Annotated in this window: 38 protein-coding genes, 1 rRNA gene and 3 pseudogenes (1 of these 42 cut by a window edge); 8 read left to right on the top strand and 34 right to left on the bottom strand. The window is 73.6% G+C overall.

The window, feature by feature from the left end:
• The 12 genes and pseudogenes from OG715_RS28340 to eccD all read right to left on the bottom strand — a co-directional run.
• Positions 1-41, bottom strand: a 16S ribosomal RNA gene (locus OG715_RS28340) (it extends 1,482 nt beyond the left edge of the window).
• A gap of 470 nt (positions 42-511) precedes the next feature.
• On the bottom strand, positions 512-2,197 hold the full coding sequence (locus OG715_RS28335; protein WP_266274431.1) for a ribonuclease J: 1,686 nt from the start codon (positions 2,195-2,197) through the stop codon (positions 512-514).
• Between the two features lie 171 nt (positions 2,198-2,368).
• Entirely contained in the window at positions 2,369-3,268 is a 900-nt protein-coding gene (gene dapA / locus OG715_RS28330) for a 4-hydroxy-tetrahydrodipicolinate synthase (RefSeq protein ID WP_266274432.1), read from the bottom strand.
• A gap of 260 nt (positions 3,269-3,528) precedes the next feature.
• Positions 3,529-3,978: pseudogene (gene thyX / locus OG715_RS28325) on the bottom strand (FAD-dependent thymidylate synthase); the annotation flags it as partial.
• Between the two features lie 3 nt (positions 3,979-3,981).
• Positions 3,982-4,758 (bottom strand): annotated as a pseudogene (locus OG715_RS28320) (HNH endonuclease); the annotation flags it as partial.
• A gap of 129 nt (positions 4,759-4,887) precedes the next feature.
• A pseudogene (locus OG715_RS28315) lies at positions 4,888-5,169 on the bottom strand (FAD-dependent thymidylate synthase); the annotation flags it as partial.
• Entirely contained in the window at positions 5,166-5,672 is a 507-nt protein-coding gene (locus OG715_RS28310; RefSeq protein WP_266274433.1) for a hypothetical protein, read from the bottom strand. The pseudogene OG715_RS28315 and the gene OG715_RS28310, both read right to left, overlap by 4 nt.
• Before the next feature lie 7 nt (positions 5,673-5,679).
• Positions 5,680-6,426, bottom strand: a complete 747-nt coding sequence (gene dapB, locus OG715_RS28305) for a 4-hydroxy-tetrahydrodipicolinate reductase (protein WP_266274434.1) — start codon at positions 6,424-6,426, stop codon at positions 5,680-5,682.
• Between the two features lie 14 nt (positions 6,427-6,440).
• On the bottom strand, positions 6,441-7,829 hold the full coding sequence (locus OG715_RS28300) for a M16 family metallopeptidase (protein ID WP_266274436.1): 1,389 nt from the start codon (positions 7,827-7,829) through the stop codon (positions 6,441-6,443).
• A gap of 69 nt (positions 7,830-7,898) precedes the next feature.
• Complete coding sequence (locus OG715_RS28295) at positions 7,899-10,106, bottom strand: polyribonucleotide nucleotidyltransferase (protein WP_030397712.1); 2,208 nt, start codon at positions 10,104-10,106, stop codon at positions 7,899-7,901.
• Between the two features lie 463 nt (positions 10,107-10,569).
• Positions 10,570-10,860: a 30S ribosomal protein S15 gene (gene rpsO / locus OG715_RS28290; protein WP_266274437.1), complete on the bottom strand. Its 291-nt coding sequence runs from the start codon at positions 10,858-10,860 to the stop codon at positions 10,570-10,572.
• Positions 10,861-11,046: 186 nt separating this feature from the next.
• The gene (gene eccD, locus OG715_RS28285) at positions 11,047-12,510 is read right to left on the bottom strand and encodes a type VII secretion integral membrane protein EccD (RefSeq protein ID WP_266274438.1); all 1,464 of its coding nucleotides are present in this window, start codon (positions 12,508-12,510) and stop codon (positions 11,047-11,049) included.
• Between the two features lie 438 nt (positions 12,511-12,948).
• Between eccD and eccCa the strand changes: the two genes are divergently transcribed.
• A complete protein-coding gene (eccCa, locus tag OG715_RS28280; protein WP_266274439.1) occupies positions 12,949-16,899 on the top strand; it encodes a type VII secretion protein EccCa in 3,951 nt (1,316 codons plus the stop codon).
• Between the two features lie 469 nt (positions 16,900-17,368).
• A complete protein-coding gene (locus OG715_RS28275) occupies positions 17,369-18,781 on the top strand; it encodes an APC family permease (protein ID WP_266274440.1) in 1,413 nt (470 codons plus the stop codon).
• 125 nt (positions 18,782-18,906) lie between these two features.
• Here OG715_RS28275 and mycP read toward each other — a convergent pair whose 3' ends face one another.
• The 4 genes from mycP to OG715_RS28255 all read right to left on the bottom strand — a co-directional run bounded on the left by mycP (position 18,907) and on the right by OG715_RS28255 (position 22,792).
• Positions 18,907-20,142 carry a type VII secretion-associated serine protease mycosin gene (gene mycP, locus OG715_RS28270; RefSeq protein WP_266274441.1) on the bottom strand — a complete coding sequence of 412 codons (1,236 nt, stop codon included), beginning with the start codon at positions 20,140-20,142 and terminating at the stop codon, positions 18,907-18,909.
• An 88-nt stretch (positions 20,143-20,230) separates the two neighbouring features.
• Entirely contained in the window at positions 20,231-20,524 is a 294-nt protein-coding gene (locus OG715_RS28265) for a WXG100 family type VII secretion target (RefSeq protein WP_266274442.1), read from the bottom strand.
• 77 nt (positions 20,525-20,601) lie between these two features.
• Entirely contained in the window at positions 20,602-20,904 is a 303-nt protein-coding gene (locus tag OG715_RS28260) for a WXG100 family type VII secretion target (protein ID WP_045941337.1), read from the bottom strand.
• Between the two features lie 199 nt (positions 20,905-21,103).
• The gene (locus tag OG715_RS28255) at positions 21,104-22,792 is read right to left on the bottom strand and encodes a type VII secretion protein EccB (protein ID WP_266274443.1); all 1,689 of its coding nucleotides are present in this window, start codon (positions 22,790-22,792) and stop codon (positions 21,104-21,106) included.
• 169 nt (positions 22,793-22,961) lie between these two features.
• Between OG715_RS28255 and eccE the strand changes: the two genes are divergently transcribed.
• The 3 genes from eccE (at position 22,962) to OG715_RS28240 (ending at position 27,599) form a co-directional block, all read left to right on the top strand.
• Positions 22,962-24,359 (top strand): type VII secretion protein EccE, encoded by a 1,398-nt coding sequence (gene eccE, locus OG715_RS28250; RefSeq protein WP_266274444.1) that lies wholly within the window; start codon positions 22,962-22,964, stop codon positions 24,357-24,359.
• Positions 24,359-25,132, top strand: coding sequence for a hypothetical protein (locus OG715_RS28245; RefSeq protein ID WP_266274445.1), 774 nt, complete (start codon positions 24,359-24,361; stop codon positions 25,130-25,132). Before eccE ends, OG715_RS28245 begins: the two co-directional genes overlap by 1 nt.
• Before the next feature lie 151 nt (positions 25,133-25,283).
• Positions 25,284-27,599, top strand: coding sequence for a MinD/ParA family ATP-binding protein (locus tag OG715_RS28240; RefSeq protein ID WP_266274446.1), 2,316 nt, complete (start codon positions 25,284-25,286; stop codon positions 27,597-27,599).
• Positions 27,600-27,685: 86 nt separating this feature from the next.
• Here the strand turns inward: OG715_RS28240 and OG715_RS28235 are convergent, their stop codons facing one another.
• The 10 genes from OG715_RS28235 to rimP all read right to left on the bottom strand — a co-directional run bounded on the left by OG715_RS28235 (position 27,686) and on the right by rimP (position 41,413).
• Complete coding sequence (locus OG715_RS28235; protein WP_266274447.1) at positions 27,686-28,630, bottom strand: bifunctional riboflavin kinase/FAD synthetase; 945 nt, start codon at positions 28,628-28,630, stop codon at positions 27,686-27,688.
• Positions 28,631-28,695: 65 nt separating this feature from the next.
• Entirely contained in the window at positions 28,696-32,574 is a 3,879-nt protein-coding gene (locus OG715_RS28230) for a serine protease (protein WP_266274448.1), read from the bottom strand.
• A 267-nt stretch (positions 32,575-32,841) separates the two neighbouring features.
• Positions 32,842-33,771 carry a tRNA pseudouridine(55) synthase TruB gene (truB, locus tag OG715_RS28225; RefSeq protein ID WP_266274449.1) on the bottom strand — a complete coding sequence of 310 codons (930 nt, stop codon included), beginning with the start codon at positions 33,769-33,771 and terminating at the stop codon, positions 32,842-32,844.
• 128 nt (positions 33,772-33,899) lie between these two features.
• The gene (locus tag OG715_RS28220; RefSeq protein WP_266274450.1) at positions 33,900-35,012 is read right to left on the bottom strand and encodes a DHH family phosphoesterase; all 1,113 of its coding nucleotides are present in this window, start codon (positions 35,010-35,012) and stop codon (positions 33,900-33,902) included.
• Between the two features lie 2 nt (positions 35,013-35,014).
• Positions 35,015-35,458: a 30S ribosome-binding factor RbfA gene (rbfA, locus tag OG715_RS28215; protein ID WP_266274451.1), complete on the bottom strand. Its 444-nt coding sequence runs from the start codon at positions 35,456-35,458 to the stop codon at positions 35,015-35,017.
• Between the two features lie 153 nt (positions 35,459-35,611).
• Positions 35,612-35,908, bottom strand: coding sequence for a DUF503 domain-containing protein (locus tag OG715_RS28210; protein WP_266274452.1), 297 nt, complete (start codon positions 35,906-35,908; stop codon positions 35,612-35,614).
• 136 nt (positions 35,909-36,044) lie between these two features.
• On the bottom strand, positions 36,045-39,239 hold the full coding sequence (gene infB / locus OG715_RS28205) for a translation initiation factor IF-2 (RefSeq protein ID WP_266274453.1): 3,195 nt from the start codon (positions 39,237-39,239) through the stop codon (positions 36,045-36,047).
• A 212-nt stretch (positions 39,240-39,451) separates the two neighbouring features.
• Positions 39,452-39,697, bottom strand: coding sequence for a YlxR family protein (locus tag OG715_RS28200; protein ID WP_043471274.1), 246 nt, complete (start codon positions 39,695-39,697; stop codon positions 39,452-39,454).
• A 126-nt stretch (positions 39,698-39,823) separates the two neighbouring features.
• Complete coding sequence (gene nusA, locus OG715_RS28195; RefSeq protein WP_266274454.1) at positions 39,824-40,825, bottom strand: transcription termination factor NusA; 1,002 nt, start codon at positions 40,823-40,825, stop codon at positions 39,824-39,826.
• Positions 40,826-40,882: 57 nt separating this feature from the next.
• Positions 40,883-41,413: a ribosome maturation factor RimP gene (rimP, locus tag OG715_RS28190; protein WP_266274455.1), complete on the bottom strand. Its 531-nt coding sequence runs from the start codon at positions 41,411-41,413 to the stop codon at positions 40,883-40,885.
• Between the two features lie 297 nt (positions 41,414-41,710).
• On the opposite strand from rimP, the gene OG715_RS28185 reads away from it, so the two are divergent.
• Both OG715_RS28185 and OG715_RS28180 read left to right on the top strand, forming a co-directional pair.
• Positions 41,711-42,766, top strand: a complete 1,056-nt coding sequence (locus OG715_RS28185) for a ferritin-like domain-containing protein (RefSeq protein ID WP_323182243.1) — start codon at positions 41,711-41,713, stop codon at positions 42,764-42,766.
• A gap of 98 nt (positions 42,767-42,864) precedes the next feature.
• On the top strand, positions 42,865-43,782 hold the full coding sequence (locus OG715_RS28180) for an aminoglycoside phosphotransferase family protein (RefSeq protein WP_266274456.1): 918 nt from the start codon (positions 42,865-42,867) through the stop codon (positions 43,780-43,782).
• Here the strand turns inward: OG715_RS28180 and OG715_RS28175 are convergent.
• The 5 genes from OG715_RS28175 to dxr form a co-directional block, all read right to left on the bottom strand.
• Positions 43,755-44,348 carry a GNAT family N-acetyltransferase gene (locus tag OG715_RS28175; protein ID WP_380387993.1) on the bottom strand — a complete coding sequence of 198 codons (594 nt, stop codon included), beginning with the start codon at positions 44,346-44,348 and terminating at the stop codon, positions 43,755-43,757. The two genes, OG715_RS28180 and OG715_RS28175, sit on opposite strands and share 28 nt — an antisense overlap.
• Before the next feature lie 104 nt (positions 44,349-44,452).
• Complete coding sequence (locus tag OG715_RS28170) at positions 44,453-45,328, bottom strand: GNAT family N-acetyltransferase (protein ID WP_266274738.1); 876 nt, start codon at positions 45,326-45,328, stop codon at positions 44,453-44,455.
• A 155-nt stretch (positions 45,329-45,483) separates the two neighbouring features.
• The gene (ispG, locus tag OG715_RS28165) at positions 45,484-46,644 is read right to left on the bottom strand and encodes a flavodoxin-dependent (E)-4-hydroxy-3-methylbut-2-enyl-diphosphate synthase (RefSeq protein WP_030397739.1); all 1,161 of its coding nucleotides are present in this window, start codon (positions 46,642-46,644) and stop codon (positions 45,484-45,486) included.
• A gap of 140 nt (positions 46,645-46,784) precedes the next feature.
• Positions 46,785-48,089 carry a M50 family metallopeptidase gene (locus OG715_RS28160; protein ID WP_266274457.1) on the bottom strand — a complete coding sequence of 435 codons (1,305 nt, stop codon included), beginning with the start codon at positions 48,087-48,089 and terminating at the stop codon, positions 46,785-46,787.
• 109 nt (positions 48,090-48,198) lie between these two features.
• The gene (gene dxr, locus OG715_RS28155) at positions 48,199-49,428 is read right to left on the bottom strand and encodes a 1-deoxy-D-xylulose-5-phosphate reductoisomerase (RefSeq protein WP_266274458.1); all 1,230 of its coding nucleotides are present in this window, start codon (positions 49,426-49,428) and stop codon (positions 48,199-48,201) included.
• Between the two features lie 107 nt (positions 49,429-49,535).
• Here dxr and OG715_RS28150 point away from each other — a divergent pair, with 107 nt between their 5' ends.
• Complete coding sequence (locus tag OG715_RS28150; RefSeq protein WP_266274459.1) at positions 49,536-50,201, top strand: NAD(P)H-binding protein; 666 nt, start codon at positions 49,536-49,538, stop codon at positions 50,199-50,201.
• A gap of 73 nt (positions 50,202-50,274) precedes the next feature.
• Here the strand turns inward: OG715_RS28150 and OG715_RS28145 are convergent, their stop codons facing one another.
• The 3 genes from OG715_RS28145 to OG715_RS28135 form a co-directional block, all read right to left on the bottom strand.
• The gene (locus tag OG715_RS28145) at positions 50,275-51,717 is read right to left on the bottom strand and encodes an aldehyde dehydrogenase family protein (RefSeq protein WP_266274460.1); all 1,443 of its coding nucleotides are present in this window, start codon (positions 51,715-51,717) and stop codon (positions 50,275-50,277) included.
• Positions 51,718-51,882: 165 nt separating this feature from the next.
• Positions 51,883-53,448 (bottom strand): PucR family transcriptional regulator, encoded by a 1,566-nt coding sequence (locus OG715_RS28140; RefSeq protein ID WP_266274461.1) that lies wholly within the window; start codon positions 53,446-53,448, stop codon positions 51,883-51,885.
• A 194-nt stretch (positions 53,449-53,642) separates the two neighbouring features.
• On the bottom strand, positions 53,643-55,706 hold the full coding sequence (locus OG715_RS28135; RefSeq protein ID WP_266274462.1) for an ATP-binding protein: 2,064 nt from the start codon (positions 55,704-55,706) through the stop codon (positions 53,643-53,645).
• Between the last annotated feature and the right edge of the window lie 20 nt (positions 55,707-55,726).

The raw sequence follows: 55,726 nt of genomic DNA, 5'->3' as shown, positions 1-55,726 counted from the left end.
CGCCAGCGTTCGTCCTGAGCCAGGATCAAACTCTCCGTGAATGATTACTCGGCCCAATGATTAGAAGGGGCCGGTTCACACTCGCGTCGAGCGGCACGGCAACCACCGGAATAGGGTGGCCCCGCGCACTGCGTCCTCGCTAGTGTTTTACTTCAAAAGGAATCTCCAACCCCGGAACAAGTCCGAGGCCGGGGATGTCAACATATCTGGCGTTGACTTTTGGCACGCTGTTGAGTTCTCAAGGAACGGACACTTCCTTCAGGCGGCTTTCACACCGGCCCTCCGGGCGCTTCGTTCTTTCGTGTTTCAAGCTTATCAGATGTTTTCCGCTCCGTTTTCCGGAGTTTCATTCATCGCATTTGCTTGGGCCTTTCGGCGCTCCCGAACTCTACCAGAGTTTCTCGGGCCGTTTTCCCGCTCCGTTCTCGAATTTGATTTCGAGGACTTCGACTGGGGGCCGTCCCGTGGGGCAACCCGGAGAACATTACGCACCGGGTTGCCCCACGTCAAATCACACCTCGACGACGACCGGCAGGATCATCGGCCGGCGGCGGTAGTTGTCCGCGACCCACTTGCCGAGGGTCCGGCGCACCAGCTGCTGGACCTGACGGATCTCCAGAACGCCGTCGCCCGCGGAGCGGTCGAGCGCCTCCTGGAGCTTGGCCGCCACCGGGACGAACGCGGCGTCGTCGATGCCGGAACCGCGGGCCTGGATGCTCGGACCACCGACGATCTTGCCGTTGGTGGAGTCCACCACGACGAAGCAGGAGATGAAGCCCTCCTCGCCGAGGATCCTGCGGTCCTTGAGCGAGGCCTCGGTGATGTCGCCGACCGAGGAGCCGTCCACGTAGACGTAGCCGGCCTGCACCTTGCCGACGATGCGGGCGACGCCCTTCTCCAGGTCGACGCAGACGCCGTCCTCGGCGATGACGACCCGGTTGCGCGGGACACCGGTGGCGATGCCGAGATCGGCCGCCGCCCGCAGGTGGCGCCACTCGCCGTGGACCGGCATGAGGTTGCGCGGCTTGCAGATGTTGAAGAAGTACAGCAGCTCGCCGGCCGAGGCGTGGCCCGAGACGTGCACCTTGGCGTTGCCCTTGTGGACGACCTTGGCGCCCCAGCGGGTCAGGCCGTTGATCACCCGGTAGACGGCGTTCTCGTTGCCGGGGATCAGCGAGGAGGCGAGGACGACGGTGTCGCCCTCGACGATGCGGATCTGGTGGTCGCGGTTGGCCATCCGGGACAGCGCGGCCATCGGCTCGCCCTGCGAACCGGTACAGATCAGCACGACGTCCTTGTCCGGCAGGTCGTCGAGCTGCTTGACGTCGACGACCATGTTGCCGGGCACCTTCAGGTAGCCGAGGTCGCGGGCGATGCCCATGTTGCGGACCATCGAGCGGCCGACGAAGGCGACCTTGCGCTTGTACTCGTGCGCGGCGTCCAGCACCTGCTGGATGCGGTGCACGTGGCTGGCGAAGGAGGCCACGATGATGCGCTTCTCCGCGTTGGCGAAGACATTGCGCAGAGCCGCGGAGATGTCCCGCTCGGGCGGGATGAAGCCGGGGACCTCGGCGTTGGTGGAGTCCACCAGCAGCAGGTCCATGCCCTCCTCCGCCAGCTTGGCGAAGGCCGGCAGGTCGGTCAGCCGGCCGTCGAGCGGCAGCTGGTCCATCTTGAAGTCACCGGTGGCGACGACCATGCCGGCGGGCGTGCGCACGGCGACGGCCAGCGCGTCCGGGATGGAGTGGTTGACCGCGATGAACTGGCAGTCGAAGGGGCCGATCCGCTCGCGGTCGCCCTCGGCGACCTCCAGCACGTACGGGCGGATGCGGTGCTCGGCGAGCTTGGCCTCGATGAGCGCCAGGGTGAGCTTCGACCCGATCAGCGGGATGTCCGGGTTCTCCCGGAGCAGGAACGGGACGGCGCCGATGTGGTCCTCGTGGCCGTGCGTGAGGACGATGCCGTCGATCTTGTCCAGACGGTCCCGGATGTAGGTGAAGTCCGGGAGGATCAGGTCGACGCCGGGCTGCTCGTCCTCGGGGAAGAGGACACCGCAGTCGACGATGAGAATGCGGTCGCCGTATTCGAAGACCGTCATGTTGCGGCCGATCTCACCGAGACCGCCGAGCGGGGTGATGCGCAGGGCGCCGGCCTTGAGGGCCGGCGGCGTGCCGAGTTCGGGATGCGGGTGGCTCAAAAGACTCTCCTCACGACGCACGCCATATGTCCGGGGTCCTCCCCCGTGAGACATATGGCGTGCGTTCTCCGTGTCGGTTTTCCTACCAGGTCTGTGCTCTCGCGCCTTCGGTCCGGTCCAGCGGCGGGCCCGCGAGGGTCCGGCGAGCCGGGGCGCGCACGTCTTTGTCTGTTACAGGTCTACCCCGCCGTCGGCGAGATCCTTCTTCAGTTGCGCGATCTCCTCCGGAGTCGCGCCGATCAGGGGCAGTCGCAGCGGCCCGGCCGGCAGGCCCTGGAGGTCCAGCGCGGCCTTGGCGAGAATGACGCCCTGGGTGCGGAAGATACCGGTGAACACCGGCAGCAGGCTCTGGTGGACGGCCGTGGCCTTGGCCACATCGCCGGCCAGGTATGCCTCGACCATGGCCCGCAGCTCGCCGGCGACCACGTGCCCGACCACGCTCACCACACCCGCGGCCCCGACCGACAGCAGCGGCAGGTTGAGGATGTCGTCGCCGGAGTACCAGGCCAGTCCGGAGCGGGCGATCGCCCAGGACGCGGCACCGAGGTCGCCCTTGGCGTCCTTGTTGGCCACGATCCGCGGGTGCTCGGCCAGCCGGACCAGCGTCTCGTGGCCCAGCGCGACGCCGCTGCGGCCCGGGATGTCGTACAGCATGACAGGTAGCTCGGTGGCGTCGGCGATCCGCACCGTGTGCCGGTACAGGCCCTCCTGCGGGGGCTTGCTGTAGTACGGCGTCACCGACAGCAGGCCGTGCGCACCGGCGGCCTCGGCCTGCCGGGCCAGCTCGACACTGTGGTGCGTGTCGTTGGTGCCGACGCCGGCCACTACGTGGGCCCGGTCGCCGACCGCCTCCACCACGGCGCGGACGAGCTGGGCCTTCTCGGCGTCACTGGTGGTCGGGGACTCGCCGGTGGTGCCGTTGACGACGAGGCCGTCGTTGCCGGAGTCGACGAGGTGCGCGGCGAGGCGCTGGGCGCCGTCGAGGTCGAGGCCGCCGTCGGCGGTGAACGGTGTCACCATCGCGGTCAGGACCCGGCCGAAGGGCGTCTGGGGGGTGGAGGTCGGAGCCATGTGTCCAAAACTACTCGTAGGCGGTGGGGCGACACCCAGGCCGGTCCACTGTTCGGACGGCCGTGCCTGCGGACCGGTCCGGGATCGTCCCGGTACGGGCCCCGCGGAGCCGGTTCCAGCAGCGGAAACATGGGATTCCGGTGCTGCGTGCTCGGGGGTTCAAGCAGCACCGGAATCCGTGTTCACGAGCGTAGGGAGAGGTCAGAAATGCCGCAATCCAGACATGCCCGGCACTGCCCCCGGATGCCCGTCGTCGCAGGTCAGGGCGCGACCCGGCCGTGCTTCTCGAAGGCCGCACGGGTGAGTGGCATGAGCTCCGCCCACTGCTCCTCCATCCGCTCGGCGACCATCTCGATCTCGCGCTGCGGGAACGACGGCACCGCCGCGTGCTCCCGCTTGGTCCGCAGCGACAGGAAGTGCATCAGCGAGCGGGCGTTGCAGGTCGCGTACATCGAGGAGAACAGCCCGACCGGCAGCACCGCACGGGCGACCTCCCGGGCCACGCCCGCCGCCAGCATCTCCTGGTAGCGCTCGTAGGCCTCGCGGTACGCGGCCTCCATCGCGGAGCTCACGGTCCGGTGCTGCTCCGGCGTGCCGTCGACGAACTCGTACCGGCCGGGGCGGCCCTGCTGGACCAGCTTGCGGTCCTCATCGGGCACGTAGAAGACCGGCTGCAGCTCGCGGTAGCGGCCGGACTCCTCGTTGTACGAGTTGTGGACGACGATGCCGCCGGCCAGGAAGTTGTGCCACGGCCCCTCCACCGACAGGTCGTACGTCATCTCCTCGCCGTCCTCGACGATCCCGGTGACCAGGTCGGCCTTGGCCAGGGCGACCTTGCCACCGCGCCTGGCCAGGGCCTGTTCGCCCGCGCTCTTGGCGGTGTGGCAGTCTCCGCAGGCAGGCGCCAGGTTCTTCTCGTCGAGTGCCTTGCCCAGGTCGAGGGCGACCGGTACGACGTGGTCCAGCTCCAGTGCCTCCCGGGGGAACACGCGGGAGCACAGGTAGCAGACGTCCTGCTCGTCGATGAGCCGGTTCCGCTGCATCGAGGTCCACACGCCGATGCCCCGCCGAAGGCTCGGCGGGACCAGGGCCTCCGACGGACGTGCCGCAGTACCACCGGTCATTACCGAGTCGCCGACGGCCAGCTCACCCGCCTTGCGCCAGCCGTCCGGAGTGAGGATCGCGTGGTCCTTGCTGCACCGCAGCTGCTTGCCGCTCGCGGTGGTCAGCCGGAGGAGCTGCTTGACGCCCGACTCCATGACGTCGACGATCCGCGCTCGCCCGGCCAGGAGCGTGCGCTCGTCGAAGCAGCGGACGTGGTTGCGCCGGACCGACTCCAGCTTCCGGGTCCGCTTGCTCGGGTTCAGGGCGCGGAACTCCGCGACGGCAGCCTCCGCCGCCTCGCGACTGTCGTGCAGACCCAAGTGATGGGTCTCGCCCTTCTGCTTGACCTGCGCCCGCCACTTCTCGGACTTCTTGTGCCAGGTCACGCCGCCCTTCCCGGCTTCGATCCGGTCCTCCACGCCGACGTGCCACTGCTGGTGCAACTCGGCGATGGTCCGGCGCCTGAGCGACCCGTCCTTGCCCTGCAGTGTGATCTCGGTGTCCCCGGCAAGGCACCAGCCGCTGCGGTGGCGTTGGAATTCGCGGAAGACGAAGATCGGCGCGCTGATGAAGAAGGTCATCGAGTTGTGCTCGAACGGCGTGCCGTGCCGGTCGCGCATCAGGAAGTTGATCAGGCCCTCGGACTTGTCCGGGTCCTGCTGGAGTGCCTCCAGGGACTGCTCCCCCGCCGTCGAGACCCGGGCCGCCCAGATGACGTCCGAGTCGGCGGCGGCACCGCGGACCAGGTCGGCGGTGATGTCGCTGCGGAACCGGGGGGCGGTCGTCTCCTCGCTCACGCGCTGCTCCTCGCGGGCTTGCCGACGGTGCTGTCGGCGCCGCCCGTGGTGGCGTCGGCACCGGTGGTGGTGCGGTGCAGCTTGATCGCGTGCTGCATGGTCCTGCGGGCGCGCGGCACGTCGCCGGCGTCGGCGTAGGCCACCGCGAGCCGGAAGAAGACCCGCCAGTCGCCGGGGGCGGCCTCGGCCTCGGCCTTGCGGCGGGCGAACACCGCGTCGGCCGAGGCGCGGTCGATCCGCCCGCCGTCGGTGCGCTCCAGCTCGTCGACCGGCAGACCGCCCTCGGCCTCCAGCTCGCGGGCGAGCCGCTCGCTGTCCCGTCCGAAGCGGACCGTCTGGCGCAGGAACCAGATGCCGACGACCGGGATGACGAAGGCGCACAGGCCCAGGCCGATGCCCAGCGGCTTGCCGGTGGCGACCAGTTGGACGCCCTCGCCGACGCAGATCAGCGCGACCAGGGCCAGGACTCCGGAGAGGACGAAGAAGCCGGTACGGGAGGTCATGCCGGGCTCACAGGTCCAGGAAGTGTTCGAGGCCCAGGGTGAGCCCGGGCGTCTCCACGACCTTGCGCACCCCGAGCAGGATGCCCGGCATGAAGCTGCTGTGGTGCAGCGAGTCGTGCCGGATCGTGAGGGTCTCGCCGTCGTCGCCGAACATCACCTGCTGGTGGGCGAGCAGACCGCGCAGCCGCACCGAGTGCACCGGCACCCCGTCGACGTCGGCGCCGCGGGCGCCGGGCAGGCCGTGGGTGGTCGGGTCCTGCTGCGGCGCGCGGCCGGCCTCCGCCCGGGCGGCGGCGATCAGCTGGGCGGTGCGGGTGGCGGTGCCGCTGGGGGCGTCCGCCTTGTGGTCGTGGTGCAGCTCGACGACCTCGACCGACTCGAAGTACCTCGCCGCGGCCTGCGCGAACTTCATGCCGAGCACGGCGCCGATGGAGAAGTTCGGCGCGACCAGCAGCCCCAGCTCCGGCGCGGCGGCGAGCTGCCCCCGGACGGTGGCGAGGCGCTCCTCCGTCCAGCCGGTGGTGCCGGTGACGACATGGATGCCGTGCGACAGGCAGTGGTCGAGGTTGCCCATCACCGAGTCGGGGTGGGTCAGTTCGACGGCGACCTGCACGCCCGCGCCGGTCAGCTCGGAGAGGTCCGACCCCCGCCCGAGGGCGGCGACCAGCTCCAGGTCCGGGGCGGCCTCGACGGCCTTGACGGCCTCCGATCCGATCCGCCCCTTGGCGCCGATCACGGCGACACGCAGCGTCATGGTGAGAAGTCCCTTCAGACCAGCAGGTCGGCGAGCCGGGCGGCCCGCTTGTCGTTGATCGGGCCGATCAGCGCGAGCGACGGCCGGTGGGCACCCAGCACATCACGGGCCACGGCGTGCACGTCGTCCAGGGTCACCGCCGCTATCCGCGCCAGCATGTCGTCCACCGACAGGTGGTGGCCGTAGCTGAGTTCGGCCTTGCCGATCCGGTTCATCAGCGAGCCGGTGTCCTCCATGCCGAGCACGGTGGAGCCGGAGATCTGGCCGATCGCCCGCCGCAGCTCCTCCTCGGTGATGCCCTCGGCGACCACCTTGGCGAGCTCCTCGCGGCAGATCCGCAGCACTTCCTCGACCCGCTTGGGCTGGCAGCCGGCGTAGATGCCGAACAGGCCGCTGTCCGCGTACGAGGAGGAGTACGAGTACACCGAGTACGCCAGGCCGCGCTTCTCCCGCACCTCCTGGAACAGCCGCGAGCTCATGCCGCCGCCGAGGGCCGCGTTGAGCACGCCCATCGCCCAGCGGCGCTCGTCGTGCCGGGGCACCCCGGGCACGCCCAGCACCAGGTGGGCCTGCTCGGTGGAACGGTTGAGCACCTCGACCCGGCCGGCGGTGCGCAGCGTCTTGACACCGCGGCGGGCCTCGGCGGGGACGGCCTCGGACTTGGCGAGCAGGGGTGCGAAGGCCCGCTCGACCTGCCGGACGACCTTGCGGTGGTCCAGGTTGCCGGCCGCGGCGACGACGAGGTGCTCGGGTCGGTAGCGGCGGTGGAAGAAGTTCGCGATCTGGTCGCGGGTGAGCGACCTGACGGTCTCCTGGGTGCCGAGGATCGGGCGGCCGAGCGGGCCGTTGCCGAAGATCACCCTGGCGAAGAGGTCGTGGACGACGTCGCCCGGGTCGTCCTCGGCCATCGCCATCTCTTCCAGGATGACGCCGCGTTCGGCCTCGACGTCGTCCGGGCGGATCAGCGAGCCGGTGAGCATGTCGCAGACCACGTCGATGGCCAGCGGCAGGTCGGTGTCGAGCACCCGCGCGTAGTAGCAGGTGTTCTCCTTCGCGGTGAAGGCGTTCATCTCGCCGCCGACCGCGTCCAGGGCGGCCGAGATGTCCAGCGCGCTGCGCCGCTCGGTGCCCTTGAAGAGCAGGTGCTCCAGGTAGTGCGTGGCGCCGTTGAGCTGGGGGGTCTCGTCCCGGGAGCCGACCCCGACCCAGATGCCGAAGGTCGCGGAGCGCACCGTCGGCAGGGTCTCGGTGACGACGCGCAGGCCGCCGGGAAGGACGGTGCGGCGCACGATTCCGGCGCCGTCCGCGCCCTTCAGCAGGGTTCGGGTCGTGCCGGGGCGCTGCGTCGCCGCCGAGGCCAGAGCCACGGGGGTACCTCCGTAGAAAGCAATCCGTCGAAGCATGGGGGGACAACAGGGTGCGGCCCGCACGCCGCTGGGGGCGTGCGGGCCGCGGGATCAGCTAGCGGCGCTTCACTCGGAAGCGGCCTCGCCGTTCTCCTCGCCCTCGACGACCGGGATCAGCGAGAGCTTGCCGCGCGGGTCGATCTCGGCGATCTCGACCTGCACCTTGGCGCCGACGCCGAGGATGTCCTCGACGTTCTCCACGCGCTTGCCGCCGGCGAGCTTGCGGATCTGCGAGATGTGCAGCAGACCGTCCTTGCCCGGCATGAGCGAGACGAAGGCACCGAAGGTCGTGGTCTTGACCACGGTGCCCAGGTAGCGCTCGCCGACCTCCGGCATGGTCGGGTTGGCGATCTGGTTGATCGTGGTGCGGGCGGCCTCGGCGGCCGGGCCGTCGGCGGCACCGATGTAGATGGTGCCGTCGTCCTCGATCGTGATCTCGGCGCCGGTGTCCTCCTGGATCTGGTTGATCATCTTGCCCTTGGGGCCGATGACCTCACCGATCTTGTCCACCGGGATCTTGATGGTGATGATGCGCGGCGCGTTCGGCGACATCTCGTCCGGGGAGTCGATGGCCTCGTTCATCACGTCGAGGATGTGCAGGCGGGCGTCGCGGGCCTGCTTCAGCGCGGCGGCGAGCACCGAGGCCGGGATGCCGTTGAGCTTGGTGTCCAGCTGCAGCGCGGTGATGAAGTTGCGGGTACCGGCGACCTTGAAGTCCATGTCGCCGTACGCGTCCTCGGCACCGAGGATGTCGGTGAGGGTCACGTAGTGGGTCTCACCGTCGATCTCCTGCGAGATCAGGCCCATGGCGATACCGGCGACGGCGGCCTTCAGCGGCACACCGGCGTTCAGCAGCGACATGGTGGAGGCGCAGACCGAGCCCATCGAGGTGGAGCCGTTGGAGCTCAGCGCCTCGGAGACCTGGCGGATGGCGTACGGGAAGTCCTCGCGGGACGGCAGCACCGGCAGGATGGCCCGCTCGGCGAGCGCGCCGTGGCCGATCTCGCGGCGCTTCGGCGAACCGACGCGGCCGGTCTCGCCGACCGAGTACGGCGGGAAGTTGTAGTTGTGCATGTAGCGGCGACGGGTCTCCGGGGAGAGCGTGTCGAGCTGCTGCTCCATGCGAAGCATGTTCAGCGTGGTGACACCCAGGATCTGGGTCTCGCCGCGCTCGAACAGCGCCGAGCCGTGCACCCGCGGGATGGCCTCGACCTCGGCGGCCAGGGTGCGGATGTCGGTGACACCGCGGCCGTCGATGCGGACCTTGTCCTTGATGACGCGCTCGCGGACGGTCTTCTTGGTCAGCGCGTTGTAGGCGGCGCTGATCTCCTTCTCGCGGCCCTCGAACTCGGGCAGCAGCTTCTCGGCGGCCAGCGCCTTGACGCGGTCCAGCTCGTTGTTGCGCTCCTGCTTGCCCGCGATGGTGAGGGCCTGCGCCAGCTCGTCCTTGACGGCGGCGGTCAGCGCGGCGAGCACGTCGTCCTGGTAGTCCAGGAAGACCGGGAACTCACCGGTCGGCTTCGCGGCCTGGGCGGCCAGCTGGGCCTGGGCGGCGCAGAGGACCTTGATGAACGGCTTGGCGGCGTCCAGACCGGCGGCGACGATCTCCTCGGTCGGCGCCTCGGCGCCGCCCTCGACGAGCTTGATCGTCTTGTCGGTGGCCTCGGCCTCGACCATCATGATCGCGACGTCGCCGTCCGGCAGGGTGCGACCGGCCACGACCATGTCGAAGACGGCCGACTCCAGCTCGCTGTGGGTCGGGAAGGCCACCCACTGGCCGTTGATCAGCGCGACGCGGACGCCACCGATCGGGCCGGAGAACGGCAGGCCCGCCAGCTGGGTGGAGGCGGAGGCGGCGTTGATGGCCACCACGTCGTACAGGTGGTCCGGGTTGAGCGCCATCACGGTGACGACGACCTGGATCTCGTTGCGCAGGCCCTTGACGAAGGACGGGCGCAGCGGGCGGTCGATCAGGCGGCAGGTGAGGATCGCGTCCTCGGAGGGCCGGCCCTCGCGACGGAAGAACGAGCCGGGGATCCGGCCCGCGGCGTACATCCGCTCCTCGACGTCCACGGTCAGCGGGAAGAAGTCGAAGTGCTCCTTCGGCTGCTTGGACGCGCTGGTGGCCGACAGCACCATGGTGTCGTCGTCGAGGTAGGCCACGGCGGAGCCGGCGGCCTGACGGGCCAGACGGCCGGTCTCGAAGCGGATGGTACGGGTGCCGAAGGAACCGTTGTCGATCACGGCCTCGGCGTAGAACACGTTCTCTTCCACCTGGAAGATCTCCTCTTTCGTACGTGTCCGGGAGAGCGTCCCCGCGTAATCGCCTGCGTGCTGACCCTGGACGGTCCGGGCCGGTCTTCGATCGAAGCCTCCGGCGGTCCCCGCTTCGGTCTGCGGGGCCTCCGGCGGCCACTACCGAGGACCGGCGCCTCTCGGCCGGCCGGGTTCGGACGGGCGGTCCGCGTCTGGACGCTCTCTCGGATGCGGGCGGCTTCCGTTTGAAGCCTTCGTCCCGCGGGGGGTTCGGGTCCTGCTGCCCGGTGGCGCGCTTTCGGCGCCATCACCGGCATGCCCACAACCCTACGGTGCAATCCTCGGCCACCTGGGGAGGTGCGCGCGAGTTGTTATCCCCGGCCGGTGGGCCCGGGCGCCGCGGTGGGCACCCGGGTCACCGGTCGCGGCATACGCGCGAAGGGCGGCTCCCCGGTGTGGGGAGCCGCCCCGAGCGGCGTTCTCAGCGGGCGCCGCCGGCGGCACCGCGGCGGATGCCCAGGCGGTCGACGAGCGTACGGAAGCGCTCGATGTCCTTCTTGGCCAGGTACTGCAGCAGACGGCGACGCTGGCCGACCAGGATCAGCAGGCCACGACGCGAGTGGTGGTCGTGCTTGTGGGTCTTGAGGTGCTCGGTCAGGTCCGAGATGCGGCGCGAGAGCATGGCGACCTGGACCTCGGGGGAGCCGGTGTCGCCCTCCTTCTGGCCGAACTCGGCGAAGATCTGCTTCTTGATGTCAGAGGCGAGAGCCACTGCAACTCCTTCGAGGTGATACCGAGCGTTCCTGGTCTACGGCACAGGACTCTGCGAGAACTCGGTGTCGTGTTACGGGCGCGGCCGACGGGCGTCGTCCCACCCGGGGACGGACACACGGCTGCGCTCGGAGGCCAAGCGTACCAGTGCCGCCGATGCCGACGATCGGCGGCCCCGGCGCGCGGATCAGCCGGTGGCGCCGCGGACCAGCCGGTAGACGTCGAGCACGGCCAGCACCAGCGGGACCAGCGACATCAGGGTGAGGCTGTCGACCAGGTCCAGGATGCGCCCCCAGAAGGGGGAGACGCCGAGCCGCGGCACCACCAGGGCGATCGCGGTGAGCACGGCGGCGCCGAAGGCGATCGAGGCGGTCAGCCAGACGGTGCGCAGATCGGCGTCGGTGGAGCCGAGGCCGACCCGCAGCACGAACTGCGGGGTGTGCAGGGAGATACCGACGATCAGCAGCGACAGGCCGAGCAGTCCGGCCGCGGTGAGCGCGAGGACCTGGGCGCTGTAGCGGAACAGCCGGGCCCGGAGCATGGCGGCCAGTCCGAGGACGAGGGCCAGCAGTTCGGGGAAGGTCCGGTCGGTGAAGCCGAGCACCGCGCAGGAGCCGACGACCACCGCGGCGCAGCCGCCGACCAGGCCGACCAGCACCTCGTGGCCGCGGCGGGCCTGGTGGGCGATCCGCTCGTACTGGACCAGCTCGGCGCGGGCGGCCTCCTCGTCGTGGTCGCGGCCCCGGGCGCGGGTCTGGCCGGGGGCGCTGTAGCCGACCGGGAGCCGGGCGAAGCGGGCGGACAGGCCGGGCAGGAAGCCGATCACGGCGACGGCGGCGACGCCGGTGACGGCGGCGATGTGGTGGGCCGGGGTGCCGGGCAGCAGGACGGCGGCGAAGGTGGCGAGCGCGCCGGCCGCGGCCAGGAAGGCGGCGGCCACGAACACGGAGTCCTTCTCCGGCAGCAGGCCGACCAGCAGGACGGCGACCACCAGGGCGGCGACGCAGCCGGTCAGGAACTGGAGCCGGCCGGGGCCGTCCAGCGGGCCGCCGGTCGGCGCGAGGATGCCGCTGCCGGCGATCAGGGCGTGCGGCAGGGCGCCGAGGCCGAGCGCGAGGCCGGCCCAGGCGTCCCGGTAGACCCGGGCGCGGACGCCGGCGAGGGCGGTGAGCACCACCGCGACGACGCCGGAGAGCACGCCGGGCAGGCCGTGCATGTCGTGGCGCAGGTCGGCGAACCAGAGTGCGAAGCCGAGCAGGGTGAGCAGCACGCCGGCGCCGACGAGGCCGAAGGCGCGCATCAGCTCGGGGCTCCAGAACCGGCGGTCGGTCTCGCCGGCGGTGGCGATCGCGTCGGCGACGTCGTCGTAGACGGCGGGCGGCAGCGACTCGGCGAACGGGCGCAGGTTGAGCAGGTCGCCGTCGCGCACCTGCTGGGCGGCGAGCGAGCGGCCGCCGTCGAGCACGGTGCCGTCGCGGCGGACCAGGTGGAAGCCGGTGGGGACGCCGTCGGGCTGGGTCTGGCCGGACAGCCGCAGGACCTCGGGGTACACGTCCGCGAGCGGGACGTCCTCGGGCAGGGCGACGTCGATCCGGCTGTCCGGGGCGACGACGGTGACCCGGCAGAAGCCGGTGGTCGCGGGCGTCGTCATGCCCGCACCTCGTTCGCTCGACGCACTGGGCGCTCCCCCTTGATGAGACGGTGTTCGGTGACGGGTGCTCGGCGCCGGTGCGCGGTGCCGCCGCCCCGGCGGTGCCGGCGCGGCACCGGCGGCCGGCCGGTCCGGCCCTCGCGCGGACGCCGCCCGGACGGAACCGGCCGGGCGCGGCCACGAGTTGGCGCGGCGTTACCCTACCCGCTCGGTTCGTGCCCGGCCCCGCGGAGGGCGGGCGGGGCCGCGGGGGCGGGCCCCAGTAGGATCGGCCCCTGCGCAGGGCGGCGGGGGCGGCGCGTTCCTCCCCGGACGCCTGCGGTCGGCGGAGCGGGGGCGGCGTCACACGGGGCGTCCTCACCCGTACGGATCCTGTTGCGTGAGGGCTGATGCCGTAGTGGTCTTGCGAAGCGTTCGTGGTCGGGGGATGGGACGCGTATGGGCGTGATCATGGTCAAGCGCCCGCCCAGGGCCTATCCGCCGGCGGTGCCGGACGAGCCGGTGGAGCTGGTGCCCCCGCCCGAGCTGCCCCGTTCGGGCGGCGAGGACTGGGTGATGAGCATCCTGCCGATGCTCGGCATGGGCGGTTCGGCGGTGTTCTTCTTCGCCCCCGGCGCCCAGGCTCCGATGAAGATCATGGGCGGTCTGATGATCGTCTCGACGGTCGGCATGGCGCTCGCCCAGATCGTCCGGGCCCGCAAGGGCGGCTCCACGGCCACCGCGGACGAGCGGCGCGACTACCTCAAGTACCTCCAGCAGATGCGCCGCCAGGTGCGCCGGACCGCCGAGCGGCAGCGCGGCGCGCAGCTGTTCCTGAACCCCGAGCCGGACCAGCTCTGGTCGATCGTCGCCGACGGCCGGCGGCTGTGGGAGCGGCGGGGCGGCGACGCCGACTTCGCGCAGATCAGGGTCGGCCGCGGGCCGGTCCAGCTGTCCACCCCGCTGGTCGCGCCGCAGACCGCGCCGATGGACGAGCTGGAGCCGCTCTCGGCGGCCGCGATGCAGACCTTCCTGAACGCCCACGGCACCCTGCAGGACCTGCCGTTGGCGATCTCGCTGCGCGCCTTCTACCACATCACGGTCTGCGGCGACCCGGACACCGTGTACGGGAACGTCCGGGCGATGATCGCCCAGCTGACCACCCTGCACTCGCCGGACGACCTGCTGATCACGGTCGCCGCGGCGCCCGGCGCGGTGGACGAGTGGGAGTGGACCAAGTGGCTCCCGCACAACCAGCACCGCAAGGAGAACGACGGCGCCGGCTCCCGCCGGCTGATCGCCACCGGACTCGGCGACCTGGAACTGCTGCTCCAGGACGAGCTGGCCGGCCGGCAGCGGTTCGTCCGGGACGCCGCCCCGGCCGCCGACCAGCCGCACATCGTGGTGGTCATGGACGGCGCCTCGGTGCCGCACGACTCGCTGCTGGCCGGCGCCGAGGGCGTGCACGGGGTGACCATCGTCGAGGTGGTCCCGGGCGACCTGGACGAGCCGAGCGGGCACCTGATCGTCACCGTCTCGCCGGACGCGCTGGTGCTGCGCTCCGCCTCGGGCGCCACCTACACCGGCAAGCCGGACACCCTCGGCGCCTGGCAGTCCGAGGCGCTGGCCCGGCAGCTGGCGCCGTACCGGGCCTCGGCCGGCGGTGACGACGAGCCGCTGCTGTCCAACCTGGACTTCACCGACCTGATGAACTCCGGCGACCCGGGCTCCTTCGACGTGACCCGCAGCTGGCGGCAGCGGGCGCAGCACGAGCGGCTGCGGGTGCCGATCGGCGTCGGGGCCGGCGGCGAGCACGTGTACCTGGACCTCAAGGAGGCCGCGCTGGAGGGCATGGGCCCGCACGGCCTGTGCGTCGGCGCGACCGGCTCCGGCAAGTCCGAGCTGCTGCGCACCCTGGTGCTGGCGCTGGCGATGACGCACTCCTCGGAGACGCTGAACTTCGTGCTCGCCGACTTCAAGGGCGGCGCGACCTTCGCGGGCATGGCGGACATGCCGCACACCTCGGCGGTGATCACCAACCTGGAGGGCCAGCTCACCCTGGTCGACCGGATGCGGGACGCCATCGAGGGCGAGCTCAACCGGCGCCAGGAGCTGCTGCACCGGGCGGGCAACTACGCGAACATTCACGAGTACGAGCGGGCCCGGGCGGCCGGCGCGGCGCTGGACCCGCTGCCCTCACTGGTGCTGATCATCGACGAGTTCTCCGAACTCCTCACCGCCAAGCCCGACTTCATCGACATGTTCATCCAGATCGGCCGGATCGGCCGGTCCCTCGGGGTGCATCTGCTGCTGGCCTCGCAGCGCCTGGAGGAGGGCAAGCTGCGCGGCCTGGACACCTATCTCTCCTACCGGATCGGTCTGCGCACCTTCTCGGCGGCCGAGTCGCGGGCCGCGATCGGCGTCCCGGACGCCTACCACCTGCCGCCGGTGCCGGGTGTCGGCTACCTGAAGTTCGGCACCGATGTGATGGAGCGGTTCAAGGCCGCCTACGTGTCCGGGGCCTACCGGGCGCCGGGGCAGCAGCGGTCGACCGGCGGCCGGCTGGTGTCCGCGCGGCCGGTGCGGTTCACCGCGGCCGAGGTGCCGGTGACCGAGCCGCTGGTGCAGGAGGAGGTCGAGCCGTTGGTCGAGGAGCAGGACGACGCCCTGGCCGACACCGTGCTGGACGTGTTCGTGCAGCGGATGGCGGGCCAGGGCCCGGCCGCGCACCAGGTGTGGCTGCCGCCGCTGGACGCGCCGCCGAGCGTGGACCAGCTGCTGCCGCCGCTGCAGGCGACCGCCGAGCGCGGGCTGACCGCTCCGCAGTCCGGCACGCTGGGCCGGCTGCGGGTGCCGGTCGGCATCGTCGACAAGCCGCGCGACCAGAAGCGCGACATCCTCGAACAGGACTACGCGGGCGCGGCCGGCCACGGACTGGTGGTGGGCGGCCCGCGCTCCGGCAAGTCGACGATGATCCGCACCACGGTGGCCTCGTTCGCGCTCACCCACACGCCGCTGGAGACGCAGTTCTACCTGCTGGACTTCGGCGGCGGCGGCTTCCAGTCGCTCCAGGACCTGCCGCACGTCGGCGGGGTGGCCGGGCGGCTGGACGCGGAGAAGGTGCGCCGGATGGTCTCCGAGGTGCACGGGGTGCTCAACCGGCGCGAGGAGCTCTTCCGCAGCACCGGGATCGACTCCATCGGCACCTACCGGGCCCGCCGGGCCGCCGGCGCGCTGCCGGACGAGCGGTTCGGCGACGTCTTCCTGGTGGTCGACGGCTGGAACACCTTCAAGCAGGAGTTCGAGGCGCTGGAGCCGGTCATCGGCGACATCGCCCAGCGCGGCCTCGGCTACGGCGTCCACCTGATCGTCACCGCGGCCCGGTACGCCGAGGTCCGCCCGGCGCTCAAGGACCTGCTGCAGAACCGGACCGAGCTGAAGCTCGGCGACGCGATGGAGTCCGAGGTGGACCGCCGGGTGGCGCAGGCCGTACCGGCCCAGCCGGGCCGGGGTGTCACCCCGGAACGGCTGCACTTCCTCACCGGCCTGCCCCGGCTGGACGGCTCCGACTCGGTGGAGGACCTGCAGAACGGCGTGGCCGGGCTGGTCCGGGCGGTCGCCGGGGCCTGGACCGGTCCGCGCGCGCCGCAGGTGCGGATGCTGCCGACGGTGCTGGACGGACAGTCGCTGCCGAAGGGCTTCGAGCACCCGGAGCGGGGTGTCGCCTTCGGCGTGGACGAGGCGGAGCTGGCACCGGCCTTCGTCAACTTCGAGACCGACCCGCTGTTCATCGTGTTCGGCGACACCGAGTCCGGGAAGTCCGCGCTGCTGCGGATGCTGGTCAAGCAGATCACCGAGCGGTACACCCCGGACCAGGCGGGGATCGTGGTCGGCGACTACCGGCGCGCGCTGCTCGGCGTGGTCCCGCCGGAGTACCTGGTCGAGTACGCCGCCGCGCAGCCGGCCATGAACTCCGTGGTCGAGATGCTGCGCGGGGCCTGCTCGCGCCGGCTGCCCGGGCCCGACGTGACCGCGGAGCAGCTGCGCAACCGCAGCTGGTACAGCGGCAAGGACATGTTCGTGGTGGTGGACGACTACGAGCTGGTGGCGACCTCCTCCGGCAACCCGCTGGCCGCGCTGGCGGAGTTCCTGCCGTTCGCGCGCGACATCGGCCTGCGGGTGGTCGTCGCGCGCAGCGCCGGCGGTGCCGGGCGCTCGCTGTACGAGCCGTTCATGCAGCGGATGCGGGAGCTGGGCGGGCAGGGCGTACTGCTGTCCGGCAACCGGGACGAGGGGCCGCTGCTGGGCAACGTCAAGCCGCAGGCGCTGCCGCCGGGCCGGGGCGTGTTCGTCTCGCGCCGGGTGACCAGCGGGCAGATGGTGCAGACGGGCTGGCTGCCGGCGCCGTAGCGGCGGGCCGGTCGTCACGGAGCGTGCTCGAAGGGGTCGGATCCTCGGGGTCCGGCCCCTTCGGCGTCCCGGGTGTCGAAACGTTACCTAGATCTTTCCGCCGGAGCGCTGCGGTTCCCGTACCCGGTGGAGGCTCGGGCCTGCGGCCAGGGCACTTCCGGTCGACCTGCCTCCGCATCCGGCCACGGCCTTGGATTGATGCGCGCAACATCGTGTTCACCTTGGATTCAAGTGCGATGTGGCGAAAGTAACAAGTCGGACATGCATAGTGATGACGATAAGTGATCATCAGATCGCATGTCTATGCGGATCGGCGCAACGGATTCCGAAGCAATTCCGGCATTGACGCGATCGATACGGCCAAGGTTCCATGGCGGCCCGGGAGCGACAGGACCAGAACCGAGCAGACAGCCAGCGGAGGCGATACCGCTCCCTCTCCAGGACCGCACAGAGCCGATCGGATGCCCCGATGACCGACACGCTTCGCCCACCGACCGCCGCGGCCCCCGGCCCGACCGTCGAGGGCACCCCCGCCGCCCCGCAGACGCTCAAGCGTTCGATCGGCGTCGTGGGCGGCACACTGCTCACGCTGTCCTGCGTCACCCCGGCCTCCACGCTCTTCGTGATCGTCCCGGAGCTGTTCTCCAGCATCGGCAGCGCCACCGCGCTGGCCATCGCGATCGGCTCGGTGCTCTGTATCGCGGTCGCCTTCTGCTACTCCGAGCTCGGCACCCTGATCCCCAGCGCCGGCGGCGAGTACGCCATGGTCGGCACCCTGGCCGGACGGCTGGCCGGCTGGCTGGTGTTCGTGCTCTCGCTGATCGTGGTGATGATCGTCCCCTCGGTCATCGCCCTCGGCACCGCCGACTACCTGGCACCCGTCCTGCACGTGGACAAGCCGCTGGCCGGCGCCGCGGTGATGCTCGCCGCCACCCTGGCCGGCCTGCTGGACCTGCGCGCCAACGCCTGGATCACCGGCGTCTTCCTGGTGCTGGAGGTCATCGCGGCCGGCGTCGTGTCGGTGCTCGGCTTCGCCCACGCCAACAGCGGCGCGCCCAGCATGCTGCACGGCGTGGTCACCGGCGAGGACGGCGTCACCACCACGGTGAGCATCGGCGCGATCATCGGCGCCCTCGGCATCGCGCTCTTCATCACCCAGGGCTTCTCCACCGCCGTCTACCTCTCCGAGGAACTGGAGAACCCGCGCCGCAACGTGTCCCGCACCGTGCTGTGGACGCTGGCGATCTCCGCCGCCGTCATCCTGGTCCCGGTCGCCGCCATCACCATGGGCGCCCCCGACCTCGCCACCCTGAGCTCCGGCGACATCTCCGGCCTGGTCACCGCCTGGAGCAACTCGGCCGTCGGCACCTTCATCAGCCTCTGCGTCGCGCTGGCCATCATCAACGCCGGCATCGTCATGGTCATCCAGAACTCCCGGGTGCTGTTCGCCTCGGCCCGCGACAAGGCGTGGCCCGAGCCGGTCAACAAGGCCTTCGGCACCCTCGGCCGGTTCGGCTCCCCGTGGGTCGCCACCCTGGCCGTCGGCCTCCCGGGCGCCGCGCTCTGCTTCGTCAAGGGCGAGCTGCTGAGCGAGATCACCGGCGTCGCCGTCACCGGGATGTACCTGCTGGTCGCGATCGCCGCGCTGCTCTCCCGCCGCAACCAGCACAAGCACGCCGCCGCCTGGCGGATGCCGCTGTGGCCGGCCGTCCCGGTGGTGCTGATCGTGGTGCTGGTCTACGTGATCACCCAGTTGGACACCGTGCCGCTGCTGTGGACCGGCGGCATCACCGCCGTCGCCACCCTCTACTGGCTGCTCTACCTGCGCCCCCGGCAGGACACCCGCTGGGTGATCACCGTCCCCGAGGACCAGCAGGCCTGACCGCCGCCCCGAAGACCCCCACCCCTCCCCCACACGGCAGTGCCCCGGGCTCCCCCTGGCCCGGGGCACTGCCGCGTCCGCGCGCTACTTCTTGAGCTTCGCGCCAGGGTCTCAGGGGCGGTGGCTCAGGGGCGGCGGCGGTGGTCGCGGAGGACGATGCCGCCGCCGATCAGCAGGGCGACCAGCAGCGCCCCCACACCCAGGACGTACGTCGCGGTCCGGCCGTCGCGGTCGGCCTGGGTCTCGCCGAGGCCGAGCGGGCGGGGCACGATCGGGGCGGACGCCAACTGCACCGGCGGGTCCTCGGCCGGCTTGTCGGGCGGTGCCGCGGGCGCGGTGGTGACGGCCTTCACCGGGTCGACCACGCCCCAGCCGATGTACTCGTTCGCCTTGTGGTCGGTGCGCTGCGCGGTCTGCTCGATCCAGGCGCGCACCTGGCTCGGCTTCCAGTCCTTGTGCGCGCCGACCAGCAGCGCCGCCAGCCCGGCCACGTACGGGGCGGCGAAGCTGGTGCCGTTGTCCACGCACTGCCCGCCGCGCGGGACGGTGGAGAGCATGTCTACGCCGGGGGCCGCGACGTCCACGAAGTCGCCGTACTGGGAGAAGTAGGTGCGCTCGTTGTTGCGGTCGGAGGCGCCGACGGCGAGCACGGTGCGGAAGGCCGCCGGGAAGGTGTCGCCCCGCTTGCCGTCGTTGCCGGAGGAGGCGACCACCACCACGCCCCGGCTCTCCGCGTTGTCGACCGCGGCCTTCAGCTCCTCGTAGCCGACGAAGCGGGTGTCGGCCGCGCCGCGCACGTCCTGCGAGATGTTGATGACCTTGGCGCCCTGGGCGACGGCCGAGTTGACGGCGTCCACCAGCGAGTGCACGTCGCCGTTGCCCTCGGCGTCGTTCTGCCGGATGGACAGCACGCTGGCGCCCGGGGCGATGCCGACGAAGCCGGTCCGGTCGCTGCGGGAGGCCGCGATGATGCCCGCCACCTTGGTGCCGTGGCCGACCAGGTCGTCCTTGCCGCCGCCCTCGACCCGCTTGCCCTCCTTGTCCTTGAGCAGCGAACCGCCGTCGAGGACCTTGTCGGCCAGCTGCGGGTTCTGGTCGTCCACCCCGGTGTCGATGACCGCGACCAGGACGCCCGCCCCAGTGGTCGCGCCGCCCTGCCAGAGCTCGTCCAGCACCATCCGCTGGAGCGACCACGGCACGGCCTGCACGTTCTGCGCGTTCTTGCCGCACTCCCCCGACGCCGAGACGCCCGGCCCCTCCGCCGCCGCCGGCACCGTCAGCGGGCCGCCGAGCACCGTGAGCGCGGCCACCGCCGCGGCCGCCGTCCGGTACCTGACCACCGGCACCCTGCCACCCCTCATGTCGTCCACCTGGTCGCGCGGTCGCGCCAAAGGCGGGTGCCCGCGCGGGGCACCCGCCCTTCGGCGCGTGTACTGGGGCCGTGAACCGTCAGCCCTGCCAGAGGGTGGCGTTGCGGTTCTCGGTGTTCTGGTAGCTGGAGGCCGCGCTGTCCAGGGACTTGGCGATCGACTCCAGCACCTGCTGGAGGTGCTCGGCGCGCTGGTCCCACTTGGCCTGGTGGGCCTGGTAGCCCTGCTGGGCGGCGCCCTCCCAGCTACCGGAGATCTTGGTGACGCCGGCCTTCAGCTCCTCGAGCTGGGCCTTGATCGTCCCCGCGGTCCGACGGACCTCCGAGCTGGCGTTCTTGATGGTCTCGAAGTTGACCAGAATGTGTTCGGCCACGATGTCTCCTAGTCGAGGCTGCGAGGCACCCCATCACCCGAGGGGTGCGTCGCCGGGTGAACGGACAGAGCCGAGGATCAGGACGCGGCGGCGGAACCGAAGATCGCCTGCTGGTCGGCGTCCGCCTGCGAGTACTTCTGGGTCGTGAGCTCGATCGCGTCCTTGATGGCGCGCAGCGACTTGTTCAGCTCCTGGGCGTCCGTGTTGAACTGCCCCTGGAGGTTGGTGTACGCCTGCGCGGCCTGGCCCTGCCAACCACCGGTGATCGAACCCACCAGGTTGTTGAGACCGTTGATCTCGGTGTTGATCTGGTTGATGACCTCGTCCATGTGCTTGGCGAAAGCCAGCATCTCCTGAGCGGTCGTCTTGAACTGACCCATGCTCTACCGTCCCCCATGAGACAGACCTTGAGTCCGGAGGGATCGTTTCCGGCCCCCCGGGCACCACCGGTGTGATGTCCTGCAGCACTGTAGTCGGCACACGCAGCTCGCCCAACACCGGGCGACGGTCGGTTACCAAGCCATGACATCGTGGCCAATTCCTTTGCGGGCGGCGGGGGGAGGCCCCCCGCCGCGGCCGTCAGGCGTTCTGCTGCTGGGCCGCGCTCCTGGCGTTGAGAGCCGGGCCGACCGGCACCAGGTTCGACCACTGCTGCGGCACCGGCGCCGGCTGCAGCCCCTGGTAGCCCAGCCGGGCCTGGTTGCCGCCCAGCTCCTCGGGCTGCGGCGGGCCGGACGGGGTCGCCGGCTGCCCGGACGGCCCCTTCGACGCGCCGGGCTGCGCGGGCGCCGGACCGGACGGCTGGCCGGGCTGGGCGGGCGGCGCGCTCTGGCCGCCCTTGCCGCCCTCGCTGCTGGCCGGCACCGCGTAGCGCAGACCGGTCTCGGTGATGAGGAAGTCCGTGCCGGAGCCGTCCATGGCGTTGTCCAGCGCCCGGTAGAACAGGCCGTGACCCGGCGTCACATGCGCGGTCGACGTGCCGTTGCCGTACCGCACCGGGTACTCCGTCCCGGCCCAGACGCTGCGCCGCGGCGTCCGGCCGTCCTCCGCGACCCCGTCGAAAGTGCTGCAGACCACCGCCCGGGCGTCCTTCGGCGCCTGCCAGGAGTTGGCCGGCGCACCCGTCCGGGTCGGCCAGTCCGCGGCGCCCTCGGCCATCAGCGGCACACTGCTGTTGACGGTGGCGTGCTCGGCCGGGGTGAGGTCGTCGATCCGCGGGCTCTTGTTGGCGTCCTGGTTGTACAGCGGCTGCAGCAGCGGGTTCTGCCGGACCAGCTCCGCCTGGAACTGGCTGACCAGCAGCAGCTGGCTCTTCCCCACCACGTAGTACTTCTCGCCGAACCGCACCAGCCGGCCGACCTTGCGGTCCTCCGGGTTCTGCAGCGGCACCGAGGAGTTGGCCGTCCTGGTGTCCGGGACCAGCCCGTCGATCCGCGGGAAGACGATGTCGCTGCCCGGCGCCAGGGTGTCCAGCCAGTCCTTCTTCACCTTCTGCGGGACGGCCGTCGACCCGAACACGGCCCACATCAGCTGCGAGCGGGTGGTGTCGGAGTCCTCCGGGCCGCCGATCGCGTGCCGGCGGCCCTTGCTGTCCACCAGGAACACCCGCAGCTTGCCCTGGCCCGCAGCCGGACCGGACGCGGTCACCTGCGGGTCGTCCGCCTGCTGCACCAGCAGCGCCTGGCCGACGTCCAGCATCCGGTCCTTCGCCCCGAGCACCTCCGCGTCGGCGCCGCCCGCCACGAACACCGCCTGGTCGACGGTGCTCCCCTGCTCGTCGCCCGGCCGGTCGCAGACCGACCACTTCATCGGCCGGCTCGCGTTCGCCTTGCTGGGCAGCTTGTCCGGCGCGTACGGGATGCCGATCGTCGGACCGTGGTTGGGATAGCGGTCGAGCACACCGTCGTCGACCACCACCACCTTGCTGTCCACCGGCAGCACCAGCCGCGCCGAGGCCATGTTCAGCACCTGGTGCAGCCGCTTGGTCCTCCCGTCCGGGTCGACCAGCACCACGTAGCGGGTGGTGCTCTGCTTGCCCTGGACGATGTACTTGCCCTCGTCCCAACCCACCGGCGCGCTCGGCTTGAACACCCCCCACAGGCCGAAGCCGCCGATCACCAGCGCCCCCACCAGCACGCTCGGCAGGATCGCCTTCACCGGGCGCGGCGCGTCCTCGTCGCTCCCCCCGCCGCCGGGCAGCAGGAAGGCTCCGACCGTGCGCTTGCGGGCGAAGGTGTAGGCGTTCAGCTCGTCCCGGCGCGATGCCATGCTCGTCGTCTCCCCTGTCGGACCCTGCTCCCCGTGGCCTGCCACCCCCCGGGCGAGAACGGGCTCGAACCCTCTACGATGCGGCAGCAGACGGTGAGTACGGTACGGGTACGGTTCACGCACCGGCCAGCCGGGCCGCGACAACCGACCAGAGAGGGGCACTCGGGGGATGCCGAACCAGACCGTTCCGGGGCGCCGGAGCACGTCACGGCGCAGCGGTCCGCGCCGCTCCGCGCGGCGCGACGGGACCGACACCGCGGGCTCCCCCGCCCCGGGCCGCGCCGACGGACCCCAGGGGCCCGTCACGGTCCGCGTCCACCCCCGGCCCGGGCTGCTCGGCAGCCGGCTGAGGCTCCAGCAACTCGTGCTGGTCGAGGTCGCCGTGGCCCTGGTCGCGGTCGGCTGGACGATCAGCAGGCCGGTCGCCGCCGGCTTCGGCGCGGTCGCCCTCGCCCTGGTCGCACTGGCACTGGTGCCGCTGCGCGGCCGCACCCTCCCCGATGCGCTGCGGGTGCGCGCGGCGCTCAAGGCCCGGCGCAAGCGGGCCCGCACCCACCTCCCGCCGCCCGGCACCGACCCGGCGCTCGCGCCCGCCCTGGAACTCGAACCCGCGCTGCGCACCTGCACCCACGCGACCGAGGCCGACCTCGGTGGCCGCCCGGTGCGCCGGGAGACCGGCATGGTCGGCGACGGCACCTTCCTCAGCGCCGTCCTGCTCGTCCAGGCCAAGGACCTGCCGCTGCGTCCGGACCGCACCGCCCGGCCGCTGCCGCTGGACGTGGTCTGCTCGGCGCTGCGGGTCGACGACATCGTCCTGGAGTCGGTCCAGCTCGTCCAGCACACCCAGCCGGCGCCCGCGCCGCACCTGCCCGAGCAGTCGCTGGCCGCCCGCGCCTACCGGGAGCTCGCCGACGGCACCGCCACCCCCGCGCTGCGGCTCACCTGGGTCGCGCTCAAGCTCGACCCGGAGCGGGCCGCCACCGCGGTGCGCGCCCGCGGCGGCGGCGAGACGGGCGCCCGCAAGGCGCTCCAGCGGGTCACCGACCAACTGGCCGGGCGGCTGAACAGCGCCGGGTTCGACGTCACCGTGCTCGACGAGCGCGAGCTGATCGCCGCCCTCGCCATCTCCACCTGCGTCAACCCGCTGGCCACGACGGTCCGGCAGGGCACCGGCAGCGGCGGCGGCAGCGGACGGCGCACCCAGGAGAGCAACCGGTTCTGGCGGGTCGACGACCGCTGGCACAGCACCTACTGGATCTCCCGCTGGCCGCAGCTGGGCCGCCCCGGCGGCGCCCCCGGCCGGATCGCCGTCCCCGACCTGGTCAACCTGGTCACCGGCGCGCCCGCGCTGGCCAGCACCTTCAGCCTGACCGCCGGTCACGGCACCGGCGGCTCGGTCACCCTCAGCGGCCACGTCCGGGTCACCGAGCGCAGCGAGAGCGAGGCCGTCGAACTCGGCCGGCAGCTGGAGGCCCGGGCCCAGAGCGCCGGACTCGGCCTGGTCCGGCTCGACCTGGAGCAGGCGCCCGGCGTGCTCGCCACCCTGCCGCTGGGAGGTGCCTCCTGATGGCGCAGCAGTCCTATCCCGCCCCCGCCCCGCGTACCGGTACGGAGCCGCCGCCCCGGACCGGGCGCCGGCTGCTGCCCGGCTTCGGGCTGCGCGGCCCGCGCCGGGAGAAGCACGTGCTCACCCTCGCCGAGCTCGACGCGCTGTCCTTCCCGGTCGGCGACGACGGCGTGCTGATCGGCGAGGACGTGCACCGCGCCCGGCCCGCCGTGCTCGGCCTGTTCCGGCCCAGCTCCTACGACCTGGTGCTGGTCGGCGGCCTCTGGACGGCGCAGGTCATCGCGCTGCGGGCGGCCGCCACCGGCGCGCGGATCGCCGTCGAGACCGCCCGCGGCCACCTCTGGGGGCCGATGGCGCAGGCCGCGGGCGGCGGGCAGCCGTGCGTGACGGTCCACCAGCCCGGCCGGCTCGGCCCGCAGGGCGCCTCGGTCACCTCGCCGGTGCTCGTGGTGCGCGACCTCGGTGCCCGCCCGCCGCGCAGCCGGCTCTCCGCCACGCCCTGGCAGACGGTCCTGACGGTGGTGCCGCACCTGGGGCCGAACGCCTCCCGGGTGCTCAACGCGGCCGACCTGGTGGGGGTGCAGCGGGTGATGCCGGAGGAGGCCGAGCTGATCGGCCGGGTGCTCTCGCTCGGACCGGGCGAGACCGCCGCCCTGCCGTCGCTCCCGGACGACCTGACGCTGTGGACGACCCGGATGAGCCGTCAGTACGTCCGGATCGTCACCGGGCAGGCGGAACGCCAGGTCCTGGGCGGTCCGCGCCGCCTCGACTGACCCGCGGGGACCCGGTCGGGGCCTGTGTGCGGCCCGTGTGCGGCCCGGTCGGAGATGAGACACCGCCTTCAGCCGGGGGTGGCTCACGGCCTAGGCTGTGGAACGGCAACGGCACCGCGAACTTGCGGCGGCGAACACGAGGGAGCCCTAGGTGAGCAGCGATCGGGACGGCGTCTACGTCGGCGACAACGCGGCGGAGGACGACGACGACTGGTCCGACGCGCCCGATTACACTCCCCCGTCCTGGTACGTGCAGACGGACGCCGCGGGTGCTCCGGCGGCCGCGCCGGACGCCGGGGTGACGCCGGCTCCGGGCGGTGCGGCCGCGCCGGCGGCCGTGCCTGGCCCTGCGGCTGCGCCCGCACCTGCACCCGCTCCTGCGCCTGTCCCTGTCCCTGCGCCCGTCGTCGCGCCCGGTCCGGACGCGGTGGCGCCGCCGGTGGTGGCCCAGCCGCCCGCGCAGGCCGCGCAACCGCTCGCTCCGTCGCAGGCCCAGCCGTCGGTGCAGTCTCCGGCGCAGCCCCCGATGCAGTCCCCGATCTACCCGCAGCCGCACGCGCAGCCGCAGCCGCAGCCGCAGCCGGGCGAGGCTGCCGTCCCGGTGGCAGCTCCGGCACCGGCCCCCGCACCCGCCCCGGCCCCCGTGCCCGGCTGGCCGCCGGCCGACCCGTCCGCCGCCGCGCAGCCCGGCCCCGCCCAGCCGCCGGCCGCCGCCCCCGCTCCGCAGCCGTACCCGGCCGCGCCGCAGCAGCCCTTCGCCGCGGCGCCGGGCCAGCCCCAGCCGTTCGCCCAGGAGCCGCAGGCCTTCCCGCCGGGCCCCCAGCCCTTCGTGCAGGAACCCCAGCCGTTCGCGCAGGACCCGCAGCCGTACGTGCAGGACCCGCAGGCCGCAGCGTGGGCCGCCGCCCAGCAGGCCCAGGCCCAGCCCGGCCCCCCGCAGCAGGCCGCCGTTCCGCCGCAGGCCCAGCCCCAGCAGCCGCAGCCCGGACCGGCCGCGCCGCCCGCCGGAGCCGACCCGCGCGCCGGCGGCTGGCCGCAGCCCGCCGCCTACCAGCAGCCCGCGCAGCCCCAGCCGACCGCCCCGCAGTGGGGCCGGCCCCCGGCCGCGCCCGCCGCGTTCCAGCAGGCCGGTGCCCCGCAGCAGACCGCGCACGGCGCGCCGCTCGGCTACACCGCCGCCGTCGAGCTGTCCTCGGACCGGCTGCTGCGCAGCCAGCCGAAGCAGCAGCGGCAGCAGCCCCGGTTCCAGTTCGGCGGCAAGGCCGCGGCCGCCGAGAAGGCCCGCCGGCTGGAGATCATCCGCACGCCGGTGCTCAGCTGCTACCGGATCGCGGTGATCAGCCTCAAGGGCGGCGTCGGCAAGACCACGACCACCACCGCCCTGGGTGCCACCCTGGCCAGCGAGCGCCAGGACAAGGTGATCGCGATCGACGCCAACCCGGACGCCGGCACCCTCGGCCGCCGGGTCAAGCGGCAGACCGGCGCGACCATCCGCGACCTGGTGACGGCCATCCCGCACCTGCGCAGCTACATGGACATCCGTCAGTTCACCTCCCAGGACCTGCACTCCGGTCTGGAGATCCTGGCGAACGACGTCGACCCGGCCGTGTCGACCACCTTCAACGACTCGGACTACCGCCAGGTCATCGACGTGCTGGGCCGCCAGTACCCGATCATCCTGACCGACTCCGGGACCGGTCTGCTGTACAGCGCGATGCGCGGGGTGCTGGACCTCGCCGATCAGCTGATCATCGTCTCCACGCCCAGCGTGGACGGCGCCTCGTCCGCGTCCACCACCCTGGACTGGCTCTCCGCGCACGGTTACGCCGACCTGGTGCAGCGGTCGATCACGGTGGTCTCCGGGGTCCGCGAGACCGCGAAGATGATCAAGGTCGAGGACATCGTCGCGCACTTCCAGACCCGCTGCCGCGGCGTGGTCGTGGTGCCGTTCGACGAGAGCCTGGCGGCCGGCGCCGAGGTCAACCTCGACATGATGCGGCCCAAGGTCCGCGAGGCCTACTTCGAGCTGGCCACCCTGGTCGCCGAGGACATCGTCCGGGCCCAGCAGACCGCCCAGCAGAACGGCTGGCAGCAGCAGGTCCAGCCGCAGCCCGCCCCCCAGCCGCAGCCCCCGGCTCCGGGCTACCCGCAGCCCCAGCCCGGACCGCAGGGCCAGCCCCCGTACGGCCAGCCGTACCCGTACCCCCAGCCGCCGCAGCCCGGCCAGCACGCCCCGCAGCCCGGCACGCCGTGGGCACCGCAGCCCGGCCAGGCCCCGCCGCCCCCGCCCGGCTACGGCTACCCGCCGCAGCAGAGCGCCCCGCCGCAGCAGCCGGCGCCCGAGTGGCAGCAGCCGCCCGCCCCGCCGGCCGGTAACGCCTACGGCCACCCCGGGCCCGAGGAGGGCCACCAGCCGCCTCCGCCCCCCGGCTACGGCTACCCGCCGCCCGCGCCGCCGCAGCAGTAGCCAGCCGCAGCAGTGACGACGGACGCCGAGGGCCCGCCGACCTCCGTGGTCGGCGGGCCCTCGCGCGTGCTCCGGCACAGCGTCCGTCAGCCGGCCTCGGTCAGCTCCCGGGCCCGCTTCACGTCGTCGGCCATCCGGTCCAGCAGCGCCTCGATGGAGTCGAACTTCTCCATCCCGCGCAGGTACACCAGGAACTCCACCGCCACGTGCAGCCCGTACAGGTCAAGGCCGACCCGGTCGATGGCGTACGCCTCGACGGTGCGCGCGGTGTTGTCGAAGGTCGGGTTGGTGCCCACCGAGATCGCGGCCGGCATCCTCTCGCCGTCCGCCGTCAGCCAGCCCGCGTACACGCCGTCGGCCGGGACGGCGCTGTGCGGCACGGTGTCCACATTGGCGGTCGGGTAGCCCATCTCGCGGCCGCGCTGCGCGCCCCGCACCACCTCGCCCTCCACCCGGTGCGGGCGGCCCAGCACCTCCGCCGCCCCGGCCACGTCGCCGGACGCCACCAGCCGGCGGGTCAGGGTCGACGAGAACGGTTCGCCGTCCCCGACGGTGCCGCGCACCTGGAGGTCGACCACCTCGACGCCGCAGTCCGCCGCCCGGCCCAGCTCGGCCAGCAGCTCGACGTTCCCGGCCGCGCGGTGGCCGAAGCGGAAGTTCGGCCCCTCGACCACCAGGCAGGCGTGCAGGGCGTCCACCAGCACCTGCCGGAAGAACTCCTCCGGCGACTCCTTGGAGAACTCGGTGGTGAACGGCAGCACCAGCACGGCGTCGACGCCCAGTGCCTCGATCAGCTCCGCCCGGCGCGGCTGCGGGGCGAGCAGCGGCGGGTGGGTCCCGGGGCGGACCACCTCGCTGGGGTGCGGGTCGAAGGTGACCACCACCGAGCGCACCCCCCGCTCGCGGGCGCGCTCGACCACCCGGTTGATGATCAGCTGGTGTCCGCGGTGCACCCCGTCGAACGAGCCGATGGTGACGACGCTGCGTCCCCAGTCAGCGGGGATCTCCTCCAGGCCACGCCAGCGCTGCACCTGACCGCTCCTTGTTCCCTACGGCGCGTACCTTCTGTACGCTCAAACGCTCAAAACCCGAACCCCTATAGCGTGCCATGCGCCTGTCCGGAGTTCGGCACCGGAAGGCAGGTTGGCCGAACCGCCGGGTGCCGGACTCCCCCGCCCGGCGGCCGGGCGGCCCCGGCGGCACCGGCCCGCTCCGCCTCCGCCGCCGCGTACCGAGGGTCCCGACCGGCCGCGACCAGGGCGCGCAACCGGTCCAGCCGCGGCCCCACCGGACGGGCCGGCCGCTCGTCCTCCGGCCAGCGCGCCAGAAGCACGGCGAACGCCGCCGACCGGCCGGCGCAGCGCACCAGCAGCCCGTCCGCGCCCGGCAGCGCGGCCGCCACCCGGACCACCACCGCCCGGGCCCGGGCCGGCCGCTCCGCCGCACAGTGCTCGGCCAGCCCCGCGAGGGCGGCGGCCAGCACCTCCGGGTCCCCCTCGGTGGCCAGCAGGGTGTCCAGCAGCTCGCACCGCAGCGCGTCCGCCACCGGATCGGGCACCGGGCGGGACAGCACCTCGGCGAACGGCCTGCGGACCGCCGCCGCCCGGGCCGCCAGGGCCCCGCTCAGCAGCACCCGCAGCTCCAACCGGGCGACGGCGCCCTCGACCGCGCCGCGCGCCAGCCGGCGGCCCAGGTAGTCGACGGCGAGCGGCCCGGCCAGTTCCGGCCGTCCGCGCAGCAGCCGGGCGGCGAACTCGGCGCCCCGCCGGGCGGCCAGCGGCGCCCGGGCGTCCGCCAGCACCCGCAGCGTCCCGGCGACCGGCGCGTCCGGCCGCGCCGCCGCCCCGGGCCCGCCCAGGCGGTCGGCCAGCGCGGCCAGCACCGGCTCCGGGTCGCTCTCCAGCGCGGGGGCCAGCGCCCGCGCGGTCAGGAAGCGGTCCTCGCCGCCCCGGTACACGGCCAGCGCCGCCGGCAGATGGACGGCCCGGCTCCCCGGCTCCCGCAGCAGCAGGGCCAGCGCGGCGCCGTGCAGGGCCGGCTCGCCCTCCCTGGCCAGCAGGGCGAGCGCGGAGAACCGCAGCAGCTCCGGCCCGGCGCCGCGGGCGTACGGGGCGACGTGCAGCGCGTGCACCGCGGCGGCCACACGGCGTTCGGGCCGGGGGTCGTGGCTCCAGCGGTCGACCGCCCGGCAGAGCGCCGAGGGCTCCTCTGCGGCCAGGACGGCGAGCAGCGCGTCCGCCCTCGGGTGCGCGGCCCCGGCCAGTGCCTCGGTCAACTCGTCCAGGGCCAGGGACCGGTGGGCGAACAGCAGGTCGTGCGCGAGGTCGGCGACGGTGCTCCCGGGGCGGGTCGGCAGACCGCGCGAATCGTCGAACCACCCGCACAGCAGCGGCAGCACCCCCGGCGGATCGGCGCGCAGCCGGGCGGCCACCGCGGCGAGGAACGGCCGGTCCGGCCCGTCGGCGGCCACCAGCCGCCGGAGCAGGGCGAGTTCGGCCTCCCGAGGCAGTCCGAGACCGGCCCAGAAGGACGGTCCGAACCGGCCCAGGCCCTCCGCCGGAAGCCGCTCGAACCCGCCTGCGGCGGCGGACCGTTCGACGATCCGTTCGGCCAACTGCTCCAGCAGCGGCCGGTGTTCGGCGAGGTCCGGGCCGGCGGCCAGTCCGGCGACCAGCAACCGCCCGGCCCACCAGCCGGGTTCGCTGCCCGCCGGGCGCAGATCCACGGCCCGCCAGATCCGGTGCAGCCAGGGATCCAGCGCCGGGGCGCCCCAGGTGGCGCCGACCCGCCGCAGCGCCGCGACCACCGGGCCGATCCGGTGCCGCGGCACGGTCCGGATCCCCGCGGGCGGGCCGCCACCGGGCCCGGGGGGAGTGTCCTCGGCCTCGCCGAGCAGCAGCCGCAGTGCCGCGTCCAGATCCAGGTGCAGTCCCTGCAGCCAGTCGGCGAACTCCCCGTGCGCGAAGCGGTAGCCGGGCCCGGCCGGTACGAACAGCCCCTCCGCCAGCACCGCCGTCGCCCAGCCGCCCGCCACCGGGAACAGCTCCTCGAACACCGCCCGCGGCAGACCGCCCTGCTCGGCGCCCAGCATCCGCCGCGCCGCCTCGTGCACCCGGCCCGCCACCGCCGCCGCCGTCCGGCGCACCCGCCCGGCGGACACCCGGGCGGGCCGGGCGGCGCCCCGGCGGTGGGCGCCCGGCCGTCGGGGGCGGCCGTCCTCGGCGAGCCGCTGGGCCACCCGCAGGCAGCACAGGTCGAGGTGGGCGGCGAACAGCCCGGTGCGGCCCACCGGCTCCCCGCGCAGCCCCTCCGCCCACAGCTGCCCGGCCAGCCGGACCGCCAGCGGGTGCCGGGCGTCCTCCGCCGCCGGCCAGCCGGGCGGCACCCCGTACCGCCGCCGCACCCGCTCCGCCGCCTCGGCGGGCAGCGGCCCCAGGCGCCGCACCACCACCCGGACGGCACCCGCGCCGCGCCCCGGCCCGCCGACCGGCGCTCCGCCCCCTGCTCCGACCGCTGCCCCGACCTCTGCTCCGACCTCTGCTCCGAACGACGGGCCGAGCGGCGCTCCGACCGGCACCAGGAACTCGCCCTCGGCCCCGCCCGGCGCCAGCCGCTCCCAGGCCTCCTCCCCGCAGACGGTCAGCAGCCGCGCCCCGCCCGCCGCCAGCCAGTGCGCCGAGGCCCGCAACCAGTCGGCGTCCAGCGGTACCGGCGACTCCTCCGGGCCGTCCAGCACCACCAGCAGCGGCCGCCCGGCCGCCGCGCAGAGCGCGGCCACCGCCCCGGGGCCGGCCGGCGCCGGCACCCCCAGCTCCGCCGAGGCCGCCCCCAGCGCCCGCTCCACCGCGTCGGCGAGCGAGGCGTCCCCCGGCCCGAGGTCGGCGCCGCGCAGCCACACCGTGGGCCGGGGGCTCTCGCCGTCCCCGCGCCGTACGGCGACGGCCGCCGCCTCGGTGCTGCGGCCCGTACCGGGCGCGCCCACCAGCGCCACCACCCCGGCCTCCGGCGCTCCGCCGTGCTCGGAACGACCGTCACCGGCCCAGCCGCTGCCTGACCAACCACTGCCGGACCAGCCGCTGCCGGAAGAACCGTCGCCGGAGGGACCGCTGCCGGAGGAACAGCCGCCGACCAGCAGGTCGGCCCACTCCGCGAGCCCGTCCGGCCGGTCCACCCGGTCGGCCGCCAGCGCGGCCACCCGGTCCGGCCCGGCCCCCGCCGAGGCCAGCTGGGCGGCGGCCAGCCGCAGCACCCCGGCCGGATTGAGCGCGCTCCCGTAGGCGGGCACCCCGGCCGCGTTGCGCGCCAGCGCCTCGGCGAGTTCCGGCACGTCCACTCCGACGGCCGTCACCGGAACGGCGGTGGGCGGCCCGGGCCGTCCCGGGGTCCGCAGGCCGGGCGCGACCACGGCCACCACCGTGCCGCTGGCGGCGTCCAGTACCGGCGCCCCGGCCGGGACGAGCGCCGCGTCGGCCGCCGAGGGCACGTCGAGCAGCAGCACCCCGTCGATCAGGTGGAAGCGGTCGGCCTGCGGGTACACCGCCCCGGTGGTCGCCGCGAGGCCGCAGCGCAGCAGTACCGTCCGCCCGTCCGCACGCCCCTCGCCCCGGACCGGGACGGGCACCAGCAGCACAGCGCCGTCCCCGGGCTCCGGCGGCGGGGCGACGGGCAGCGGCGGCACCGGCAGTCCGCCGACGGTGTCGGTGCGCAGCAGGGCCAGCCCGTGCCCGGGCAGCGGCCGGACGTGGTCCGGGCCCAGGACCCTGGTCTGGCCGCCGAGGAGGTGGAGAACGATCCCGTCGAGTCCGGCGACCGTCTCGTGCGCGGTGAGGACGGTCCCCAGCGGGTCGAGCACGAAGCCCAGGCCCCGCGGCCGGCCGTCCCGGTCGTGGATCCGCAGCAGCCGACGGCCGGGGTCGCCCGCCGCCGTGCCGTCGTCCTCCCCCGGCAAGCCCCTGAAGCCCAGCAGTCCCGGCATGCCCGCAGCCCTCCCCGCAGGACCGGCCGGCCCTGGAGTGGACGCGTCGCGGCGACCTGCGCGCTGCGGGGGAGCCTGCCCGGCGCGGTCGCGGGCCGACCGCGCCCACGCCGTTCACGACCTCGGTTCACCCCGTGCGCTCCCCCGCGCGGGTGAACTTCCCCCGACGACGCCCCGGTGCTGCCCGGGTACTGCCCCGCCACAGCGCCGCCCCGGCCGCGGTCCAACCCCGGGCCGGCCGTGGTCCAGCCGCGGACCGCCCCCGGTTCAGCCGACGAAGACGGCGACCGGCCGGGCCTGGCCGGCCTGCTCCTCCACCAGCGCCAGGAAGGTGCCGTCGGGGCCGAACACCGCGATCGGCCCGTCCACGCCCATGCCCGGAGCCTTCAGCCGGGCACCGTGGGACAGCTGCTTCGCCTGGTCGGCGTCGAGGTCCCAGCGCGGGAAGGCGGCCGCCGCCGCGGCGGCGATCGGCAGCACCTCCAGCCCGGTGGCCCCGTCGCCGGTCACCGAGGCCTCCAGCTGCTCCAGGGTGTACGCCGACTCCACCCCGTACGGCCCGACCCGGGTGCGCCGCAGCGCGGTGAGGTGCCCGCCGACGCCGAGCCCGGCGCCGAGGTCCCGGGCCAGCGCCCGGATGTAGGTGCCGGAGGAGCACTCCACGGTGACGTCCAGGTCGACGACCGGCGTGCCGTCCTCCGCGACCGCGGCCCGGCGCTCGTGCACGGTGAAGGAGTGCACGGTGGTCGGCCGGGCGGCCAGCTCGAAGTCCTCGCCCTCGCGCACCCGGGCGTAGGAGCGCTTGCCGTCGATCTTGATCGCGCTGACCTTGGACGGCACCTGCATGATCTCGCCGGTGAGCGCCGCGACGCCGGCGTCGATGGCCTCCCCGGTCACCCCGTCGGCCGGGACCGAGGCGGTGACCTCGCCCTCCCGGTCGTCGGTGACGGTGGTCTGGCCGAGCCGGACGGTCGCCTCGTAGGTCTTGGCGGTGAGCATCAGATGGCCGAGCAGCCGGGTGGCCCGCTCGACCCCGATCACCAGTACGCCGGTGGCCATCGGGTCGAGGGTGCCGGCATGGCCGACCTTCCGCGTCCCGGCCAGCCACCGGAGCTTCGCGACCACCCCGTGCGAGGTGATGCCCTCCGGCTTGTCGACGATGACCAGGCCGTCCGGACCGGTGCCTTTGCGCTTCATCAAGTTCTCTCTGTCAAAGCCCTGTACAAAACGATCAACCACAGGCTGCCAACCTACCGACCGCACGGCCCCGTCGACCACGCCGCACGGCCGGCAGCCGGCGGCGGTCGGCGGGGCGGGCGGGCGGATCAGTCCCGGCGGGCCCGCAGCGCGGCGCGGAACCGCCGCACCACCACGTCCACGTCCTCCCGGGCGGAGAACCCGGCCGCGTAGACGTGGCCGCCGCCGCCCAGCTCCGCGCAGGCGGCCGCGACGTCCACCGCGCCCTTGGAACGGGAGGAGCCGCGCAGGGTGCCGTCCGGGTCCTGCTTGAGCACCAACGCCACCTCGGCCTCGGCCGGGCGGCGCAGGATGTCGATCAGGCCCTCGATCTCCTCGACGGTCACGCTGAACAGCACCAGCTCCTGGTACGGCACCCAGGTCCACACCAGACCGAGGCCCTCCGCCGCCTCCGGCTCGTAGACGGCCCGGTCGAGCGCGCCGGCCAGCACCTTGAGGTAGCCGAAGGAGGAGGTGTCCCACAGCTGCCGCGAGATGAGGTCGTGCCGGATTCCGGTGGCCAGCAGCCGCCCGGCCAGCTCGTGGGTCGCGGGCGTGGTCGCCCGGTACCGGAACGAACCGGTGTCGGTCGCGACACCGGTGTACAGGCAGGTGGCCAGGTCCTGGTCCAGTTCGACGCCCAGCCGGCGCAGCAGCTCGTCCACCAGCACGGCGGTCGCCGGGGCGTCCGGATCGATCAGCTGGTGGGTGCCGAAGCCGGGGTTGGAGGCGTGGTGGTCGAGCACGACCAGCACCGGGGCCGCGAAGGCCTTGTCGTGCAGGAGGCCCAGCCGGCTCTCCGCGGCGACGTCGAAGCAGAGCACCAGCTCGGGGGTGTCGGGCACCGCCGAGGCCGGCACGATCAGCTCCTGGCCGGGCAGGAAGGCCAGCGACTCGGGGACGATCTGCGGATCGTCGCCGAACGAGACCCGGACCTCCTTGCCGAGGCCCTTCAGCGCCAGTCCGGCCGCCAGCGCGGAGCCGAGCGCGTCGCCGTCCGGGCAGATGTGGCAGATCAGGTCGATCGAGCGGGCCCGGCCGATCTCGGCCACCACCTGCTGCCACAGCAGCTCGAATCCGCTCTCCTCGGCGCGCGGCCCCGGAAGCACCGCGAGGGCACCCTCCACCGTGTCGGTGGAGGATGCCCCCGTGGTCGAACCGGTACCGGCCGCCGAACCGGCAGCCGCCGGCTCACCCGCCATGACTACTCGTCCTCGTCGTCACGCTCGGACGCCGGAACCTTGTACGGGTCCGCGTCGCCGGCGAAGACCGCGCCCGCGGCGCTGGTGCGCACCGCGGCGTCGATGGCCCTGGCCCGGTCGAGCAGGTCGTCGATGTTCCTGGCGTTCTCCGGCAGCGCGTCCGCGACGAAGGTCAGCGTCGGGGTGAAGCGCACCCCGGTCTGCTTGCCGACCTCGGAGCGGAGCACGCCCTTGGCACTCTCCAGCGCGGCGGCCGTGGCCTCACGCTCGGTGTCGTCGCCGTAGACCGTGTAGAAGACGGTGGCCTCGCGCAGGTCCCCGGTCACCCGGGCGTCGGTGATGGTCACGAACCCGAGTCGCGGGTCCTTGATCCGGCGCTCCAGGGTCTGGGCGACGACCACCTGGATACGGTCGGCGAGCTTGCGCGCCCTTGCGGTGTCGGTCACGTTGCCTCCTCGTGCAGTGGGCCGAGTACTCGGGCGTGCTGCGCACCCATCGGGGCCCATGCCCCAAAGTACCGGCCCGCGCCCAGCCTTGTGGGCGCTCTCGGTCCTGATCTGTGTGAGAACGGCGACTCGCGCCGTCCGCGTCCACAGTTCTCATTCGTCGTCGTCGTTGTGGTAGCGCCTCCTGGCGGAGAGCAGCTGAACCTCGGGGCGGCCGGCGACCAACCGCTCACAGCTGTCCAGGATCTCGGTGATGTACCCGGCTTCGCCGGACACCACCGCGAGGCCGATCTCGGCCCGGCGGTGCAGATCCTGGTTCCCGGTCTCGGCAGCGCACACGCTGTACTTGCGCTGCAGTTCGGCCACGATGGGCCGCACGATCGACCGCTTCTCCTTGAGCGAGTGGACGTCGCCCAGCAGCAGGTCGAAGGTGAGTGTTCCCACGAACATGTGTGACAGGTCAGAGCCGACCTGGAAGGCCTCGGGGAGCGGTTCCCGAACGGGACCGCTCCCCGGACCCTACACAGCAGGACCGGGGCCGGTCGACGGAAATACCACCCGTCGACCGGCCCCGGCAGCCACTCGCTTACGCGCGCGGCTTCTCGCGCATCTCGTAGGTCTCGATGATGTCGTCGACCTTGATGTCGTTGAACGAACCCAGGGTCACACCGGCCTCGAAGCCCTCGCGGACCTCGGTCGCGTCGTCCTTGAAGCGACGCAGACCCTCGATGGTGAGGCTCTCCGCCACGACCTTGCCGTCGCGCAGCAGGCGGGCCTTGGTGTTGCGGCGGATGATTCCGTCGCGGACCAGGACACCGGCGATGTTGCCGAACTTGGAGGAGCGGAAGACCTCGCGGATCTCCGCGGCGCCGAGGCGCACCTCCTCGTACTCCGGCTTGAGCTTGCCCTTGAGGGCGTTCTCGATCTCCTCGATCGCCTGGTAGATGACCGAGTAGTACCGGACGTCCACGCCTTCCTTGTCGGCCGCGGTGCGCGCACGGCCTTCGGCGCGCACGTTGAAGCCGATGATGATGGCGTCCGAGCCCATCGCCAGGTCCACGTCGGACTCGGTGATGGCACCCACACCGCGGTGCAGGACCCGGAGCTCGACCTCCTCGCCCACGTCCAGCTTGACGAGGGCGTCCTCGAGGGCTTCCACCGAACCGGAGACGTCACCCTTGATGATGAGGTTGAGCTGCTCGATGGAGCCGGCGGCGATGGCCTTGTCCAGGTCCTCCAGGGACACCCGGACCCGACGCTGCGCGAAGGCGGCGTTGCGGTCGCGGGCCGAGCGCTTCTCGGCGATCTGGCGGGCGGTGCGGTCCTCGTCGACGACGATGAAGCTGTCGCCGGCGCGGGGCACCGAGGTCAGACCGAGCAGCAGCACCGGACGGGACGGGCCCGCCTCGGCGAGGTTGTTGCCGTTCTCGTCCAGCATCGCGCGGACGCGGCCGTAGGCGTCGCCGACCACGATCGAGTCGCCGACGCGGAGGGTACCGCGCTGCACGAGGACGGTCGCCATGGCACCGCGGCCCTTGTCGAGGTGGGCCTCGATGGCGATACCCTGCGCGTCCTGCTCGGGGTTGGCCCGCAGGTCGAGCGAGGCGTCCGCGGTCAGGACCACGGCCTCCAGCAGCTGCTCGATGTTGAGGCCCTGGCGCGCGGAGATGTCGACGAACATGGTGTCGCCGCCGTACTCCTCGGCCACCAGACCGAACTCGGTCAGCTGACCGCGGACCTTGGTCGGGTCGGCGCCCTCGACGTCGATCTTGTTGACGGCGACCACGATCGGCACACCCGCGGCCTTGGCGTGGTTGAGCGCCTCGACCGTCTGCGGCATGACACCGTCGTTGGCCGCGACCACCAGGATCGCGATGTCGGTGGACTTGGCACCACGGGCACGCATGGCGGAGAACGCCTCGTGACCCGGGGTGTCGAGGAAGGTGATCGGGCGGGACTCGCCGTTCACCTCGGTGACCACCTGGTACGCACCGATGTGCTGGGTGATGCCACCGGCCTCGCCGGCCACCACGTTGGACTTGCGGATGGCGTCCAGCAGGCGGGTCTTACCGTGGTCGACGTGACCCATGACGGTGACGACCGGCGGACGCGGGGCCAGCTGCTCCTCGTCGCCCTCGTTGGCACCGAAGTCGATGTCGAACGACTCCAGCAGCTCGCGGTCCTCGTCGTCCCGGCTGACGATCTCGAGCTGGAAGCCCATCTCGTCGGCCAGCAGCTGCAGCGTCGCGTCGGAGACCGACTGCGTCGCGGTGACCATCTCACCGAGGTTGAACATGACGGAGACGAGCGCGGCCGGGTTGGCGTTGATCTTCTCCGCGAAGTCCATCAGCGAGGCGCCGCTCGACAGGCGAACGGTCTGGCCGTTGCCGCGAGGCAGCATCACACCGCCGACGGACGGGGCCTGCATGGCCTCGTACTCCTGGCGCTTCGCCCGCTTCGACTTGCGACCACGGGCCGGACGGCCACCGGGGCCACGGCCGAAGGCACCCTGCGTGCCACCACGGGCACCCGGGCCACCGGGACGGCCGCCGAAGCCACCCGGACGCGGACCGAAGCCACCGCCGCCACCCGGGGCACCGCCACCGGGACGGGGGCCGCCGAAGCCGCCACCGGCCGGACGCGAGCCCGGACCGGCCGGACGGCCCTGGAAGCCCGGACGGGCGCCACCGGCACCCGGACCACCCGGACGGCCACCGGGGCCACCCGGACCGCGACCGCCACCGGGGCCGGGACGCGGGCCCGGACCGGCCGGACGCTGCGGCATCATGCCCGGGTTCGGACGCGGCATGCCCGACGGGCTCGGACGCGGGCCGGCCGGACGGGGCATGCCGTCGGGACGCGGAGCGCCGGGACCACCGGCACCCGGGGCACCCTGGCCACCCGGACGCGGGGGACGGTCGCCACCCGGACGGGGAGCACCGGCACCCGGAGCACCCTGACCACCCGGACGCGGGGGACGGTCGCCACCGGGACGGGGACGGTCGCCACCCGGACGGGGAGCACCGGCACCCGGAGCACCCTGACCACCCGGACGCGGACGGTCGCCGCCCGGACGGGGACGGTCGCCACCCTGGCCGGCCGGAGCACCCGGACGCGCACCCGGCGCGCCGGGACGGCGGTCGCCGGGGCGGGCCATACCGGTGGCGCTGCCCGAGGTGAACGGGTTGTTGCCCGGACGCGGGCCGGCCGGGCGCGGGCCCGGACGGGCGCCGCTGCCGGCGGCGGGGCCACCGGCGGCGGGGCCACCGGTCGAGCGCGGGGCCTGGGCGGCCGGGCGCGGAGCCTCGGTCTCACCGGACACGGGGGCCGGCGAGGAGAACTCGGCCGCCGGAGCGGCCGGGGCCGCAGCCGCGGGACGCGGCGCCGGACGCGGACCCGGTGCCGGAGCACCGGCCGGCCGGGACGCGGGGGCGGCGGCGGGCGCGGCCGGAGCCGCGGGGGCGGCGGCCGCAGGGGTCGGACGGGGACCGGGGGTCGCGCTGGGGCGCGGACCCGGGGTCGGTGCACCCGGCTTGGGTGCGCCCGCGGCCGAACCGGCCGAGGGCTGGGGCGCCGCGGGCTTCCGCGGGCCCGGCTTGGCAGCAGAGCCACCACCGGTGGGGGCAACGCCAAGCGCGTCAGTCAACTTGCGCACGACCGGCGCCTCGATCGTCGAGGACGCCGAACGGACGAACTCGCCCAGCTCGGTGAGCTTGGCCATCACGGCCTTGCTCTCCAAACCAAGCTCCTTGGCGAGCTCGTAAACCCGGACCTTAGCCACTTCACTCCTGTCTATGAGTCCGGGGGTCTCGTCCGCCGGACTGTCGCTACTTCATGGGCGTACCCATCGCGTACTCATCGCGTACTCATCGAGTGCTCATCGCAATCTCGACCTACTTCCACATCGCGAGGTACCTGACTGGTGGCACGACGTACGGCTGCCCGTGCGCCGTGCTTGTTGCGGTGGTTCTCCGCCGCGTGAGCGGCGCGCTGTCACGGGGAGCTGTCGCTCACCCGCTCCTCGATGAACCCGCGGAGCCGCTCGGTGTCGAGCGCGCCCTGGAGCCGGAAGGCCCGGGGGAACGCCCGTCGGCGGACCGCGAGGTCGAGACAGGCCGGTTCGGGGTGCAGATGCGCTCCCCGGCCCGGCAGTGCGCCACGTGGATCAGGGACGCAGACGCCCTCGACCGCCGTGACACGCAACAGCTGGTGCTTGGCCGCGCGCTTGCGGCAGCCCACGCAGGTGCGTTCCGGGCGTGCTCGGACGTGCGTCCGGCCAGACGAAGGCAAGTCTACCCCTCCGGAGGGACATGGCGCCGCCCCGCCGATTCCGGGGGGAACGGCGGGGGGCTCCGACAGCAACGACTACTCGGCCGGGGACTCCGGCTCGACGCCCTCGGTGTCCGGTCGGATGTCGATCCGCCAGCCGGTCAGACGGGCGGCCAGACGGGCGTTCTGCCCCTCCTTGCCGATCGCCAGCGACAGCTGGTAGTCCGGCACGATCACCCGTGCGGAGCGCTGCGCCAGGTCCACGATCTCCACACTCGTCACCCGGGCGGGGGACAGTGCCGAGGCGACCATCTCGCGCGGGTCCTCCGACCAGTCGACGATGTCGATCTTCTCGCCGTGCAGCTCGCCCATCACCGCGCGCACCCGGGCACCCATCGGGCCGATGCAGGCGCCCTTGGCGTTCAGCCCCTGGCGGCGCGACCAGACCGCGATCTTCGTCCGGTGGCCGGCCTCACGGGCGATCGCGGCGATCTCGACGCTGCCGTCCGCGATCTCCGGGACCTCCAGCGCGAACAGCTTGCGAACCAGGTTGGGGTGGGTGCGCGACAGCGTCACCGACGCCCCGCGGACACCCCGGCGCACGGCCACCACGTAGCACTTCAGCCGGGTGCCGTGCCGGTAGTCCTCGCCCGGGACCTGCTCCTGGGGCGGCAGGATGGCCTCCAGCTTGCCGATGTCGACCAGCACGTTCTTCGGGTCGTTGCCCTGCTGGACGACACCGGTGACGATGTCGCCCTCCTTGCCCGCGTACTCGCCGAAGGTCTGGTCGTCGGCGGCGTCGCGCAGCCGCTGCATCATGACCTGCATGCCGATGCTGGAGGCGATCCGGCCGAAGCCGCTCGGGGTGTCGTCGAACTCCTTCGGCTCGACGCCCTCGTCCAGCTCCGACGCGTCCTCGGTGGCCCAGACCGTCACATGGCCGGTCTGGCGGTCCAGCGCGACCCGGGCGCGGCGGCGCGAGCCCTCGGTGCGGTGGTACGCGGTGAGGAGGGCCGACTCGATCGACTCGACCACGAGGCCGAAGGGGATGTTCTTCTCGCTGACCAGCGTGCGCAGGGCACTCATGTCGATGTCCACGGCTACGCCTCCTCGTCTTTCGTCACGTTCTTCATGGTGCGGTCGGTGCGCAGGTCGTCACTCCGCACCGTCGTCCCCCTCTTCGAGCAGCTCGTCGAGCTCCTCGTCGTCCTTGCGGTTGAACTCCACCTGGACACGAGCACGGTCGACCTCGGCGTACTCCAGTCGGCGCTCCTTGGCCCGGCCGCGGCCCTTGACCGGCTGCACCTCGACCAGCGCGCCGTCCTCGTCCGCCGCCAGCACCCGGGCGACGATCTCCCCGCCGTCGACCAGGTGGATCTTCGCCAGCCGGCCCTCGGCCCGGATCCAGTGCCGGGGCAGGTCCAGCGGACGCTCCGCACCCGGCGAACCGACCTCCAGCACGTACGCGCCGGAACCCATCACGTCCGACCCGTCCAGGGCCTCGCCGACCACCCGGCTGAACTCGGCGACGGTGTCCAGGTCCACGCCGTCCTCGGCGTCCACGTCGATCTGCACCTGGCGGCGGCTGCCCGCCTGGGTGACCTTGACGTCCTCCAGGTCCAGGCCCGACTGCGCGGCCAGCGGCTCCAGCAACGCACGCAGCCGGTCGATGTGGGTGGTGCTCATCCGGGTGGACTCCTCGGCCGCGTCTGCTGTTGTCGGAAGGTCGCACCGCGCCCACCGGCGCCGTTCCGGCGCGCGGCCGGGTCGCGGCAGCTCGGCCCAAAGCCTAGCCGGTGAACCGCCCAACCACCGATTCCGCCCCTGCCGCCGCCACCCCCTCCCGGCCCGGTGCGAGCAAGCTCACACGGGTCGCCCGCACCGGCCGCGAGGGCAATCCACGCCCACACAGGTGAGGATTCTGTAATCATTCACGCCAGCGAGGGCAGGCCGTCCTCCCGTACCCGCCCCGGAGTGACACCCATGCAGCCGCCCAGCCGACGGACCTTCCTGGCCCTCGGGCTGCTCCTCACCGGCGGAGCGCTGACCGCCTGCACCGACTCGCCCCACCGGGACCCGGGCAGCCCGGCCGGCGACCACAACCGGCCCGACCCGGACGAGCCGGTCCGCCGACGCGCCCTCGACGCCACCGACGCCCTGCTGGCCGCCTACGACGCCCTGCTCCCGCAGGCACCCCAGCTCCAGCCGCTGCGCGAGGACGTCGCCCGCCACCGCGCGGCCCTGGACACCGCCACCCCCGCGCCGACCCCCTCCCCCGGCACCGGCACTTCCGGCACCGGCACCGGCACCGGTACCCCCGGTGCTTCCGGTACCCCCGGCGCCTCCGCGTCCACCACCGCCCCCGCCGTACCGACCACCGCCGCGCTGGCCTCCCTCGAACGCCAGACCGCCCAGGCCCGACTGGCCGACCTGGGTGCCGCCTCGCCGCCGCTGGCCCGCCTGCTGGCCTCGGTCTCCGCGGCCGGCGTCCTGCACGCCGTGGCCCTCGGCGACGCCGCCCCGGCCGCTGCCGCCGCCCCGGCGCCTTCCGCCTCCGCGTCCACCAGCGCGTCCACCGGCGCGTCCGCGTCCGCCGCCGGCACGACCGCCCCCTTCCAGGACGCCCTCGGCGCGGAGCACGCCACCGTCTACGGCTACGGGGTGGTCGGTGCCCGCGTCACCGACGACGGGCAGCGCACCGCGGCCCGTACCTCGCTCGCCGCCCACCAGGCCCGCCGCGACGCCTGGCAGCGCCTCCTGGCCGGCGCCGGCGCCACCCCCGGCCCGGCGGCCGCCGGCTACCAGCTGCCCTTCCCGGTCACCGACGCGGCCTCCGCCGGCCGCCTCGCCGCCCACCTGGAAACCCGCCTGGCCACCGTCTACGCCGACCTGGTCGCCGCCGTCCCCACCCCCCAGCGGCCACTGGCCGCCGACGCCCTGCGCGAGTCCGCCCTCCGCGCCCGCCAGTGGGGCGCCGCCCCCACCGCCTTCCCCGGCCTCGCCGACACCCCCGCCGGGACGAGTACCCCCACCCCGTAGCCGGAGCCCGGCCCCTGCTCCGTCCCAGCGCCCCCGGCCCTCCCATCACCGACAATGGAGCCGTACCACCACGGGGGAACCGCTACCGAAAGGCCGGCATGTCGGCAGCAGCACCAGGGCAGATCACCGTCCCCGACCGGCTCGCGCGGAACGTCACCGCCGTCCGCCCCGAGGAGGCGGACCGCTGGCTGGCCGCCCTCCCCGCCCTCGTCACCGCCGAGCTCGCCCGGCTGCACCTCACCCTGGACCGCGTCCTGGACCCCGGCGGCTCGCTCGCCCTGGTCGCCTACGTCCACCGCGACGACGACCTCGCTCCGGCCGTGCTCAAGGTCTCCCTCCGCACCCCCGGCACCGCCCACGAGGCCGAGGCACTCACCGCCTGGGCCGGCCGCGGCGCCGTCCTGCTGCTCGGCACCGCCGCTCCCGACCCCGGCACGACCGTCCTCCTCCTGGAGCGACTGCACGGCGGGATCCCGCTGCGCTCCCTCGCCGAACCCAAGGCCATGCTGGAGGCCACCAGCCTGCTGCACCGGCTCTGGACCCCGGTCCCCCCGGGGCACGACCTCCCCGGCCTGCCCGCCCCGTCGCCCGCCGCCACCGCCGCGGACCTCCCGGCCGAGGCCGGTCCCCTCCTCACCGAGGCCGAAGAGACAGCCGCCGCCCTCGCCGCCTCCGCCGCCGAGGAGTTCCTGCTGCACGGCGACTTCCACCACGGCAATGTGCTCGCCGCCGACCGCGCGCCCTGGCTCGCGATCGACCCCCGGCCGCTGGTCGGCGAACGCGCCTACGACCTGGCCCGCCTCACCCTGGACCGCGCCGACACCCTCGTCGGCTCCCCCGGCCTCCCGGCCGCCGTCCGCCGCCGGCTGCACCAGCTCGCCGAAGCCCTGGAGGTGGACCGGGACCGGCTCCGCGGCTGGACCCTGGTCCGCGCCGTCGACCTGGCCGGCGCCGCCCTCGCCGAGGGCCGCCGCCCGGACGCCGAGCTCTACCTGGAGTTCGCCGGCGCGCTCTGAACCACGTCCGCGCCGCCCGCCCCGCGCAACGGCAGCGGAGCCCCCATCACCGCGTAGCGCCGCTCGGTGTTCGGGAAGTGCACGGCCCGCGCGAGGTCCCGGTAGCCCAGCGCCCGGTAGAGCCGCCGGGCCGGCGTCTCCGCGTCGATCGCGGAGAGGATGCTGCGGTCCGCCCCCGACCGCGCGGTCAGCGTCCGGATCAGCGCCGAGCCGACGCCCCGCCCCTGGAACTCCGGCAGCACGTGCAGTTCGGTGACGGCGAAGACGCCGTCCAGCCAGGCCCCGTGCCCCCGGGCGACCAGATAGGGCTCGATCACCGTGCTCCACCAGTGGTCGCGCCGGTTCGGCATCCCGTACCCGAACCCGACCAGCCGGCCGCCGCTGACCGCCCCGAGCGCGATCACCCCGGGCTGCTGGGCGTGCCGTCCGACGATGTGGAGCCGGACCATGACCTCCTCGGGCGTGAGCCCGAACGCCACCGCCTGGACGTCGAGTGCCTGCGGAGCCCATGCCGCGAGGTCGATGGCCTCGATCCGCACCCCGGCCGGCCCAGTCACCCCGGTCACCCCGCCATCACCCCAGTCACCCGTTCCATGCCCCGGACGTTACCCCCCGCCCACCCGCCACGCGGCCCGCACCGGCAACCCGGCGACCGGCGGCCGGTCGGCCGTCAGAACAGCACGCTCATGAACGCCCCGACCTCCCGGAACCCCACCCGCCGGTAGGAGGCCCGCGCCCGCAGGTTGTAGTCGTTGACGTACAGCGACACCACCGGCGCGACCTCGCGCAGCGCGACCTCCAGCACCGCGGCCATCCCGGTCTCGGACAGCCCCTGCCCCCGGTGCTCGGGCGCGACCCAGACCCCCTGGATCTGGCAGGCGCCCTCGGTGACCGCCCCGATCTCGGCCTTGAACACGACCTCGCCGTCCTCGCCGAAGCGGGCGAACGAGCGTCCGGTGGTGACGAGTTCGGCGACCCGGGCCTGGTACAGCAGCCCGCCGTCACCGGCCAGCGGCGAGACGCCGACCTCCTCGGTGAACATGGCCACGCAGGCCGGCATCAGGATGTCCACCTCGTCCTGCCGCACCCGCCGCACCAGCGGGTCCGGGGCGATCTCGGCGGACGGCACCGCGGTGGCGAGCAGCGGCTGGTGCGCCCTGACCTCACGGGCGGGCCCCCAGCTGCGCTCCAGCAGCGCCCACAGGGCCGAGGTGGGCCCGGCCGGACCGACGATGGAGGAGCAGCGGCGCCCCTGTCTGCGGGCGCGTTCGGCGAAGGCCTGGACGGCCTGCGGGCCGGCGTCCACCAGGACGAGGTTGGCCCCGGCGTAGCAGAGCGCGTCGAGTTCGCCGTGCTCGTCGTACCAGCCCCACATCTCGCCGCCGAGCCGCCAGGGGTCGAGGCCGACGGCCTCCACCCGGGTGGCCACGAAGGCGTTGGCGACCGGGTCGCGGTGGAGGACGGCGAGGGCGTCGGCGAGGTCCGGCGGTTCCAGCACGCGGGTGGTCGCCAGGGCACGGGCGGCCTGGAACGAGCTGGGGAGCATCACACCTCGATCGAGCATCGAGACAGCACCTTACTGAGACGACGGTGGCCGCACCCTACTCCCTGCCCCCACCCGGGCACGGCCGCGGGGCCGTCCGCGCACGGACGGCCCCGCTTCCGGAAGAACAGCTCGGACCTACCCGGCACCGGGGTGGGTCACTCGCCGGCGGTGACGGTCGGCGCGCCGGACTCGACGCCCTCCGACTCCATCTGCTCGGCGATCTTGAACGCCTCCTCGATCAGGGTCTCCACGATCTTGGACTCTGGGACGGTCTTGATGACCTCGCCCTTGACGAAGATCTGGCCCTTGCCGTTGCCGGAGGCGACCCCGAGGTCGGCCTCGCGGGCCTCGCCCGGGCCGTTGACGACGCAGCCCATGACCGCGACGCGCAGCGGCACGTTCATGCCCTCCAGGCCGGCCGTGACCTCCTCGGCGAGCTTGTAGACGTCCACCTGGGCGCGGCCGCAGGACGGGCAGGAGACGATCTCCAGACCGCGCTGGCGCAGGCCGAGCGACTCCAGGATCTGGTTGCCGACCTTGATCTCCTCGGCCGGCGGGGCGCTCAGCGAGACCCGGATGGTGTCGCCGATGCCCTCGGCCAGCAGCGCGCCGAAGGCGACCGCGGACTTGATGGTGCCCTGGAACGCGGGGCCGGCCTCGGTGACGCCGAGGTGCAGCGGGTAGTCGCAGGCGGCGGCGAGCTGGCGGTAGGCGTTGATCATCACGACCGGGTCGTTGTGCTTGACCGAGATCTTGATGTCGCGGAAGTCGTGCTCCTCGAACAGCGAGCACTCCCAGAGCGCGGACTCGACCAGCGCCTCGGGGGTAGCCCGGCCGTACTTCTCCAGCAGGCGCTTGTCGAGCGAACCGGCGTTGACGCCGATCCGGATCGGCACCCCGGCGCCCTTGGCGGCCTTGGCGATCTCGCCGACCTTGTCGTCGAAGGCCTTGATGTTGCCCGGGTTGACCCGGACCGCGGCGCAGCCGGCGTCGATCGCGGCGAAGACGTACTTCGGCTGGAAGTGGATGTCGGCGATCACCGGGATCTGCGACTTCTTCGCGATGATCGGCAGCGCGTCCGCGTCGTCCTGGGACGGGACGGCGACCCGCACGATCTGGCAGCCGGAAGCGGTGAGCTCCGCGATCTGCTGCAGGGTGGCGTTGATGTCCGAGGTCAGCGTGGTGGTCATGGACTGCACCGAGACGGGGGCGTCGCCGCCGACCGGCACGTTGCCGACCATGATCTGACGGGAGACCCGGCGCTTGGCGAGCGGCTTGAGCGGCAGAGACGGAATACCGAGCGAGATCGCGGTCATGTGCGCAGGGTTCCCCGGGGTCGATGTGTGGTCGGCCCGGCCGCTGGGACGGCCGAACCCGGGCGCGCCGACGTTCGCGCGCCCGGGCTCCAACGGTACGGCACGGGAACGGGCGTCCGCGCACCCACCGGCCGACCGCTCTAACTGATCTTGACCGGGTTCACCAGGTCGGCGACCAGCACCAGCAGGGTGAAGCCGATGAACACGCTGGCCACCACGTACGCGAGCGGCATCAGCCGGGCCACGTCGAACGGACCGGGGTCGGGACGGCGGAACAGCCGTGCGAACCGGCGGCGGACCGACTCCCAGACCGCGCCCGCGATGTGGCCGCCGTCCAGCGGCAGCAGCGGCAGCATGTTGAAGAGGAACAGCGAGAGGTTGATGCCGGCGAGCAGGTTGACGAAGTAGGCGACCCGCTGGCTGCCCGGGATGTCCAGCGAGAACACCTCGCCGCTCACCCGCGCCGCGCCGACCATGCCGATCGGGGAGTCCGTCTCGCGCGGGGCGCCGTCGACCACCGAGTGCCACAGTCCGGGGATCTTGCCCGGCAGCGCGACCAGCGACTCCACGCCGTTCTCCGCCATGTCGTACATCCGGTCGACGGACTGCCCGAGGCCGAGCTGGACCACGCCCGTGGTCGGGGTGAAGCCGAGGAAGCCGGCCCGCACCGTCTCGCCCTTGACCGGCAGGCCCTGGTCGTCGTACTTCTGCACGTCGTTGACGGCGATGGTCGGTCCGAGGGTCACCCGCTGACCGTCGCGCTCGACCACCAGCTCGACCTGCTTGCCGGCCGACTTCCGGATGTCGGCCTGGAGCTGCTCGTAGCTGCCGATCCGGTCGCCGTCGAAGGACACCACCCGGTCGCCCGGCCGCAGCCCGGCCTGGAAGGCGGGCGCCGCCGGGGCGTCCGCCGGGCAGGTGTCGGTCGCCTGGCCCGCCTTGACCACGCACTCCGAGACGGTGCCGATGGTCGGCACCGCCATCGAGACGCCGAAGCCCATCATCACGGTCAGGAAGAGCCCGAACGAGAGCAGCAGGTTCATGAACGGCCCGGCGAACATGACGATCACGCGCTTCCACGGCTTGCGCGTGTAGAACAGCCGGGACTCGTCGCCCTCCTTCACCTCCTCGTAGGAGGCTTCCCGGGCGTCCTCGATCATGGACCGCCAGGGCGAGGTCGAGCGCTGGGTGATCCGCCCGTCCGCACCCGGCGGGAACATCCCGATCATCCGGATGTACCCGCCCAGCGGCACGGCCTTGAGGCCGTACTCGGTGTCGCCCTTCTTCCGCGACCAGATCGTCGGCCCGAAGCCGACCATGTACTGCGGCACCCGAATGCCGAACAGCTTGGCCGTGGAGAGGTGGCCGAGCTCGTGCCAGGCGATCGAGAAGAGCAGTCCCAGTACGAAGACCAGGATGCCGACCACCGTCATCACCGTTGCCACCGCTGCGCCTCCGTCATTCCGCTCCGATCGTCCTGTCGTCGTACCGGTCCTCCGGGCGGCGCCGTCCGGACGGCCCCGCCGCGGTGGTGCCGCCCGTGCGGGCGGACCGTCAGCCCGCCGCCAGCTCGCGGGCCCGGGCGCGCGCCCAGTCCTCCGCGTTCAGGACGTCCTCCACCGTCAGAGAAGTTCCCGCGGCCGGGGCGCCGTGCTCGGCCACGACCTTCGCCACAGTGTCCACGATCCCGGTGAAGGCGAGGCGGCCCTTCAGGAAGGCGTCCACACACTCCTCGTTCGCGGCGTTGAACACGGCCGGGCAGGTACCGCCCAGGGTGCCGACCTCGCGGGCCAGCCGGACCGCCGGGAAGGCCTCGTCGTCCAGCGGGAAGAACTCCCAGGTCGCGGCCTTGGTCCAGTCGCAGCCCGGGGCCGCGTCCGGGACCCGGTCCGGCCAGCCCAGGCCGAGCGCGATCGGCATCCGCATGTCCGGCGGACTCGCCTGCGCCAGCGTGGAACCGTCCGTGAACTCCACCATCGAGTGCACGACCGACTGCGGATGGACCACGACCTCGATCCGGTCGAACGGCACGTCGTAGAGCAGGTGCGCCTCGATCACCTCCAGGCCCTTGTTCACCAGGGTGGCGGAGTTGATCGTGACGACCGGGCCCATCGCCCAGGTCGGGTGCGCCAGCGCGTCGGCGGGGGTCACCCCGGCCAGCTCCGCGCGGCTCCGGCCGCGGAACGGGCCACCGCTCGCGGTCACCACCAGCTTGCGGACCTCGGCCCGGGTGCCGCCGGCCAGCGCCTGGAACAGCGCGGCGTGCTCGGAGTCCACCGGGACGATCTGGCCCGGCCGTGCCACCGCCTTCACCAGCGGGCCGCCGACGATCAGCGACTCCTTGTTGGCCAGCACCAGCACCCGGCCGGCCCGCAGCGCCGCCAGCGTCGGGCCCAGACCGATCGAACCGGTGATGCCGTTCAGCACCGAGTGGCACTCCGTCGCCGCCAGCTCGGTCGCCGCGTCCGGACCGGCCAGCACGGTCGGCAGCGGCCCGCCGGCGGCCTTCGCCGCCAGCGCCTCGCGCAGCGCCGGCTCCGCCGCCGGATCGGCCACCGCCACGGTGTGCACGCCCAGCCGGACCGCCTGCTCGGCGAGCAGCTCGACCCGGCCGCCGGCCGCCGACAGGGCCACCACCCGGAACCGGTCGGGATTGCGGAGCACCACGTCGATGGCCTGGGTGCCGATCGAACCGGTGGAGCCGAGGATCACCAACTCCCGGGGGCCGGAAGGGTCGGTCACCTCGGGGGTGAACCGCAGCTGCGGGTGGGCGAGCGAAGTCATGCGCCCATTGTGGCCTGCCCGGCCCCCTCCCCCGCACCACGGGTTCCCCGGACCCGCCGCACCGGTTCCCCAGGACGGCGCCCACGCCCCGGGCTACCGTCGGAGCCATGCGCATCGTCATCGCCGGGGGCCACGGACAGATCGCCCTCCGACTGGAACGGCTGCTCGCCGACCGGGGCGACCGGCCCGCCGGAATCGTCCGCCGCCCCGAACACTCCGAGGACCTCGCCGCCGCCGGCGCCGAACCGCTGCTGCTCGACCTGGAGGCCGCCGCCGCACCGGAACTCGCCCGGCTGCTCGACGGCGCCGACGCCGTGGTGTTCGCGGCCGGCGCCGGACCGGGCAGCGGCGCCGCCCGCAAGCTCACCGTCGACCGGGACGCCGCCGTCCTGCTCGCCGACGCCGCCGAACTCGCCGGCGTCCGCCGCTACCTCATCGTCTCCTCGATGGGCGCCGACGCCCGGGCCGAGTACCCCGCCGACGAGGGCTTCCAGACCTACCTGCGGGCCAAGGGCGCCGCCGACGACGCGGTCAGGGCCCGCCCCGGCCTGGACTGGACGGTGCTGCGCCCCGGCCGCCTCACCGACGGACCCGGCACCGGACTGGTCCGGCTCGCCCCCGGCCTCCCGCGCGGCGCCGTCGACCGGCAGGACGTCGCCGCCGTGCTCGCCGCCCTGCTGCACGAGCCCGGCACCGCGGGGAGGACCCTGGACCTGGTCTCCGGCGACGCCACCGTCGCCGAGGCCGTCGCGGCCGCCGCCGGCCGCGACTGAGCGCTCCCCCGGCACCCCGGGTACGCCGAAGGGCCCGACCGCACCGCGGCCGGGCCCTTCGTCAGCACCTGTCTCAGAGGTCCAGGCCGCTGAGGACCATGACCTTCTCGACGGTGTAGTCGTCCATCGCGTACTTGACGCCCTCACGGCCGACGCCGGAGTCCTTGACGCCGCCGTACGGCATCTGGTCGGCGCGGTAGGACGGCGCGTCGCCGATGATCACACCGCCGACCTCCAGCTCCCGGTGGGCGCGGAAGGCGGTCTGCAGGTCGTGCGTGAACACGCCCGCCTGCAGGCCGAACGGCGAGTTGTTGACGGCGGCGAAGGCCTCGTCCACACCGTCCACCCGGTGCAGCGACAGCACCGGGCCGAACACCTCGCAGGTCGCCAGGATCGCGTCCGCCGGCAGCTCGGCCAGCACGGTCGGGGCGTAGGTCGCGCCCTCGCGGGTACCGCCGGCGAGCAGCTTCGCGCCCTTGGCCACCGCGTCGTCCACCCAGGACCCGACCCGCTTCGCCGCGTTCTCGTCGACCAGCGGGCCGACGTCCGTGGCGTCGTCGTTCGGGTCACCGGTGACCTGCTCGGCCACCTTGGCGACGACCTTCTCCACCAGCGCGTCGTAGACCGAGGCGTCGGCGATCACGCGCTGCACCGAGATGCAGGACTGGCCGCCCTGGTAGTTGGCGAACATCGCGATCCGGGTGGCCGCCCAGTCCAGGTCCGCCTCGGAGGACCAGTCGGCGAGCACCACGGCCGCGGCGTTGCCGCCCAGCTCCAGGGTGGTGTGCTTGCGCGGCACCGAGTCCATGATCTGGTAGCCGACCTTGTCCGAACCGGTGAAGGAGATCACCGGCAGCCGCGGGTCCTGCACCAGGGCCGGCATCCGGTCGTTCGGGACCGGCAGAACGCTCCAGGAACCGGTCGGCAGGTCGGTCTCGGCCAGGATCTCGCCCAGCACCATGGCCGACAGCGGGGTCGCCGGGGCCGGCTTGAGGATGATCGGCGCGCCGACCGCGATCGCCGGGGCGACCTTGTGGGCGACCAGGTTCAGCGGGAAGTTGAACGGGGCGATGCCCAGCACCACGCCGCGCGGGAAGCGGCGCACCAGCGCGAAACGGCCCACGCCGCCCGGGTCGGTGTCCAGCCGCATGGTCTCGCCGTTGGTCCGGCGGGCCTCCTCGGCGGCCCAGCGGAACACCGAGACGGCACGGCCGACCTCGCCGCGGGCCCACTTGATCGGCTTGCCGTTCTCCGCGGTGATCAGCCGGGCGATCTCCTCGGTGCGCTCGGCCAGGCGCCGGGCCACGTGGTCCAGGGCGGCGGACCGCACGTGCGCCGGGGTCGCGGCGAACACCGGCAGCGCGGCGACGGCGGCCTCCAGGGCCTCCTCGACCTGCGCCTCGGTGGGAACGCTCACCTTGCCGACCAGGCGGCCGTCCCAGCTGTTGTGCACCTCGAAGTCGGCATCGCCGCTCGCCCGGCGGCCGGCCAGCCAGAAATCGTACGTGGTGGTCACCGTGGTACCGGCCTCTCCTCGTCGTCCTCAGGACCCCACGGACGTGGAGCCGCAATCGAGGGTAGGGCGGCCGACGCACCGACCGGATTGGACACGGAGTAGCGTTCACCCGCGCGGCCACTCCACAGCGTCCAGCCGTCCGGGGCCGATGGACCTGCGGGTGGGCTACTCCTCGCCCGAGCGCAGGGCCAGCCAGAGCTCCATCCGGACGTCCGTGTCGTCCAGCGACCGGCCCAGCAGCTCCTCGACCCGCCGCATCCGGTACCGCAGCGTGTGCCGGTGCACCCCGAGATCGGCCGCCGCCGCGTCCCACTGCCCGTGCCGCGACAGCCACGCCCGCAGCGAGGCCACCAGATCGCCGCGCGCCGTCCGGTCGTGCTCCCGCAGCGGCCGCAGCAGCCCCTCGGCGAAGGCCGTCACGGCGTCCTCCCCGAGCAGCGGCAGCAGCGAACCGGCACCGACCTCCTCATGGTCCACCGAGCGGCGCCCACCGCGCAGCGCCACCGCCAGCGCCCGCTCGGCCTGCGCGTGCGCCGTCCCGGCGTCCTCCAGCGCGGCCGGCGCCGACACCCCCAGCGACACGCCCTCGTGCTCCTCCACCACACCCAGGCACGCCCGGTGCACCGCGCCGTTGTCCAGCGCCAGCACCATCAGCCGCAGCCCGTGCGCGCCGTCCTCCCGCGCCACCAGCAGCTTCTCGCCGACCCGCGAACCCGCCTGCTCCGCCCGGTCGCCCAGCTCGCCCAGCGACTCCCCGGCGTCCACCCCCTGGCCGGCCCCGGCCACCAGCACCCGGACCGTCCCCTCCGGCAGCCCGCCGAACAGGCCGGCCGCCACCTGCCGCGCCGTCGCCACCTCACCGGCCAGCACCATCCGCAGCAGCGCCGCGCCCATCCGCTCCTCGGCCTGCCGCAGCTCCCGCGACCGCTCCAGGGTCAGCGTCAGCAGCGCCACCGCCGCGTTCAGCACATACCGCTCGGTCGGCGTGATCCGGTCCTCGGTACCGACCGCCAGGAACCCGCGCGCCCGCCGGTCCGCCCCCAGCGACTGGACCACCACGTAGTCCTCGTCCGCCGTGTCTATCCCGGGCGCCCGGCCCTGCAGCGCGGCACTCGACGGCGCCGGACGCCGCCGCAGCCGGTCCACCTCCGCCGCCAGCCGCCCGGCCCGGCGCGCCGCCCAGTCCGGCGCCACCACCGACAGCGCGCCCGAACCGTCGTACAGCGCCGCCCAGCCGCCCAGCCGGGCCGCCAGCCGGCGCACCACAGCCGTCGTGCCGTCCTTGCCCAGCGCGGCCCGGGTCAGCTCCTCCTGCGCCTCGAAGCTGGTCGTCACCGCCTCGTACTGCTCGGCCGCCAGCGCCGCCGACACGACCTTGCTGATCGCGATGAACGGAGTCGGCTCCGGCACCCGCAGCAGCGGCAGCCCGCGCTGCGCCGCCGCGTCCACCAGCGGCTGCGGCACCTCCGTGTGCGACAGCCCGACCCCGAGCCCCAGCCCGACCACCCCCGCGTCGGCCAGCCGGTGCACGTACGCCTGCAGCCGGGCGGCCGTGCGGCCCAGCTTGATACCGGTGGTGAGCAGCAGCTCACCGCCTTCGAGGAAGGGCGTCGGGTCGTCCAGCTCACTGGTGTGCACCCAGCGGACCGGCCGCTCCAAATGGTCCGCACCGGCGAGGACCGTCAGATGGAGCGAGGTGTTGCGGACGACGGAGGCAAGTGTGGGGGGCATGGCACCTTCGGGGGAGCGACGCGACCGCGCCATTGCGGCCGGGCGGGGAGAGAGCCGGGAGTCCAGGGGGAACCCCACTTCTCATTATGGACGCTCCGGACAACCAGCACTGCCGAATCCACCTCGAAGGCGAGCTTCGAGGGCCCGCACCGACTCCGATCGGCGGCCCGCACCGGCCAGTCCGACGGCCCGCCTCAGCCCCGGAGGTCCACCAGCAGCGGCGGCACCTGCTCCCCCGACACCGCCGTCAGCGACACCACCGCGTGCCCCGCCGGCAGGGCGTGCGCGAGGTCCGACGGCGACCAGCGCAGCCGCTCCACCTCCCGGGTGGTCACCGACTCCGTCTGCGCCGTCGTCCCCGACAGCGCCTTGCGCCCCAGCCGCCCGGCCCGCCGCACGATCCCGCCCGAGGTGTCCGGGGCCAGCGTCACCGCCGTCTCACGGACCAGATGGGTGCCCCAGGCCTCCGAGAACAGCTTCCCGTCCCACGGCGCGATGCCGGGGAACGCCGCCCGGCAGCCCACCGCCCCGAACAGCGGCGCCCGCAGCGCCTCCGGCAGGTCCACCAGGGTGCGCAGCAGCAGCACCACCCCGGCGTTCGCCCCGCGCAGCCGCTGCAGACCGCGCACGATCCCGGCGTCCAGCGCCGCCGAGGCGTCGTCCACCACCAGGCCGGCGAACAGCGACCGGTCCCCGCGCGACCCGGCCGCCTGCACGAACTGCCCCACCAGCAGGCGCGACAGCATCCGCGCCGCCTCCGGATGACTGCGCTCCGGCAGCTTCACCCGCACCCGCAGCGGATGGTCCAGCACCCGCATCGCGAACGGCGGCCGACCCGTGCCGTCGGTCGCGAACACCCCTTCGAAGGCCGGCCGGTCCAGCAGCGCCAGCCGGTCCGCCAGCAGTGCCCCCGGATCGTCCGCCCGGCCGCGCTGGTGCTCCCGGTGCTCCAGGTCCCGCTCGAAGGAGCCCAGCCGCTCCGCCGCGCGCAGCCCCTTCACCAGGGCCTCCAGCGAATCCGGCTCACCGGCGAGCAGCGCCCGCAGCTCGCGCACGCCCGGGTAACGGCCGAACGCGGCGTGGAACGGGCCGACCATCTGCTGCAGGGCCGTCCTGGCGGTCTCGGCGCGCGCCGTCAGCTCGTCCGGCAGCAGCGCCTCGGCCAACCGGGCCGCCGCCTCGTCCGGGTCCTGGGCCGCGCCGTAGAGGTCCAGCCCGTAGCGGGACGCGGGGTCGCCCGGGGCGATCACCACGTCGTACCAGGCGTCCGGCCCCAGGTCGGCGTCGGCCGCCCCGATCACCACCGCGCACGCCGTCCCGGCCAGTGCCTGCAGGCACAGCGCCTCCGCCACCGGACGGGCCAGCCGCGCCGTCTTCCCCGTCCCGGCCGGGCCCACCGCCAGCAGCGAGGTGCCCAGCACCACCGGGTCCAGCGCGAAACCGGCCGACCGGTGGGTCAGCGGGTTCTTCGGTACGTCCTGCGCGGTGCCGAGCCGCACCTGGCCCAGCAGCAGATCGTGCCGCTCCGCCCGGCCCGGCAGCTCGCGCGCCTCCGAGGGGTGCGCGAACGCGGCGGCACCGCGCTGCGACACCTGCTCGACGAAGGCCGGCAGGAAGGCCGGATCGGCCTGGGCCGACTCCCAGGCCCGCCGGATCCGCACGTAGTCGACGTCCCCGACCGCCTCGCCGTCCAGCCGCCCGGCCGCGACGGCGGCCCCGCCCTGCCGCAGCACCGCCCACGGATCCCGCCGCCGGGCCGCCTCCGACTGCTCCTCCTCGGCGACCGGCACCTCCTCCGTCACCGTCCGCGACAGCAACGGCAGGGCGTACCGCCGCCACACCTCCGGCCACCGGCCCATCCGGCCGAAGACCTTGATGACCACGGCGAGGACCAGTGCATTGACCGAAAGTCCCACCACCGTGACCGCGGTCGAGGACGGATGGTCCACCCACACGGTCAGGACGATGAGGCGCAGTGCGAGCTGCGTCCCGTAGACAAAGGCGAACCACCCCACCACCGCGTTCAGCCCCGCCCGCAGGAGCAGCGGCCAGGTGGGGACCTTGGCCGCCTCCGCCCGGTCGGGGTCGAGCTGCCGGTGCTCCTGGCGGAAGATGCCCGGATCGGCCTCGGGCCGCGGGGCCGAGGCCCAGGCGGCGAGGTCGAAGGGCACGCGGGCCGGGGGACGCGGGTGCGGCATCGGAGTGCGGGGGGTGGCGGTGGTCCGCTCGTCGTGGCTCCGTGCCCCGTCCAGTCCCATCTACGGCCCCGTTCCCTCGC

The sequence above is a fragment of the Kitasatospora purpeofusca genome (genome assembly GCF_036010405.1).
Taxonomy (GTDB): Bacteria; Actinomycetota; Actinomycetes; order Streptomycetales; family Streptomycetaceae; genus Kitasatospora; species Kitasatospora purpeofusca.
This window is presented reverse-complemented; position numbering and strand designations above follow the sequence as displayed.

Bases quoted from the DNA above. Each gene is read 5' to 3' on its own strand.
- dapB (WP_266274434.1), bottom strand. From the start codon at position 6,426: ATGACGCTGCGTGTCGCCGTGATCGGCGCCAAGGGGCGGATCGGATCG.
- OG715_RS28185 (WP_323182243.1), top strand. From the start codon at position 41,711: ATGCAGCCGCCCAGCCGACGGACCTTCCTGGCCCTCGGGCTGCTCCTC.
- OG715_RS28245 (WP_266274445.1), top strand. From the start codon at position 24,359: ATGGCGCAGCAGTCCTATCCCGCCCCCGCCCCGCGTACCGGTACGGAG.
- dxr (WP_266274458.1), bottom strand. From the start codon at position 49,428: ATGACTTCGCTCGCCCACCCGCAGCTGCGGTTCACCCCCGAGGTGACC.
- eccCa (WP_266274439.1), top strand. From the start codon at position 12,949: ATGGGCGTGATCATGGTCAAGCGCCCGCCCAGGGCCTATCCGCCGGCG.
- eccE (WP_266274444.1), top strand. From the start codon at position 22,962: ATGCCGAACCAGACCGTTCCGGGGCGCCGGAGCACGTCACGGCGCAGC.
- OG715_RS28230 (WP_266274448.1), bottom strand. From the start codon at position 32,574: ATGCCGGGACTGCTGGGCTTCAGGGGCTTGCCGGGGGAGGACGACGGC.
- OG715_RS28300 (WP_266274436.1), bottom strand. From the start codon at position 7,829: ATGCTTCGACGGATTGCTTTCTACGGAGGTACCCCCGTGGCTCTGGCC.
- truB (WP_266274449.1), bottom strand. From the start codon at position 33,771: ATGAAGCGCAAAGGCACCGGTCCGGACGGCCTGGTCATCGTCGACAAG.
- OG715_RS28170 (WP_266274738.1), bottom strand. From the start codon at position 45,328: ATGCTCCCCAGCTCGTTCCAGGCCGCCCGTGCCCTGGCGACCACCCGC.
- OG715_RS28135 (WP_266274462.1), bottom strand. From the start codon at position 55,706: ATGGGACTGGACGGGGCACGGAGCCACGACGAGCGGACCACCGCCACC.
- OG715_RS28310 (WP_266274433.1), bottom strand. From the start codon at position 5,672: ATGACCTCCCGTACCGGCTTCTTCGTCCTCTCCGGAGTCCTGGCCCTG.
- OG715_RS28210 (WP_266274452.1), bottom strand. From the start codon at position 35,908: ATGTTCGTGGGAACACTCACCTTCGACCTGCTGCTGGGCGACGTCCAC.
- OG715_RS28220 (WP_266274450.1), bottom strand. From the start codon at position 35,012: ATGGCGGGTGAGCCGGCGGCTGCCGGTTCGGCGGCCGGTACCGGTTCG.
- OG715_RS28275 (WP_266274440.1), top strand. From the start codon at position 17,369: ATGACCGACACGCTTCGCCCACCGACCGCCGCGGCCCCCGGCCCGACC.
- mycP (WP_266274441.1), bottom strand. From the start codon at position 20,142: ATGAGGGGTGGCAGGGTGCCGGTGGTCAGGTACCGGACGGCGGCCGCG.
- dapA (WP_266274432.1), bottom strand. From the start codon at position 3,268: ATGGCTCCGACCTCCACCCCCCAGACGCCCTTCGGCCGGGTCCTGACC.
- OG715_RS28140 (WP_266274461.1), bottom strand. From the start codon at position 53,448: ATGCCCCCCACACTTGCCTCCGTCGTCCGCAACACCTCGCTCCATCTG.
- OG715_RS28150 (WP_266274459.1), top strand. From the start codon at position 49,536: ATGCGCATCGTCATCGCCGGGGGCCACGGACAGATCGCCCTCCGACTG.
- OG715_RS28260 (WP_045941337.1), bottom strand. From the start codon at position 20,904: ATGGGTCAGTTCAAGACGACCGCTCAGGAGATGCTGGCTTTCGCCAAG.
- rimP (WP_266274455.1), bottom strand. From the start codon at position 41,413: ATGAGCACCACCCACATCGACCGGCTGCGTGCGTTGCTGGAGCCGCTG.
- ispG (WP_030397739.1), bottom strand. From the start codon at position 46,644: ATGACCGCGATCTCGCTCGGTATTCCGTCTCTGCCGCTCAAGCCGCTC.
- eccD (WP_266274438.1), bottom strand. From the start codon at position 12,510: ATGACGACGCCCGCGACCACCGGCTTCTGCCGGGTCACCGTCGTCGCC.
- OG715_RS28180 (WP_266274456.1), top strand. From the start codon at position 42,865: ATGTCGGCAGCAGCACCAGGGCAGATCACCGTCCCCGACCGGCTCGCG.
- OG715_RS28255 (WP_266274443.1), bottom strand. From the start codon at position 22,792: ATGGCATCGCGCCGGGACGAGCTGAACGCCTACACCTTCGCCCGCAAG.